We start from the raw sequence: 57,671 nt of genomic DNA, 5'->3' as shown, positions 1-57,671 counted from the left end.
TTATGTAAGTATAACAACTTTTTTGACTAAATTGTTTTAAATAAACACTTGACACAAAAGCATAAGATACGTTTTACTGTAGCCACTTTCAGACACATTAAGAATTAACAATAATGATCAATTCAAACTTAAACACTATTTGGTGGTGGCACTCGTAATTATCGGGTGATGAATTGTCGTGTCTAACAAAAATTCAAAACCCGCAACTATGCGGGTTTTTTTATAACTAAATTTTACGAAACGTATACGTTAAAAATATTTAATAAATTTTGAGGCAGAAAAACATGAATAACGGTCTTACTCTTACACATCGTTGGTGGTGGCGCCTGATATAGCGGGACGGTAATGATCTGTTTGTAATTTAGATATCGTTATTCAAACCCCGCATTGCTAAAGCATTGCGGGGTTTAATTTTTTGAGGGAATGAGGTTTGATTTTTAGTCATATAACTACCACACCAGGCGAAGTAACAAGCATTACGCAAGTACGCGACTATATTAGTAGTCCTCTTGCATTATACGCGGCACTTGATAAGCCTAACTCACTACTGCTTGAATCGGCTGAGATTGATTCTAAAGACAGTGTAAAAAGTTTAATTTTAGTCGACTGTGCCCTGCGGATTGTATGCCAAGGTAAAACAGTAACCGTTACTGCAAAGTCAAATAACGGGCAGCAACTGCTTAGCTACTTACATGCTAATGTTAAAAGCTGTACAGCCACGCTAAACGATACAACACTAACGCTTGAGTACATGAGTGCAAACAATGATATTGACGAAGCAAGTAAGTTGGTTGCAGACAATGCATTTAGCGCTCTTCGTACGTGTATTAACAGTATTAAAAGCACAACTAACAATCCATTTTCGTTATTTTTAGGCGGTGTATTTGCCTACGATATGGTAGCAAACTTTGAGCAGTTAAGTGATGTGCCTGATGGCGAAAACACATGCCCTGATTACGTATTTTATTTAGCCGAAACGCTAGTTGTTATTGATCATCAAAAACAAACAACTGAACTCATTGGTAATGTGTTTAATGGTCCAGACGTACATGCTAACTGCTTTGAAGTAGGTAAAGAGCTAGAACGATTAAATACACTTTGCGATAACGCAGCTGAATTTAGTGCAGATATGCAAAGCGGCGAGTGCGATGTGAGCGTTGATATAGACGATGCGACTTACTGCGAGCAAGTAGTAAAACTCAAAAAGAATATTGTTGATGGTCATATTTTTCAGGTAGTGCCGTCGCGAACATTTTCACTACCTTGTCCTGATCCCCTTCACGCTTATAGCCAACTTAAAAAGCAAAACCCTAGCCCGTATATGTTTTATATGCGCGATGAAGACTTTGCATTATTTGGCGCGTCTCCTGAGTCGGCCCTTAAGTACGACGTAAGTAATAAGCAAGTAGAAGTATACCCAATTGCGGGGACTCGCCCGCGTGGTAAATTTGCTAATGGGCAAATTAACCCAGACCTAGACAGCCGCATTGAGCTGGAACTAAGAAACGATCAAAAAGAGCGCGCCGAGCATTTAATGCTGGTTGATTTAGCCCGTAACGACGTTGCACGCATTAGCGTTGCAGGTACTCGCTTTGCTAAAGAGCTATTAAAAGTAGACCGCTATTCACAAGTAATGCATTTGGTGTCACGCGTTGTTGGTACACTCAAACCCGAGCTTGATGCACTGCACGCTTACCAAGCATGTATGAACATGGGCACGCTTGTTGGTGCACCAAAGGTTCGTGCTGCTGAGCTTGTTCGTCAAACAGAAGGTAAACGTCGTGGTAGCTATGGCGGCGCAGTAGGTTACTTAACCGGTGATGGCGCAATGGATAGCTGTATTGTTATTCGCTCAGCTTTTGTTAAAAATAACAAAGCGTATGTGCAAGCCGGTGCCGGTGTGGTGTTTGACTCAGATCCTATTTCAGAAGCAAACGAAACTCGCGCTAAAGCACAAGCGGTTATCACCGCCATAAAATCTACGTATAAGGCGGTATAAAATGAGCAAAGTAAATCCTATCAAAATCTATTTTTTAGATAACTTTGACTCATTTACATACAACCTTGTTGATGAGCTGACGATGCTTGGCTGCGAACTGGTTGTTTACAGAAATAACATTAGCGCTGAGGTTATTTTTAACAAAATGCGTCAAGAGCAAGGCCAAGTGCTATTAGTACTTTCGCCAGGTCCTGGCACACCAAGCGATGCAGGCTGTTTAATGGAGCTTATTGAGCTCTCTAAAGGTCACTTCCCAATGCTAGGCATTTGTTTAGGCCAACAAGCATTAACACAAAGTTACGGTGGAGTAATCGGTCACGCGGGTGAAACCGTACATGGTAAATCTTCAATTATTAATTTAGATGAGCATCCTGTATTTGATGGTATGGGCAATACAATGCCAGTTGCGCGTTATCATTCATTAATGGCAACAAAAGTGCCTGATAATATTAAGGTAATTGCCCAGTACGATGATATCCCTATGGCTATATACCATCATGATGACAACGCATTGGGTTACCAGTTTCATCCAGAATCAATACTAACGCCAAACGGCGCAATGCTACTTCAGCAAAGTGTCGCTTACTTAACACGCGCTAAATAAAAGAGGACATTATGAGTACACAACCAGAACAACCCATAAATGTTCAACACGCTATTGAGCAACTAATTACGGGGCAATCATTAAGCTACGCAGACGCCAAAGCGTTTTTTGATGAAATAATGCAAGGTAATATGAGTGAAATTGAGCTAACCGCTCTACTTATAAGCCTTAAAATTAAAGGCGAAGTAAGCGACGAGATTGCAGGCGCTGCGGCCTCAATGCGCGAAAACGCCGTTGCTTTTACTACCACCAGTACGCAACTTGCCGATAGCTGTGGCACTGGTGGCGATGGTTCTAACACAATTAATATAAGTACAACGGCTGCTATTGTAGCCGCTGCTGCCGGTATTAACATGGTAAAACACGGTAATCGCAGTGTATCGAGTAATTCAGGCTCAGCCGATTTACTCAAAGCACTGGGCATTAATATAGATATGAGCCCAGAGCAAGCGGCAAAATGTCTTGAGCAAACCAATTTTACCTTTTTGTTTGCACCGCACTACCACAGTGGCGTACGCCATGCGATGGGCGTGCGTACAGCGCTTAAAACACGCACTATTTTTAATATTTTAGGCCCACTTGCTAACCCAGCGGCACCTGATGTGCAATTGTTAGGTGTATATAACGAAGCGTTGTGTATGCCAATGGCACAAACACTTAAAACCCTTGGCACAAAGCGCGCGATGATTGTTCATGGCTCGGGCACTGACGAAATAGCTCTACACGGCCCAACAACGGTAGTTGAGCTAAATAATGGCGAGATAACACAGTACACACTAAACCCAAGCGACTTTGACCTTGCAAACTATTCACTTGAACAACTCGCTGGTGAAGGCCCACAATACAACTCAAATGCTAGCCTCGCCATCTTGCAAGGCAAAGGCACAGATGCACATAATGCTGCTATTGTGGTTAACGTAGCTGCCCTTTTATACCTAACAGGTAAAGCAGAAACGTTAAAAGAAGGGGCGCAACAAGTGCAAAAATTATTAAGTTCAGGGCAAGCCATGAACACGTTAAATGAAATTATTGAGGTAAGTAATGGCTAACGTATTAGACAAAATTGTTGCTGATAAAAAGTTAGAGCTAATTGAAAGAAAAGCCACGCGTCCGCTTGAAAGCTTTAAGCATCTTGCAGTGCCTACAAGCCGTAGCTTTTATAAAGCGCTTGCAGCACCTGGCACACAGTTTATTTTAGAGTGTAAAAAAGCATCTCCTTCAAAAGGGTTAATTAGAGAGCCGTTTGATTTAACTGAAATCACATCGGTGTATAAAAAATACGCCACCTGCATGAGCGTGTTAACTGATGCTAAATATTTTCAAGGCAGTTTTGATTACCTCGAATTTGTGCGCAGCCAAGTAGAACAACCGCTTATCTGTAAAGACTTTTTTATAGATGAGTACCAAGTGTACATGGCACGTATTTATGGCGGTGACGCTATATTACTGATGCTTTCGGTACTAGATGACGAAAGCTATAAAGCACTGCATGCAGTTGCTGATTCACTTAATATGTCGGTATTAACCGAAGTAAGTAATGAAGAAGAAGTACACCGTGCACTTGCGCTTGATGCACAAATCATTGGCATTAATAACCGCGACTTACGCGATTTAAGCACCGATTTAGCCACTACCGAAAAACTACGAAAGCTTATTCCAGCTAATAAAGTGGTTATTTCGGAATCTGGCATTTACACCCATCAAGACGTGAAACGTTTAGCTCCTCTATGCGATGGCTTTTTAATTGGCAGCTCACTTATGGGCGAGCGTGATTTAGAGCAAGCATGTCGCCGTGTGATTTTAGGTGACAATAAAGTATGTGGTTTAACGCGAACTCAAGATGCACAAGCGGCATATAAAAACGGTGCTGTTTATGGTGGTTTAATTTTTCATCCTAAATCGCCACGCTATGTAGATTTAGATTGCGCAAGAGAACTGAGCCAAAGTGCACCACTTAATTTTGTGGGTGTATTTGTCGATGCCCCAATTGAGCAAGTAGTTCAATACGCAAGTGTGTTAAAATTAGCGGCAGTACAATTACATGGCCAAGAAAGTGACGATTACATTGCTGTGTTGCGTACACAGTTACCAAACGACTGCGAGATTTGGAAAGCACAAGCAATAAAAGATGCATTGCCCACACCTGTAAGTGGAGTTGATCGTCATCTTTACGATACGCACAGCGATACTCAAGCCGGCGGTACAGGTAAAGCATTCGATTGGTCAGTGCTAAGCGATGCAACTACACCGTTTATGCTCGCTGGAGGCTTAAATCCAGACAATATTAAAGATGCGCTTTTAAAAGGTGCCTTAGGCCTTGATTTAAACTCAGGCGTTGAAGAATCTGCGGGTAAAAAGTGCCCTAACAAATTACATAATGCTTTTACGAGCATCAGAAATTATTGAGGTTAAAATGCAAAATCCAGCTTATTTTGGCGAGTTTGGCGGTATGTTTGTACCCGAGTTACTTGTCCCTGCGCTTAAGCAGTTAGAAAACGAATTTAACAAAGCACAAAAAGATCCTGAATTTCAGGCAGAGCTAAGTAAATTATTAAATGAGTATGCGGGTCGTCCTACCCCACTTACTTTAACGCGCAATTTAGTTAAAAATCCAAAAGTAAAACTGTATCTAAAGCGCGAAGACTTATTACACGGCGGCGCGCACAAGACGAATCAAGTACTTGGCCAAGCGTTACTTACTAAGCGCATGGGTAAAAAACAAGTTATTGCTGAAACCGGTGCCGGTCAACACGGTGTTGCAACCGCGCTTGCATGTGCATTACTGGGTTTAAAGTGTCGTATTTATATGGGCGCAAAAGACGTTGAACGTCAGCAACCTAACGTATTTAGAATGAAGTTGATGGGCGCAGAGGTTATTCCGGTAACCGCAGGGTCTGGCACATTAAAAGATGCCGTAAACGAAGCGCTACGTGACTGGTCAGCAAACTATCAAGACGCGCATTACTTGCTAGGTACTGCTGCGGGTCCTCACCCATTCCCAACAATTGTACGTGAGTATCAAAAAATTATTGGTGAAGAAGCCAAGCAACAAGTCCTTAAAGCCGAAGGTCGTCTACCTGACGCGGTTATTGCCTGTGTGGGCGGTGGTTCAAACGCAATTGGTATGTTTACCGACTTTATTGATGAGCCAGGCGTTAAATTAATTGGTGTTGAGCCCGCTGGTAAAGGTCTTGATACAAATGAACACGGCGCAACAATTTGTAAAGGCACTAAAGGTATATTACACGGTACTTATACGTATATTATGCAAAATGATGATGGCCAAATTGAAGAGTCTTACTCGGTATCTGCTGGTCTTGATTACCCAGCTGTTGGTCCTCAACATGCATTTTTACACGAAACTGGTCGCGCGCAATACGTTGGCATTACAGATACTGAAGCGCTAGATGCGTTTCAATCACTTGCTAAAAATGAAGGGATCATTCCGGCACTTGAATCAAGCCATGCGTTAGCTTATGCACTTAAGTATGCAGAAGAGCAAACCGAACAAAGCGTTATAGTTATTAATTTAAGTGGTCGTGGCGATAAAGATTTAGCACACGTTCACAATGTACTATCTGAAAGAGGTCAGCTATGAGCCAAGTAAAAACGGATCGTTACGGCAAAATGTTTGCAGCGCTTAACGAGCAAAAACAAGGTGCATTTGTACCATTTGTAACAATTGGCGATCCAGGCAAAGCGCAAAGCATTGCGATTATTAAAAGCCTAATTGACGGCGGCGCTGATGCGCTTGAGCTTGGTATTCCGTTTTCTGACCCAATTGCAGATGGACCAGTAATACAAAAAGCGAATATTCGCGCTCTCGATGTGCACATTAATACACAAGATTGCTTTGATATTATTAAAGAAATACGTGAGTATAATGCCGATATCCCAATTGGTTTATTACTGTATTCAAACCTTGTGTTTAAGCGCGGTATAGAAGCATTTTACAAAGATGCAAAAGCGGTAGGCGTAGACTCAATTTTAGTGGCAGATGTACCGCTACATGAATCTAAAGTATTCAGAAAGTCAGCAATGGATAACGGTGTAGACCCAATTTTTATTGCAACACCAAATGCCGATGACGACACACTTCGCCAGTGCGCCTCTTACGGTCGTGGTTACACGTATTTACTATCGCGCGCAGGTGTTACCGGTACCGATACTAAAGCACAAATGCCAGCGGGCAACATTGTTACTAAATTAAAAGAATACCACGCAGCCCCTGCTCTTTTAGGGTTTGGCATTTCAACGCCAGATGATGTAAAAGCGGCTCTTAATGCAGGAGCAGCCGGTGCTATTTCAGGCTCTGCTGTGGTTAAAATTATCGAAGCTAACCTTGATGATTTACCGGCAATGACCGCTCAGTTGAAAGCTTTTGTAGCCGATATGAAAGCAGCTACATCGCTATAAGGTAACTCGGGCGTGTTTTATACGCATTAAAAAAGGGCATTTAAAATGCCCTTTTTTGTTTTTTAAAAAGCAACTTAGTGAGCTTGGTGTTTACCCTCTAAAATCTCTTCAATAAATTTAGCATTAAATGCTTCTAAATCGGCTGGGCTTCGGCTTGTTACTAAGCCTTTATCTACACATACTTCTTGGTCGACCCAATTAGCGCCTGCATTAATTAAGTCGCTTTTAATACTTGGAAAAGAGGTAATGGTGCGGTCGCGCAATTTATTAATTTCAGCTAGTAACCACGGTGCATGGCAAATTGCAGCAACGGGTTTGTTTTTTTCTGCGCCAAAAAAGCCATCAATAAATGCTTTAGCATCTTTATCTTGGCGTAAACTGTCTGGGTTAAATAAACCACCAGGAAGCATAAGCGCGTCATAGTCAGCGGGATTTGCGTTCGTGACTAGTTTATCTACTGTTACTTTATCGCCCCACTTGTCTTCATCCCAGCCCGTAATTTGGCCTTCTTTAATTGATACTATTTCGATGTTTGCACCGGCATCAAGTAATGCGCTGCGTGGAGATAACAGCTCACTTTGCTCAAATCCATCAGTGGCTAAAATTGCAATTTTTTTGCCTTGTAAACGTGTGCTTGTTTGTAATGTACTCATTGAGATCTCCTTTTTCTTGAAAAATATATTCGAAACACATAGTTAAAAAAGCACAATGCATGCCGAAAACAAGCGCTTGAAAATAAAGGAGTTAATCTAATTGAAGTTTATAGTGCTATGTAAATCATTTAGACAATATGAATAATCTACATAAACAAGATACAGCACAGGTTTGGTACTCGATGATTAAATACTGAAGCTTCACTTCTCGCGCGAGCAAGTTTGGCGCCTACAACTAACGCTCGGCATTATGCTTATCCTTGTAGGCGCGCAACTTGTTGGCGTTTAAAAACACAGTTTTTATGATGGGTGATTAAGTAATTAGAAGCTGCGCTTCTCGCGTGAGCAAGCTAAACGCCTACAACTCATGCTCGGCATTATGTTTATTTTTGTAGACGCACAACTTGTTGGCGTTTAAAAACGCAGTTTTTATGAACTGTGATTAAGTAATTAGAAGCTGCGCTTCTCGCGCGAGCAAGTTTGGCGTCTACAACTAACACTCGGCATATGTTTCTTTTTATAGACGCACAACTTGTTGGCGTGATGGGCAAAGCCCATAATTTTATGTTTAATAGCTCCAATCAAAGCTCAATCAACGACCTAGCTAAATAATGTTATTTAAAGCAGATCTTTTAACGCTTTAGCAGGCTTAAAAACCGCTTTATTTGCGCCTTCTATTTCAATAGCTGCGCCTGTTTGCGGGTTTCGCCCAGTACGCGCTGGGTAATAACTAAGTGCAAAAGTCCCAAAGCCATTAATTTGAACCTGATCACCCTCAGAAAGCGATTTAGTAATTACTTTTTGCAAGCTTGAAAGTGCCGCAAGAGAATCTTTTTTTGTTAATTCACTTTTGTGTGCAATGGCAGCAACGAGTTCTGCTTTATTCATTTTAGGCTCCTAAATACACGCCAAATCAGTGTTAGTTAAGCGTGGGAATATGATGATATAAAAAGTACCAAACCTAATTGGCAATAAAGCCACGCAGGCTAAGGGTTACAGGGCAACAAGTCAACCTTGTAGTTGCTAAGCTTTATGTGGTAAAAAGCCTTTGACTCTTTTTCGTATAATTTAGGTAGACTATGCACGCATTAATTGAATACATTCCACTCATACTGTTTTTTGCAGTTTTTAAGCTAGTCGATATTTATTGGGCTACCGGTTTATTAATGGCCACTACGCTTATTCAAGTTACTTATAGCTACTTTAAACATGGTTCTGTGCCAACTCGTCAGTGGGTATTTTTCGGCATTGCTGCTGTGTTTGGTACGTTAACGCTGGTACTTCATGATGAGCAATACATAAAATGGAAAGCAACGCTGATTTACGCAGGTTTAAGTTTAACGTTACTTGTTAGCCGTTATGTACTTAAAAAAAATCTCGTTAAAAAAGCGCTTAGTTCAATACTTGAAAATGCTAATGATACAAAACAAGCCATTGTAGTCCCAGATCCGTTATGGGATAAGCTTAACCTGATGTGGGTTGTAATTACTGCTGGCATCGCAGCGTTGAACATTTATATTGCGTATAATTTTTCGCTCGACTTTTGGGTCAACTTCAAAGTATTTGGTTTAATGGGCATTACCTTTGTGAGTATTTTTGCCACTATTATTGCCTTGTACAAATACCTCCCTAATGAAGAAGAACCAGTAAAGTAATTTATAGATAACTAATATCGTCATAAAAATGTCGTCTTTGCTTGTTAGTTTGTAAAAAAAACAAGTTGAGACGACCTTGAACGCCAATCAATACCGCTGGTTTGAATTTACCCTCATTTTTGTATTGCTGCCTTTGCTGGGCTTTGTATTACGCGAGCATTTAGCTAACTGGCTTATTCCTGCGCTTATTATACTTATGAGTGTGTGTTGTATGTTGCTACTGGGCGATCCCCATTTTAAACGTTTTAGACTCACAAGCCTTGGGCAGTTTTCTGCTATTAAAAAACGTGTGTTTAGCTTCTTTTTTTTAGGTGCGTTGTTTTCAGGTATGTTTTACGGGATTATTCATCAAGGAAACTGGTTTACCCTTCCCCGCAACTCGTTTAATGATTGGCTTTTACTGTTGTTGCTCTACCCAATACTGTCGGTTATTCCTCAAGAGTTAATATTCAGAACGTATTTTTTTCATCGTTATAAGCGCATCATGCCCAAAAAAGCAGTCCGTATTCTAGTTAGTGCGAGTGTATTTGCGTTGGCGCATATTGTGTATGCAAATTGGATTGCAGTAGGTTTGGCATTTTTAGGCGGACTACTGTTTGCTTATACCTATGCACAAAGCCGCTCAACCGTCGTGTGTGTTATTGAGCATAGCTTATGGGGGCTTTGGATGTTTACACTCGGGATCGGCAGCTACCTTGATTCAGGCGCATTTAACTAATATAACAAGCAATAAAAAATCCGATACTAGAAAACTAATATCGGATTTTGAATATTTCTAAAGCCACTTAACTAATCGTTAAAACGCTTCTTAACTGTTCGGCCTTAAGCGAATGCTAGGCGTTTAAAATATTTAATCAAGTGGTTAAAATAATGATTCAAACTCACCATTTGGAAATAAAACACCAGGAATACCACGTACTGCAGTAACATCAGCTAGTTTAGTATCACCAAAATATAAACCGCCACTGTAATTACGACCCTTTTGCTTTACATCTAACCAACGTCCATTTTCGCCTTTCGCTATTAGATTAATGTTGCCACTAACATCACGAATACGTAAATCTAACGCACGATTTTTTATGCTAACAAATATATCTGTAGAGGTAAGTTCTGATAAGTTTTCAACATCGCCCACGTAAGCAAACTTAAAATCGCTTGCACCACTTAAAGGAAAATCTAATTCAAAAGTAAATGCTAAATCATCGTTGTCTTCACCAATAAAAGGCGAAGCCTCTACTGCTGTGATATGAAATGCAGTGTTTTGAATGTCGCTCACGTAATCACCATTAAAATCAAAAGTAGATAACGTTGTAGACTCTTCACCTAATGAATTAACAAAACGATTTAAGTTTAGTGATAAATCGCCTTCAAGTTTACCAGCGGCTTTATTGATAATTACATTCGTAGTTACCTGTGTAATACCTGTATCGGCTTCTGGGTTTAATTCACTTTGAGCCTCTATGCCATCAAACTCAATCAGCAACTCACTTACATCAACACTTAATACCGTAGTACCATTTGTAACAGTAGCGCTCATTATACCTTCAATTTTATTACCTAGCACACCACTTACTCTAAATGTGGGAATTGATAAATCAATTGTTATAGGTAACTCATCATACGTGCCAGTTATAGCCCAAGTATAAGGTGATTGGCTGTAATCAATATCTAAGTCACGAAGTTTATACTGTCCTGATGGTGTAGAGCCATCAGCTAGTGGTGAATAATTTGTAATAACTTCGTTTAAAGCATTAGTAAGTGCATCAAGGGTTCTTTGTGTGTCTTCATCAAACGCATCTTCAAGCTCAGCAAATTTTACGTCTAATTCATCTGAATAGCTTTTTTCTTGAAGTCTTGCAGCACCTATAATATTTCGTGTATCAACAAGTAACTCTCTTGAATCTAAGCTTTGAACTTCTGTTGATCGAGCCTGCCAATTTGTAAATGTAGTTACACTTGCGATCGTTTGCTTAACTTGACCTGCAACGTTTGGTAGTAATCCATTACCTTGGTCGCTAAATAAGTTATCTGTAACATACTGCGCTGCTAAATCGCTATAATCTTCCCATGCCTGTTGGTCAGTCTCTGAGTTAGTAAATGCATTAAAAGCACTTTCAACACTAAACGTACTATCAGCAACACCAGCTAAAATTGCTGCGTAAGTAAATGCATTAGTAACCATTTCTGCTTCAACACTTGCATTTAAATTGCTGTGCGTTAAATGATAAAAAGGCGTGGCTGATAAACTAGCTTGCGTAGCACTAAAGCCTTCATCTGTAATTGCTTTACTTAATGGCGATAAATAAACCGTATTTACACCCGGTGCACTAAATGCATCTGCTTTGTAATTAAGAGTAACGGCTGTCAATTCTTGGTAGTCGATTAAACGGTTTGCGTTTAAGTCATTTACATCACCACGGACTGTTCTGCCACAACCTGTAAAGCGCGGACAAGGTAGAGCCATATCACTCGGTATAAACTCAAAACTATTAAAAGTAAGTGGAGTTACACTTACACTCACAGTATTAATGTTTTCGACTTCAATTGATTCTTGCACCACCCCATCGCTATCTAAAACATTAAGCGTGCCCTGTGGTGATTGCCAATTAGATACATAAAAACTCACAGAAGAAGATGTAGCAATTTCACTCACTGCAACAGATTCTGAACTGTCACTGTCTGATGAAGAACCACAACCTACTAATGCAATAGCTACCCCTAAAGGTATAATTTGTTTTAACATCTTCATTCCTTAAAACTTAATGTTCACGTACCAATTCACATTCGCATAATAGGCTTTATCTAAATCTAGGCTATCAGTTTGTAAATTAAGACCAAAATATTCGTTTTCTATACCAACTAAAAATGCTTCACTTTTTGTTTCGTAGCCTGCTTGCACTCTCCAATGATCCCAAAAGTGAATACGGCCTTTTAATTGGCTAAACGTGTCTTTGTCGTATCGTTTTAAAGTTAACTGAGTTGAAAACCGATCGTTTATTCTGTAATCAGCAAATGCTTGTAGACGCATTTCCATTTCGAAATCATGAGATACCGTATTTCCAAATGCAGATGTTTTTAATGAAACTGTTGGCTGAGTAATAATATCGCCGTTGTCATCTTCGCTAAATGGAATTTCAGTAGTTTGCCCTTTTACGGAGCCACTGTCTTCATACTCTGTTTTATAGAGCAAATCTTTTACGCTAAAGCCAACCTGAAGCTCATCGTTTACTTGCCAATCAGCAAAAATATCTAGGCTATAGCCAAGGCCTTCAGGTTTTTCTGAAGGTGAAAACTTTTTAAATAATATATCTTTTGAAAAGTTGTAATCAACCGTTACAGCACCTTCAACTTCATCACTATAAATTTCACCATTTACAATCGCGTCTTGATAATGCGAGCTAGCAAAAACAGATAGTTTAGGTGTTATTGTTAATGCATTTTTATCTAAAAATTTAAAGTCATAAGATACAAACACACCATTAGAGGTTGCTTGTTTAGCATCAAGGTAATAAGTATAAAATCTGTCTTCAAACTCTAAATCATTTTTTTCAGTATGGGTATATTTAGCTGTATCAGGATCAAAGTTAAGAACATAGTCGTAACGACTCTGTAAACCTACTTTAAAATTACCGTAGCCAACACCTACTTCAAATATATTATAGGTAAATGCACTGTCACCCGATTTTAATGGTGCATCAAAATCATCTACAAAGGCTTGTACTGGTTGTGCTTCTGTATAAATTTCTGCGTCAAAATGAGTAAATATTTGAAATTGGTTATCTGCGGAAGCAAGAGGAGAAATAAGAGCTGTTGAAAATCCTAACAAGAGAATTTTTTTTTTCATAATTTGATCGCTTTCTATAAAAAAAGGGAAAAGCATTGCTTTCCCCTTTTATAGTTTAAATATTACTTAGATGAATCAATTAAATCAACATCAGTGTAATCAACTACATCACCATCAATGTAAGTAATTGAAAGACCATTAGTTGTTTTAGCTGCAGTACCAAAAGACATCATCATCTCATTGTACATAGCCATAACGTCACCAGTGTAACCTGCACTTTCATTACCAGTAATAGACAATGTGTAACCCATTGCATTATTTACTGTAATATCTAAAGCACTTGCTTCTTCCATGTCGCTGTCGATGAATGTAGTCATTACTTTAAAGTCTACATCACCAGAAACACCCTCTAATGTAATAGAGCCTGAATCTGTTGCATCATCAGCAGTAAGACTTAACATACCAGTAAAGCCAGAATCGCCATCCATGATTTCAACATGGTTAGTGGTTTCAGTCATTAAGATTTCTGCATCATCTACATTATCAGCCGTCACTGCGCCATCAAAAGTAAATACTAAACATGAATCAATTTGAGTAGCATCAATAGTTCCAGCGGCAAATTCAACACAATCTGTAAGTGCTTGTGTTTGTGTATCAGCAGTAACAAGCTTAACTGAAGCGTCATTTTCACCTACTAGCGTAGCACCCCAAGCAACAACAAGCTGATTGTCTTGATAAGATGCAGCTGCGCTGATCATCTCACCTGTAGTCGCATTGCTAAGCATTAGCGTAAGATCATCTAAATTATAAGCATAATCCCAATCAGCATTACGAGTTGAAGTACCTGTACCTGAGTTATTACCCATTTCAGCTAATTCATCAATTACGTCGGCAAGAACGTCTGCTGCATCGATAACCGCTTGACCACCAGTGTTAGTAAGCACAGTCATTGTCGCTAAAGACTCTGATGTAGCTTTAACAGAAGTTAGTACTTCAAGTTTTGCAACTGCAGTTTCAGCAGCAAGCTGTAGATTATAAGCTGTTACAAATTGCTCGCTAGCTAGTTCACCTTGAGCTACAGCAGCTGTTTGCATAGCTGTAAGCGCATCAATCATTGCTTGTGCGCCTTCGCCTTCAAGTTCTAGGTAGGCATTAGCAGCAACAAGTGCTTGCTCAATAGCAATTTCAAGTGCATCAACAGCAGCAGCAAAATCAGACGCAGCAGTAACGGCAGTCATTGCAAGCTCAAGAGCTTCTGTTGCGTTTGCAGCTGTATCTACCATTGCATTTTCTGCGTTAGCAAGTGCGCTAGTAGAAGCCGCTTCAGCTGTGTCTGCTACTGATTTTTTCTCATCAGCAACGTCTGCAGTGTCTTCAGCAACTAATTTTGCTGCAGCAAGAGCAACATCAAACGTTTCAATCGCAGCTTCTGCTTCAGCTACTAGTGCAGCTAATGCTAAGTCGTATGCAACTGTGTCAGTTACAGCTACAGACGCATCTGTTTGTAACAACGTTGCAGAGTCAAGTATTTGTTGGTAATCAGAGCTTTGAGTAACTAAAGCATTTGCAGCAGTTACATAGCCTTGTGATTTAACAAAAATAGAACCCGCTTTAGCTGTTAAATCAGCTGTAGTAGCTTCGTTTTTAAGTAATGTAACAGCGCTTACAAATGCAGCTGCGTTATCAGCTGTAAGAGCGTCGCCACCCATTGCTTGAACATCTGCAAGTGAACTTTGAGCTGTTTCAATGTTCATTTCTAATGTAGTAAGTGCAGTTTGAGAAGCTGTAATTTCTACTGTTAAAGCAGCTGCTAGAGCGGTATAAAAGTCATCTCCAACTGTACATTCTGCGCCAGTACAACCAATTACTTCTAGTGCTTTTTTAACTTTTATTGCAGCGGCTGCAAGGCTCGCATCAGTTGCTGCACCATTTTTAACAGCTTTATCTTTAGCAGCTTTTGCTTTTTTAGCAACATCAGCTGAGTTAGCAGCGAATGCAACTATCTCACCAGCAGTAGGAGCTGGAATTTTTGCTGCGAAAGCGGCTTCTAATGCAGTTTTAATGTCATCTTCAGTACCAGTAGCAATGGCAACAAAAACATTTGCAGTATTTGTAATAGCTGTTTGTAACATTGTCGCTATTGCTGCAATGCTAGCATCAGCATTACCTTTAAACTGGCCTGATTTAATACCAGCTTTAATGCTGCTCATTACATCACCAATTGAAGGTAAACCTTGAATTGAAGATGAAAGCTGTGCAATTGCTAAAATACCGTCAGTAAGTTCTTCTTCGCCATCAACGTCACTTAAATCTACAGCGCCGCCGTTAGATAAATCACCAATAATAGCTGAAAGTAAAAGTGCAGCGTCTTGACCCATTACTTGTACAACAGTATCTAAGCTTGCTTTAGCAATTGCGTCTTCATCTACACTTGAACCTGAGTCAAGAAGAAGAGCCGCCACTAACGATGTTAAGAAAGTAACATTAGCTTTATAAGAAGCTTCTACATTAGCATCGCCTGCAGAACCACTTACTCCAGATGTATCTGCTTCAACAGCTGGAACAAATTTAACAACTGAAAGCTCTAGGTCAGTTTTGTACCATTCGCCAAACTCAATCGCAGTATCGCCATCATTTACGTCATCTTCTTCTGGCGCTACATCGTAATCGCCACAACCTACGTAAGCGTCACAACGTAAAAAGCTATCATCGCCTTCTGCAGACGTTTTAACAGTAATGTAAACTGGTCCAGTAAAGTCATCATCTAAGTAGATGCTGTAACGGCCGCTTTCATCAGTTAATACTTCAGGGTTAGCAGCAATTTTACTTGCTTCTACTGCAGCATCAGCAGCACTTTGTGATAGTGCTTCTTCAGAAAAAGACTCTGCTTCTGCTGAAGCAGCTGAGCGAAACGCAACAGGAACGCTTTGACCAGATGCATCTAAAGTCATTACAGTTACTACTGCACTTTTCATTGAACCTTTAACTGCTTTACCAGTTACTTCTATGTTGAACTGTGCATCACCTGTTGCAGTAAAAGCTTCTACAGGTGTAACAGGAATGTTTCTGTCATTGTCCGAACCACATGCTGTTAAGCCTAATGTAAGTGCAACTGAAGCTGCAATAGGTGTAAATTTGATCGTACGCTTTACCATTTATTTCTCCTTGATAGCCTGGAATGAGTATCAGAAATTAGTTTAGTTGATAGTGGCTTGTGTAAGCTTTTATGTTTAAAAAGCATTAAAAAAGTACACAATCATAACCTTTGTTACCAGAACATTAAAAATACCATTAAGCTATATAGTTATGCTACATATTTATACGTTTTATAGAAGTATTTATCTTTATTCTATGAGCTACTTCTTTATCAGCATCTCTATTATTCAATAACCTATAGACACTCATAAAGAACCAGCACATATTGATACAATATATTCACTTTATTAAATGAATATTACATACAATCTAGTTTGTTAATTATATTCTTCAAGTAAATGCGATGGATGAGAGCTAAAAAAGAGGATAATTCGAAAAATTAATGAAAAAGGATTGTTTATATCAAAGGTTAGTGGGTTTTACTTTAGCTAAGCAAACGTTTATAAAACTTGTTTACTTAACTAAAATAAATGTTTAGTTGTGCTTAACTTCGACACTGACTAGTAAGGCACTCTTACAGCCCCCTCCATTAATATGCGCGCACTACGGCTCATACTCGCTTTGGTAACTTGCCAATTACCTGCATTATTTTTAGCCTCAGCACCTACTTTTAGCGTACCTGATGGGTGACCAAAGTTAACTTCACTTAATGCGCCGCCACCAGCAGCTATATTTACGAGTGTGCCTTCAATTGCTGCAGCAGTGCCAATAGCAACCGCAGCTGTGCCCATCATGGCATGGTGCAGTTTACCCATCGACATAGCGCGTACGAGTAAGTTAATGTTTGCAGCCTCAATAATTTTACCGCTAGATGCTTTGTAATCTAAAGGTGCGGCAACAAACGCAACTTTAGGCGTATGTTGGCGAGCTTGCGCTTCACTAATGTTAGTAATTAAGCCCATTTTAACAGCGCCGTAAGCACGAATGGTTTCGAGCTTTTCAAGTGCATCAACATTATTATTTATATCGTCTTGCAGCTCTGTGCCGGTATAGCCAATATCAGCGGCGTTAATAAATACAGTAGGAATACCTGCGTTTATCATTGTTGCTTTTAAAGTACCAACACCCGGTACTTTTAAGTCATCAACTACGTTACCGGTTGGAAATAACGCGCCATCGCCATCAGCGGGGTCTATAAATTCAAGTTTTACTTCAGCTGCTGCAAAGGTAACGCCATCGAGCTCAAAGTCGCCGGTTTCTTGCACTTCGCCATTGGTCATAGGGACATGCACTAATATGCTTTTTTTAATATTAGCCTGCCACACACGCACAATCGCAACACCGTTATCGGGCACTCGGTTTTTATCGACTAAACCATTACTAATAGCAAAAGCACCCACTGCTGACGTTAAGTTGCCGCAGTTACCGCTCCAATCTACAAAAGGTTTATCTATCGCCACTTGACCAAATAAATAATCTACATCGTGATCAGTTTGCTCACTTTTACTTAGGATTACAGTTTTGCTAGTACTTGATGTAGCGCCGCCCATGCCATCCGTTTGCTTAGCATACGGATCGGGGCTGCCAATAACGCGCAGTAATAAATTATCCCGCGCCTCGCCTGCTACTTGAGCAGGCTTTGGCAAGTCAGTTAAATTAAAAAAAACACCTTTACTGGTGCCGCCACGCATATAGGTTGCAGGCACTTTAATTTGCGGTTTAAACATAATATTTGCCCTTATGCAGATTGCGTTGCTTCTAAAAAGTCTTGAGCAAAGCGTTGTAACACGCCACCAGCCGCGTAAATAGAAAGTTCTTCTTGGGTATCTATACGGCACTTCATAGGCACAGTAACTACTTCACCGTCTTTACGGGTAATAATTAAATTAACAGTAGCACCTGGTTTCAAATCACCCGCTACATCGTATGTTTCGCTGCCATCCAGCTTTAAAGTTTTACGGGTTGTGCCCGCTTTAAATTCAAGTGGTAAAACGCCCATACCAATTAGATTAGTACGATGAATACGCTCAAAACCTTCTGCTGCTATTACTTCAACACCTGCAAGCCTTACACCTTTTGCCGCCCAATCACGCGACGAACCTTGACCGTAATCGGCGCCGGCTACAATAATAAGCGGCTGTTTACGCTCCATGTAGGCTTCGATTGCTTCCCACATGCGTGTATTGGTGCCTTGCGGCTCTAATCGTGCGTATGAACCTTGTTTAATATCGCCGTTTTCGTCAAGCACCATTTCATTAAGTAGTTTTGGGTTTGCAAATGTTGCGCGCTGCGCTGTTAAATGATCGCCTCGGTGCGTTGCATACGAGTTGTAGTCTTCTTCTGGCACATTCATTTTGGTCAGGTATTCGCCAGCGGCACTACTTGCCATAATTGCGTTTGATGGCGATAAATGATCCGTTGTAATGTTATCGCCAAGTACTGCAAGCGCACGCATACCAGTCATTGTACGCTCACCCGCAAGTGCACCTTCCCAATAAGGAGGGCGACGAATGTAGGTGCTTTCTGGGCGCCAGTCGTAAAGTGGATCGTTATCTTCACCGTAATCTACGGTTAAATTAAACATCGGCTCGTATACTTTTCTAAATTGCTCTGGCTTAACGCTTTGCTTAATTACTGCATCAATCTCTTCATCTGATGGCCATAAATCTTTAAGCGTAATATCGTTGCCTTGTTGATCTTGCCCTAGTATCCCTTTTTCAATATCAAAGCGAATAGTACCTGCAATAGCGTACGCAACAACTAAAGGAGGTGACGCTAAAAATGCTTGCTTAGCATAAGGATGAATACGCCCATCAAAGTTACGATTGCCCGAAAGCACCGCTGTAGTGTATAAATCGCGATCGATTACTTCTTTTTGAATAACAGGGTCAAGGGCACCGCTCATCCCATTACAGGTGGTACACGCAAAACCAACAATGCCAAAGCCAAGTTGCTCAAGCTCTGTTAGTAGGTTTGCATCTTCAAGGTACGATTGCACCGCTTTTGAGCCTGGTGCTAATGAGGTTTTAACCCAAGGTTTGCGCATTAAACCCTTAGCATTTGCGTTACGGGCAAGTAGTGCAGCGGCAATTACATTGCGTGGATTACTAGTATTAGTACAGCTAGTAATCGCGGCAATAATACATGCGCCGTCTGGCATTAAGCCTTCTTCATTTTCAACAACGCCCGAAATACCTTCTTTAGCTAAATCGCTTGTCGATACACGGCGGTGCGGATTAGATGGACCGGCAATATTGCGCCCTACGCTTGATAAGTCAAACTTAAGTACACGCTCATATTTTGCGGTTTTTAAGCTATCGCTCCAAAGGCCTGCTGTTTTAGCGTAGTTTTCTACAAGGGCAATTTGTTCTTCTTCGCGACCGGTTAAACGCAAGTAATCTATGGTTTTATCATCGATATAAAACATAGCTGCAGTTGCGCCAAATTCAGGCGTCATGTTCGAAATGGTTGCTCTGTCACCAAGTGTAAGCGCGTCAGCACCTTCACCGTAAAACTCTAAATAAGTAGATACAACACGTTGCTCGCGTAAAAATTCAGTAATAGCTAGCACAATATCGGTTGCGGTAATACCTGGTTGGCGCTTACCTGTTAGCTCAACACCTACGATATCGGGTAAGCGAATATAAGAAGCGCGGCCAAGCATAACACTTTCAGCTTCAAGCCCACCTACGCCAACAGCAATAACGCCCAGCGCATCAACATGTGGCGTGTGGCTGTCGGTACCGACTAGTGTATCTGGGAAGGCAATGCCATCTCGGTTTTGAATAACCGGCGACATTTTTTCAAGATTAATTTGATGCATAATGCCGTTACCCGGTGGAATAACGTCAATATTTTTAAACGCAGTTTTTGTCCAGTTGATAAAGTGAAAGCGGTCGTCATTGCGTCTGTCTTCAATAGCGCGGTTTTTTTCAAATGCGTCAGGATCAAAACCGGCATGCTCTACCGCCAGTGAATGATCCACTATTAACTGCGTGGGTACCACAGGATTCACTTTTGCTGGGTCACCGCCTTTGGCTGCAATTGCATCACGAAGCCCTGCTAAATCAACAAGTGCTGTTTGGCCTAAAATATCGTGGCAGACCACACGCGCCGGATACCACGGAAAATCTAAATCTTGCTTGCGCTCAATTAGCTGATTAAGTGCATCGGTTAACATGGCAGGGTCGCATCGGCGTACTAAGTTTTCGGCAAATACACGTGATGAATAAGGTAGTGTTGCGTATGCACCTGGCTTAATTGCATCTACGGCTTCTTGCGTATCGTAGTAGTCGACATTTGAGCCCGGTAAAGGTTTACGGTATTGGGTATTATTAATTATGGTCATAATAAATTCGCTAATTGGTGACGGGGTTATCAAGAAAGCCTTATCTTTTTAGTATTTTTATATAAAGCTGAAAAAGGTGGCTATATAACTCACCTTTATTTACTTACCAACTCTCATATGTGAGGTCATATTTAATCCGTTAAATTGCTCAAACACACTTAAGAGTTGATAACCTATTATCTTGATTCGATTGGTGTGTAACTGCGTGCATCAGGCCCTGTGTAATCGGCACTTGGGCGAATAATACGGTTGTTAGCACGTTGTTCTTTTACATGTGCGGTCCAACCAGTAACGCGGCTCATTACAAATATTGGCGTAAATAACTCAGTCGGAATATCCATAAAATGATAAGCAGATGCATGGAAAAAATCGGCGTTACAAAACAGTTTTTTCTCGCGCCACATAATCTCTTCACAACGAACAGACACAGGGTAAAGCACTGTATCGCCTACCTCAGCCGCTAGTTTTTCAGACCATTTTTTAATAATTACATTACGTGGATCAGATTCGCGATAAATAGCATGACCAAAGCCCATTATTTTATCTTTACGTTCAAGCATCCCCATTACTTCTTGCTCAGCATGCTCAGCACTTGTAAAGCCTTGAATCATATCCATAGCCGCTTCGTTGGCGCCGCCATGTAATGGCCCACGTAACGTACCAATCGCACCTGTCACACAAGAGTGAATATCAGATAAAGTTGATGCACACACACGTCCCGTAAAGGTAGATGCGTTAAACTCGTGCTCTGCGTATAAAATTAGTGATACGTTCATCACTTGTGCAAATAACTCGCTTGGTGCTTTGTCGTGTAACAGCGTTAAAAAATGTGCGCCAACAGAGTCGTCATCTGTTTGTGTTTCAATGCGTACGCCGTCGTGTGTAAAGCGATACCAGTAGCAAATAATACTTGGGAACACAGCAACCATACGGTCGATTGCATCATTGGCTTCGCTAAAGTCATTTTCCATTTCAAGGTTACCCAACATTGAGCAGCCCGTGCGCATTACATCCATTGGATGCGCGTCTTTAGGAATATTTTCAAGCACGGTTTTAAGTGCATCTGGTAAGCCGCGTAAACTTTTAAGTTTAGCTTTATATTCTGCTAATTCGGTTGTGGTTGGTAACTCACCGCGTGAAAGTAAAAAAGACACTTCTTCAAACTGCGCTTTTTCGGCAAGTTCGCTAATATCGTAACCACAATACGTTAAACCAGAACCACTTTGCCCAACAGTACACAATGCTGTTTGACCAGCCACTTGTCCGCGTAAACCCGCGCCGCCTAATGCTTTATCTACCATGATCTTCTCCTATCTTAAATTTGTGTGTGATTTAGGGCGTATTGAACTTTGTGGATTGAAATTTGTTCAATCTAGGGGCGATTAAATCGCGGCGCGAAGTTTGTAACCTAGTGGACTAAGTAAAAACCGAGCAACAAAGAGATAATCGTCCCTAGAAAGAACCTAAGGGGCAGCGCATGTTTGGTCTTTATGCTGCGTTATCGCCTATTTATGTGGAATAACCACACTTCATAGGCTCTGCCTTACCTAAAAACCAAACACACTGCTGCAAATTCAACCACCAACGTTCAACACGCCCTTATTTAATAGTTATTATTTGTCAGATTTTGATGAAAAAAGGGTATCGAGTGTGTTCTCGTACGTGTGGTAATCTAAAAAGTCGTAAAGCTCAGAACGCGTTTGCATATTTTCAATTTGGCTTTGTTGCGAGCCTTCATTTAAAATTGCTGAATACACGTTAAGTGCCGCTTTGTTCATAGCTCTAAATGCACTTAATGGGTAAAGCACCATTTCAACGCCTACATCATTTAGCTGCTCTTTTGTGTAAATAGGTGTTTGGCCAAACTCAGTAATGTTTGCCAAAATTGGAACGTTAATCGCTTTTGCAAATGCTTGGTAATCGGCAAGGTCGTGCACGGCTTCTGCAAAAATAGCGTCAGCACCGGCTTCAACACAGGCAGCTGCACGGTCAATAGCAGCATTTAAACCTTCTTTTTGAAATGCATCGGTACGCGCCATAATATAAAAATCGCTATCGGTTTTTGCATCAACCGCCGCTTTAATACGGTCAACCATTTCACCTTGGCTTACAATCTCTTTATTAGGACGATGGCCACAGCGTTTTTGCGCTACTTGGTCTTCTATATGAAAACCCGCTGCACCCGCTTTAGTCATTTCTTTTACTGTGCGTGCAATATTAAACGCGCCGCCCCAACCGGTATCGGCATCCACAAGTAGTGGTAAATCGCTAGCACCCGTAATACGACGAATATCTTCAAGCACGTTATCAAGGCTTGTCATACCCAAATCAGGCATACCAAACGAGGCATTTGCCACACCGGCACCTGAGAGATAAATAGCTTGGTGGCCCATTTTTTCTGCCATCATCGCTGTGTAGGCGTTAATAGTACCTACCACTTGTAACGGGCGGTTATTGGCAATAGCGTGTTTAAACTTTAATCCTGCTGACATTACTTTCTCCTCACTTTGAACGGTTGCTACGTGGAGTAACTTATAGTTTTAATATGTAATTATGACTGTTTAACTGCTCTACTTAACTTTTAGAAGCTCATACCAATCATTATGGGTATGAGGTCTATTTAACGATAAGAAAATCGTTCTGTAACTAGGCAATAATTTTTATGTTTAGTGGTTCTCGGCAATTGCTCCCTGCATTGCTCTACCTCCTGCATCCATGCAGTCGTAAATAAAAAATTTTTAACGACGTTACGGAGCGATTTAATCCGTTAAATTGTTCGAATACTCATATTGATTGGTATACATCAAATTTGGTTTTAATATTTGCTTGCGATGCACTGATGTGGCGCTTCATAAGCATTTCGGCCAGTTCGCCGTCGTGGTTTTCAATGGCGTTAATAATAGCTAAATGCTCATCAAACGCTTTTGATACACGCGGCCCCACCATGCCCATTTGTACTCGGTACATGCGTATTAATTGATAAAGCTCATTACACAGTAAATGAATTAAATGCGCGTTTTTACTGCCTTGAATAATACGGTAATGAAAATCTAAATCGCCGGCTTCTTGATAATAAGACTCGCCCTCTTTAACACGTTGTGTTTGTAGGTGCTGATTAAGTAATTGCTTTAAACCTTTTACTTCTTCGGGTTCCATATTGTCGGCAGCAAGCCTACATGCTAAGCCTTCAAGTGAGCTGCGAACTTGATAAACTTCAATCAAGCGTTCAGCGGTAAGGGCAACTACTCGGCAACCTACGTTAGCTTTACGCTCAACAAGGTAGCAACTTTCTAGGCGATTTAACGCCTCTCTAAGCGTTGCACGGCTTACACCATAACGTTTGGCAAGCTCAGGCTCTGATATTTTACTGCCTTGAACTATGCTGCCCTCAACAATCTCACGGCGCATATCTACAAATACTTGATCTGATGCGGTAGTTATAGGCGCTTCGTTTAAAAATGTGTGTGTCATAAGTTATTTTTTAGATTGTCGACAATTAATGTGGTTACTATGGGCTTATTAAAAAATCATGTCAACCCTTAAACCTATCAAAACGACTAAAAAACACACCCATTGTCGACACTATTAATCTAAAGTCGTATTAAGTACGCTTTAAAATAGGCCGAACCAATAAAGTGTCGACATAGCAATAAATTGGATGTTACGTTTTTAAGCGCTGAAAATGCGTTATATAAATGCTATTATCGCGCTTTATTTTTATAGTATGAGCTAACGCGTGAACGCCAACACTTTTATTCCTGAGCACTTTATTGACGACGTAAAAACCTATTTACCAGCGCATCTAAACTTAGATGACTTTTTAAATGCGTGTCGCAGGCCCCTCAGAAAATCTATCCGCGTTAATACATTAAAAATTAGCATTGAAGAATTTGTAAAACGTGCAAATGAAAAAAACTGGCTGTTAACCCCAATCCCTTGGTGCAGTGAAGGCTTTTGGCTAGAGCGCCCAAGCAATGAAGAACAAAACCTAGCCCTTGGTAATACCGACTTACATCTAAGTGGTGCTATGTATGTACAAGAAGCAAGTTCAATGCTGCCCCCTATTGCCTTAAAGCAAAGCATTAAACTCGCAGACTCTCAAAATAATTTCGTGCTTGATATGGCATCAGCACCGGGTTCTAAAACCTCACAACTAGCTGCGCTTATGAATAACCAAGGCGTGCTTGTTGCAAATGAGCTTTCGTCATCTCGCTTAAAGGTACTTAGCGCAACACTCAAACGTATGGGCGTTGGTAACTGTGCGCTCTCGCACTTTGATGGCGTTATATTTGGCAACTACATGTTTGAATGCTTTGATAGCATATTGCTAGACGCGCCCTGCTCTGGCGAAGGGACTGTACGTAAAGATGCCGACGCTCTTAAAAATTGGTCAATAGAATCAAACATACAAATAGCTCAAGTACAAAAAGACTTAATTAAAAGCGCATTTTACGCATTAAAGCCAGGTGGCACGTTAGTGTATTCAACCTGCACTCTTACCCCGCTTGAAAACCAACAAGTGTGCGATTATTTACTCAGTGAGTTTGGTGACTACATAGCACCGCAATCCCTAAGCGACTTATTTGAAGGTGCAAGCAAAGCCACCACAAGTGAAGGCTACTTACATGTATGGCCACAAACGTTCGACAGCGAAGGCTTTTTTATTGCTAAATTTAAAAAGCACGCTAATTGCAATAACCCAAATCAAACAGTAAAAAAAGGTGCATTCCCGTTTAACGAGTTTGATAAAAAGCAAAGTGCTGCATTTATCCAATCGCTTAAAGAACATTTTGAGTTAATTACCTTGCCAGGTAGTTTAATGCAGCGCGATAAAGAACTGTGGTTATTCCCTGAAGGGTTTGAAGCCGTACAAAACAAAATTAAATATGCACGTTTAGGTATTCAAATTGGCATTATTCATAAAAACGGCGTGAGGCTAACGCACGAGTTTGCAACCGTGTTTGGCAATGAGTGTAAAACCAATGTATTTGCTTTAAATAACGAGCAAGCGAATGATTATTTTCAAGGTAAAGATATACGCTTAACTGAGGCAACTCAAACAATAGGTGAAGTGGTATTAACGCTGTGCGGCTGCCCTATTGGTTTAGGAAAATGGCAAAAAAATAAGATCAAAAACTCACTACCACGAGATTTAGTGCAAAATACGAAGTTAATAAGCTGGGTTTAAAATGCGACAGAGTTAATTGCTTCAATTAACTCCCTTCTTATAAATTTCGGACTTAAACTATATTAAGTAGAAAATCATGGATAGTTAACAAAGTAGACTTTTATGTACTCTTTATTAACTATTTTTATTAGAAAACTAAAAAATCATCTGGTAAACGCTCACCGAAAACTTCTTCACCAATACTAGATAAATGATCACCGTCAGTCCAAAAAAGACTTTCACAGGTCATAAAGTCTTCTTGAAAATTATAATCAATAAGCTTGTTTTGAGATGAAAATTTTAAATTTTTTCGCTTAGATACTTCAGCTAAAATATATTTATCTAGGTTATTAAATACTATTTTATGACCGTCTCTCAAACTAAATTTAGAATCACACCCTCTAGAAAGTACTTGCTGAGGAGAAAAGTGTGGCTCAATCCTGGGTCCAAACCAAGTTACAGGTATCGCTTCGCTAATTTCTGCCAGGTAACTTGTTACTTGGTTAACATAAGCTTCGTTAATCTTAATATTTTCTACTTTGTCAGTTAGTGCCAGTTTATTAAACATCTCTCTGGTTCCCTTGTTTTTATTTTCATCTAATAATAAATAAAAACCAGCCTGCTCATAAATAACGTGTTCAAAAATATGGCTATTATTAATTAAAAAATGTTTGATTTTTAAATAATGTTCTTGGCAATCTTTTTTCTGTGTATGCGGCCTACAACCTTGTGTATTTGTTATCCCTACAATAAAGTCGTTTTCAAATGCCGAAGAGACCATACCAAAAAGATCTTTCGAATGGCTATCACCAAGAATTAAAACTCCAGGGTTATTAGTTGACTCGCATTGCTTTAGCTTTACTTTCATTGCATCTGTTAGTGAAGTAATATTGAAATTACATTTAGAGAAATTTTGACCTCCTTCAGAATCCACCCCCAAATCATCATTTTCTTTATCTCTATTAAATAAAAGGGAGTAAGTTTTATATCCAGTGCTATCAAGGTTATTAACCCAATAATTATCTCCTTTATTAGCAATAACACTCAAACTTAGAATACTAATAAACAACATGATATATAAAGGTTTACATTTTAAGTAAGCTCTAGCGCTATGAAAACCATTTTTAAACCTGATTTTTTCAATATATCGATTACTTATAAAGCCTAAAAGTATAGAAAGTGCTATTCCTAAGAAGATATAAATATCGTTTAGCGTGTAGTAATAAATACCAACAACTAACGGCCAATGCCATAAATAAATTGAGTATGACCATGCACCTATCTTCTGAAAAACTACATTTCCTGTAACAAAGCTCTCATCACGAGCAGCCAAAATCACAAAAAAGGCACCCAATACTGGCAACAAAGCAGCATAACCAGGCCATGCATCTTCTTTAGTGACTATAAAGTAAGAACCTATAATTAACATCAAACCTAGTCGCTCTAAAATTATTTTCTTTTTATTGCTGAACACTATTGGAAATAGATAAGCTACACCGCCAATCATCATTTCCCACGCTCTAGTAGGTAATAAATAGTAAGCAGCATTCGGCCAATTAAAACTAGCAAAAACACAAAATACAAAGCCTAAAAAAGTTGCAGCTACAATTAAGTAGTTCATTAATTTAATAGTTGTGAACTTATGAATAAACACCAATACAAGTGGGTAAATTATATAAAATTGCCACTCAACCGAAAGTGACCAAGTATGTAGCAACCACTTCTCGTGAGATGCAGCATCAAAATAACCAGCTTCAGTCCAATATGTAATGTTAGATAAAAAACTAATGCTACTTAAAGCATGTTTACCAAGAAGTTCATAATCTAAAGGGGGTAAATAAAGCCAACCGAAAAGAAGCATTACAAAGCAAAGTACCGCTAGTGCTGGAATTATTCTGTTAGCTCTCGCGATATAAAAGCGCATTATAGAAAAGTTTTTTTGTTCTATTCCTTTAAATATTATGCCGGTCATTAAAAAACCCGATATAACAAAAAACACATCAACTCCAGCAAAACCACCGGGTAACCAAGTTGCATTAAAATGGAATAAAACCACACCAATTACAGCTAGAGCTCTAAGTCCATTTATATCTTTTCTAAATTGCACAATGTATTCCTTAACAGTAAAACAGCACTTAAACAAAAACGCTGAAACGCATAATTAATCTAACCATTTGTTATCAAATGTAACCTGGTGGCAAAATTAGTTATGCTTTTTTGAGTAGCTTTACTACACTTTAAAGTACTTTCTTCTCCCTAACGAACCAAGAAAGTGTTTTAGTTAACGCTAGACTCAATTTTGAGTCACTTTATAGCCCAGAGGTTTATTCATATGCCTCTGGGCGTTTTTATTTGCAGGTTTGTTTGTAAATATAACGCTGTTTAAGTTTTTTGTATGCAGCGCCAAATTGTAGTGACATACACAAAGTAGATAGTTGATTTAATTGTTCCGCAATAGTGTAAATACTGTTAAATCGATAACCATACTGGGCAGCCATGCTTAAAGAGTTTACATACAATGCTTTATATTCAGGAGGTAAGTGCTGCCAATTTGCTAATGAAATTTCTATAATACCCAAATGCACCTCAAGCTTGTATGGGCCTACTTTTTTGGCCTGATCAATATACTTTAAAACTTGTTTACTTGGACCCTCTTGGTAACTAGTAACTTTAGCTAGCTCAATCCAAGTTTCAGCCCATGAACTTCTAATCTGGGTAGAATGAAGTAAAAGCGATTGTATCTCTTTATATTCAGTATCTAGCTTACTTTGCTCAGTTTGAGCTTGATCGGTGTTAGCTAAAGCTAGGAGCTTAATATACGACAAAAAATGTAAATAATGGGCATGTTCAGGTTCAAGCTCTATAGCTAACTTAATAGCATTTTGGGCTTTGTTGAGCTCATTACTATAAACCTCAGGTGCATCAAGGAGTGAGGTGTTACTGAGCTCTTGTACTGTATTTAGTGAGCTAAAATACCAAGCATTAGCGCGCATACTTTGCAAACTAAAATAACAAATAATGAGTGTAACTATTGCCAACAGAGTAAGGTGTAATCGCTTAATAACCAGCTGTTCAATCATTAAACAATACCTCAGTTAAACACATAGGATTTGTTACAAACAGTGCATGCGACTTACTTTCACCAAGCATGTCGGTTACTCGTTTTTTTGCCTTACTTAAAATAGGTGGCCTGCGCTTTACCGAATGCGCGTCAGATGCAATATAACTGACTAAATCAGCTTTAAGCATATACTCACTAATGTACAGAGCTTTCTCACCCCATAGGCCTTCAATGCTTGACGCTGTTAACTGAAACTCACATCCTAACTGTGTTAGTTTTTCGATGTAAAATAGGTTTGACTGAATATCACGATTTCGCTCTGGATGCGGAATAACCACTTTTATATTTTGTTTAGCAAGCCAGGTAATAAATTTATCGTACCCTTGAGGCACATGTGAATGAGGTAGTTCTAACAATAAATAATTAAAGCCATTTTTTTTGCCAATAAACGGAAGTTTATTAGTTAAAATAAGCGGCATTAACTCAACATCAAGGCGAGCTTCAGCAGCTACTGCAATATTTATATTAATATTTTGAGCTAGGCAAGCTGCTTTTAATTGGGTTAAATCGTTTAAAAGTTGGGGAACCGAATTATTATACCGGCCTAAATGAATATGTGGGGTTGCAACAATATGTGTTATACCGTCGCTTTGCGCCATTTTTAATAGCGCTAAAGACTCGTTTAAATCTTTAGCGCCATCATCAATACCTGGCAAAATATGTGAGTGTATATCAATCACAATGTAATAGGCCGTTTAAGTGTTTTCTGGTTCAGGTTTTTTAGAATAATCGTGGTAGTCGTAATAACCATAGCTATGCTCATCGTTAGACTTGCTCATATCCACCTGATTTAGCACCACACCTGCTACGTGCGCTTTTACCTCAAATAACCGTTCAAGGCCAGCCTTAATTGGTTTTATACGGGTAACGTCTGATTTAACAACATATATTACCGAATCAGCACTTTGCGCTATAACTAATGCATCACTCACAGCTTGTGTTGGTGGTGTATCAATAATTATATGGTCGTACTGAGTTTTAAGGTGTTCAATCAACTGTGTAAATTTTATGTTTGATAACAACTCAAGTGGGTTACTTGGTATTTGCCCGCTTGGCATTATCACTACACCGGACTTTTCATCAACATGAACACATTCACTAAGCTCTTCTGTACCCACTATTAAATTTGTTAAACCAGGGTGATAAACCGGTATTTCAAATCGCTTAGCTATAGCTGGTTTACGTAAGTCACCATCAATTAGCAATACTTTACCCATTTGAGCTAAAGATATTGCTAAATTAGAAGATGTTGTTGTTTTACCTTCACCTGGTGCTGTAGAAGTAACTGCAATTATTTTATGCTGTTTATCAAGCTGAGTTAAAAGTAAGCTGGTACGAAATGTTCGTACTGATTCTGCAAAGCGCCTATACGCTTCGTCAAGGTATGCGTGCATTGGCAATACACTTTTTTTAGGTAAATTTACCTGTGGTAATAAGCCAAGCATTCGTTGAGCTAACTTGCTTTCAACATCTGGTTTAGTTTTAACAGTATCGTTAAGGGCATCAAAAATAAAGCTCATAACTATTGCAAAAACAAAGCTCGCTACAAATGCAAGCACAACAATAAGCTTTTTATTAGGTTTACTTGGGTTGTTTGGTGCATAAGCTCGATCGGTAAAACGCGCCGCCGCAGAGGTAAAATCGCTTGTTACTTCGGTTTCTTTAGAGCGTGATAAAAACGTATTAAATATATTGCGGTTTGTTTCTACTTCACGTTTCAGCTGGTTGTATTGAGTTTCTTTACGGGTAATATCTTGGTAACGCGCTCTAATATTATTTAAATCATTTTCGAGTGCACCAACGGTTCTTGTAACCCTATTGAGCTCTTTTTCAATACCCGTAATTAGATCTTTAATTTGTTTATTAAGATTATTTTTTACGGTAACAAGCTCAGCACTTGCCGATATAATTTTAGGGTGCTTAGGGCCATAAACTTCACTTAACTCACTTAACTTACGCTCAACAGTTACTACATCACGCTTTACGTTTTGAACAACACTGTGCGATGTTATTTCAGGCATACTGCCTAATAACTCAAGGTTGTTGTTGCCGTATTCAGTTATAACTCGGTTTATACTCTCTAGTTTATTTTTTTCGTTGCGTGCTTCAATTAACTGAGCAGATATTTGCTCAAGCTCTTGTGTTGCAAGCCCTGCAATACCTTCAATATCAATAAGGTGCTGATCTTCTCTAAAGTCTTGTAAGCGCTCTTCTGAGTTATCGAGCTGAATACGAAGTTGCGATAACCTCGAGTTTAACCAACTAGAAGCCTGTTGAGTTATTCCCATTTTCGCGCGCATTTGGCTTTCTATGTATATATCGCCTACAGCATTAGCAACTAAAGCGGCTAAAGCGGGATCGCTCGACTCATAGCTTATATTTACTAATTGGGTATTTCTGATTGGTTCAATACCTAGTTTAGATTTGTAAATACTCAGTAAAAAAAGCATTTTTTGCTCTGCTTTTTCTTCTGCAGATAAATATCTTTCTTCGTTTTTATTTAAAAAAGGCAGTAAACCTTTTACATAGCCTTTAACTTCCCCCATTAAACTAGGCTTAGGAATAAAATCACTGTGTTCTTCTAAATTAAGCTTGGTAATTACTTCTCGGCCAATACTGTCAGATTTAAGTATTTCAAACTGCGTTAAGTAATACTCTTTTTTTGTGGTATCAAGGCCATAAATTTCTTCAAAACTAACAGCTTTAGATTGCTCTGATTCGATAAGTAAAGTAGCAGATGCCGTATATTGCGGCACCAGAGTTAGAGCAAACATAATTGTTAATAAAGTAACAACTACCGAAAAGCCAACAATACGCCACTTAGCACGCTGTATAACCTTTAGATAAACAGTGAAATCAATAACATCTTCATTATCAATTGAATTATTCTCAAACTTATTCATTATTTACTGCCTTTAAAACTGCTTAAAACAAGCGTTGTTCTATTTTTATTGTATCGCCTGCTGCAATTTGGCTATTAAGAGTGCCTTTTTGTTGCTGCTGCTTAGTTTGCTCTTTAAAAATATAAATTTTATCGGTCGATGCTCGCTCAGTTAAACCACCCGCTAACGCAACGGCTTGGTTAACTGTCATAGCTGGCTGATAAGGATAAGCGCCTGGAGATTTAACCTCACCATGTATATAAAAAGGTCGATACTCAACAACCTGAACATATACACTTGGGGTTTTTAAATAATCAGGCTGTAAGCCATTAGCAATGGACTTTTCAACCTCAAAGGTGGTTAACCCAGCAAGCTTAAGCGCCCCTAAAAATGGGTAATTAACCTCACCACTATTGCCTAGCAGTGCAGTTACCTCTAAATCGGGTTCACCAAATACTTTTATTTCTACTTTATCGCCTGGGCCTAATACATAGTCTTGCGCCGTTTGTGCAAAGCAAGTTGTGCTTAAAAACAAGTAAACAGCACCAAAAAAAAGTTTACAGTTCATTAATTAGCCTTTAAAGCAAACGTAAAGTTAACACCCACTATTACACGATCAAACTCGATTAATGGCTGGTTTGAGTTTTTATCAATAAAGTCAACATAAGTCGAAATTAAACCAAAGTTATTAGCTTGGTAATTTAAGCCAAGTCGAGCGCTTTTTGTTTCATCATTACGGCCAACATCACCAGTGTATTGCTCATCAATATAGCTCACACTCGCTACAGAGGCTAAATAGTCACTCCAATCATGCTTCCATTTAACGCCGTAGGTGCTTTCTTTAATGTAATCGCCTTCAAGCAGTGGATCGGTTGCCGCTCTACTGGTTGTAAAATCAAACGTAGAGTAAGTTAAAGGTTGCCAAGTAACGCCAGCCTCCCAGCTTAAGCCACTAAAGCTCTCACGCTGATTATCGTCAAAGTCTTTGTTTTGATAACCCAGTTTAAATGACCCTGAAGTAAGTGACGTTGCTTCCCACTCCATACCAAAAAGTACTTTAATATCGTCAGAGTTACGTGAAACACCACTAGCCTCTAAAACGTCGTATCGAAAGTCATCACGGGTTACTTCTACGAACATGCGTGTTGCAGCTTGTGTGTTGTAATACCCTTTTGCACCAACTAAAGTTTTATCGTAATCACGAAATTGTGATGTAGCTCTAAAATTTTGATATTTTTTACTATAAAAGCCAGAAACCAACTCTAATTGCGCCTTAGATGTTTGCGAACCAAATTGGTAAGTACCAGTAATATCTTGTTGTTGATACTTTATTAGCTCGTCAACAATATCGCCCAAGCCTTGCGTTAACCCAGTACCTCGTGGTTCGTACAGCCAATCAGCCATGCCGTTAATATCAAAAACGTGTCGGCTGGTAAGCTCTTTATGTACACCGGCACCCAAATTAACTTGTGTAAAGTTATCAACTGAATTTTTATTATATAAAGAGCTACTGGTGCCAACGTTTAGTTTGTAGCTATCGGGGCCATCGTCTATTACCGCTGCAACCCCTGGCGAAATAGTCCAAATTACACGCGACTCTTCGTCGGTTGGTGTGTTAAAAACATTGTCGTTAACGCTTAAGCCTGTTTGCAAAACCGGGGTAATTTCGGCACCATCTTTGGTCATAAAGCTGCCTGGCGTAAATTCGGCCAATGCAGGAGCAGACAACGTTGCCGACAATAAAACTACAGCACAAGGTATAACTGATTTTTTAGTATGCATTTGCATTTTTAAATCCCTTAAAAATTGTCATAAAAATTATTTTAACATCTAACCATAAAGACCAATGCTTTATGTAATGTAAATCGTATTCAACACGTTTTTCCATTTTATCAAGCGTATCGGTTTCACCGCGCCAACCATTTATTTGTGCCCAACCGGTTATGCCTGGCTTAGCTTTATGCCTAAACATGTAAAACTCAACTTTTTTGCGATACTCTTCGTTGTGGGCAACGGCATGTGGGCGAGGCCCTACTATCGACATATCGCCTTTTAACACGTTTATAAATTGCGGTAACTCGTCAAGACTAGTTCGGCGTAAAAACCCACCCAACTTTGTAATACGGGCATCGTTTTTGGTGGCTTGAGTCACCACTGCACTATTTTCGGTTACCGACATTGAGCGAAATTTCCATACTTTAATTTTACGCCCATCAAGCCCATAACGGTCTTGCTTAAAAATTACAGGCCCTTTAGAAGTAAACTTAACAGCAAACGCTATAGCAATAAGCATAGGAGATATAAGCAGTAAAATAATTGACGACACTATTACATCTTCCGTGCGTTTAATAAACTCACGAGCACCAATAAAAGGGGATTCAAAAACGCTTAGCGTGTCTACATCGCCAACGTGTTCAACACGGGCATGTATTAAATTTGAGAGTAAAAAGTCAGGTATAAAGTGTACGTCGACCGTAGTGTCGCCAAGTTGGAGTAACAAATCGGCTATACGCTTATCGGCCTTCATTGGGAGTGCTATATAAAGTATGTCGATTTTGCCTTCGCGGGCGGCACATATAGCATTTTGAATTGTCCCTGCTATATCGTACGTTTTAACGTTATTAAACAAGCGGTCTGGTTTGCGGTCATCAAAAAAACCTAAAAACTTAAAACCAAGCTCATCGTTTTTTTCTATCTCGTCATACAAGTAAACCGCGGACTCTGTAGCTCCTACTATAGCAACGTTGCGTAAGTTCATGCCTAAACTACGGCGATTCCGTTTATATAATTGCACTCCAAAGCGCCATATATATAAATAAACCACACTAAGTAAAAACCACAAACCTAAGCCAATACGCGAAAGCGATTCAGTAAACTTAAACATAAAAGATATGACGAATAGAATACTGAAGGCAACAAATAAAGAGCCCCAAGCACATAAAACCATGGTTTTAAATTTACCAGCACGCCAAGAGCGATAAGCAGAAAATATTTCGGCGCAGTATAAAAAGCTTAGAGCAACGGTTAAAACCGCCACCATATAATGAGCTGTCAGTTCAAAACTATAAAAAAGTGCAGAGCATTGAAAGGCTAAAAATAAAGCAAATATATCGAATAAACGATAAAAACTAGCATCGGATGAGCTATTAGGCTTAAACGTCCTTGACGACTTCATACTTTTAGTCCCTAAGTAAAGTACAGTGAATAAATATCCACATAGTTATAAATTAATATTAACGTATTACTTATCTGTATTCAATAATGCCGCTTTTAAAAACTTAAATTAGTGTAACAGGCCGTAATCAAATTAACCTACGATTGATGAAATACAAACAAATACAAACAAATACAAACAAATACAAACAAATACAAACATAAACATAAACATAAACATAAACATAAACATAAACATAAACATAAACATAAACATAAACATAAACATAAACATTTAAATTTTGTTTACATTTAAACTATAAAAATAAACTTTTCACATAACTCCATATACCTAATGAAAAACCTTCAAACAGGTTAATACCTAACGCCGATTTCAATAAATAAATAAATAACAGCAGTATAAAAAACCCTAAAGTAACTACTGTGGCTTGGGCTATGGCAGAGGCTTTTTTTTCAGTGGCACTCAACTGCCGTCTATTACGACCTGCTAATAACACAAAGTAATATCTGTACTTAAATAATCTAACAACGCCTCTACAATCAACCGTATGAGCCCCCCACTGCCTGGCGCCAATAGCTATTTTAAGGTGAGATAATTGCTCTTCAGTAAAGCTATTTTGTACGCCTTCAGGCATCCTATTTAATAAACCTCTTATTGCCGGATCTTCAGATAAAGTAGGCATTAACTACTCCACGTTGTTAAATATTTAAATAAATGTAACAAGCTAATCACTTGCCTTATTAGCAATAAAAGCTTTAAATATTGGTAAGTAAAAAATCACCATAGATGGCGCACCACCAGACATAAAAAGCAACATAAAAATAGAGTATAAACATAAAGCAATAAAAACAATTTTATCTTTTTTGTTTTTTAAACCAACACCTTGGGTAATGTAAATAAAGTAAGGTAAAAGTAATAAAAATAAGCCAACTGACCCTTGCTCAATTAATGTATCTAAAAAAACGTTATGGGTATATAGGGCAAGGCCTTGGTTTATATAAAAATCCCCCATATACACTGGTAACATTTTTGGTCCTACGCCAAAAACAAAATGAGTGGTAAATATATCCCAACCGTTTGTCACTAAAGATTGCCTATGTAGGTTGGAGATCCACAAAGCTTGCTCTTCATCTAGGTAGAGCATTTCGAGGTCTGAATATTCAAAAAAAGTAAATGTATTTAAAAACGACAAATCGTAAAATAACGCGAATAACATCAGAGCTATACTACACAACGCTAACATCACAAATTTTAACAATGGCTTTAAACGAATAAAAATATAAAAAAATGCAACCAAGTGGAATGCTAAAATCCCTTTTCGCTCAAGGGAGAGCAGTATTACTGGGTATAAAAATATTAATGGTTTTAAGTAGCTTTTGTCATCAAAATAATAAGCACAGCTTAAAAGTATAACCCCCGTTAATGCGAAAGAGTATCGAGCGTCACCTAAAAACTTATAGCTTGTTAAATGACCATGCATTAAATGATAAGCCAGCGTAAAAAAACATATAACTAATAAAGTATTTATAAAGACTACCCTAAACTTTTCAGGGTTTTTAACCGCACTTGTATATACCACAACTAAAGTAAAAAGTATTAGCATCCACTGTACAGTAGCAACAATGGCTTTAGTTAAACCCACTTGCGCTAGTGCATTAAAAAAACAATATATTATAAAAATACATATATAGTTAAAACCAACGGGATACTTAATAGCTACTTTATTTTTTAATAATAGCAATAAAAAAATAGAAATGGAAAATAAAGCTAAAATATCAGACAGCCTTACAATGAGGCCACCAGCGTCTAACCTAAAGTCAGTAAAATACAATGGTATTACCATGGCGCTAATAATAAAAAGCACATATTCAAGGTTTTTAACTTTAATACTAAACATTGTTTAACAAACTTTTGTAAATTTGGGTGTGCGTAATAGCTGTATTTTTAATTGAAAAGCTTGCTGCCTTTTTAAGCGCAGCTACAGACTGGTCATTATAATAATTCGCATCATTGACCAGCGTGTTTATTTTATCTGCTAATGTATGTGTATCGCCCACTTCAAATAAACCTTGCTCAACAACTACATTATTTAAACCTTTAACATTAGTGGCAAAGGATGGGAGCCCGGCTGCCATTGCCTCTACTACTGCAATGCCAAACCCCTCCCAATGGGAAGATTGTATATAAATATGTAGTGAGTCTAAAAAAGTGGGTATATCGTTAACTTGGCCTAAAAATTTAACTTTGTTACTTACTCCTAAGCTTAAAGCGTAAGCTTCATACTCAGACCTTAGTTCACCATCGCCCGCTAAATTAAGTACAAACCGCTCATCAAGCAGAGTCATTAATTTTAGTAGGGTTTTAATATCTTTTTGTGGTGCAAATCGACCAACCATACCGATATTAATCACTTTAGTGTCAGTACTTAGCGTTTTAGGCATTTGAGAGAATCGCTCTAAATTAACACCATTATTTATAACATAAGTTTTTGAGCTGCTTGCTTTAATGCTTTCTAAAAACTTAGTTTTAACGCCCTCAGATATACAAATTATTTTTTTAAATTTTTTATAAATAACACTTTCAAGGGTTTTTACAAAGGGTATGTCACGGCGCCTGTAATGTGGGTTATGCTCTGTAACTATTGTTGGCGTATTTGTAAAGTACGCAATATAGATTGATGGGTATAAATGGGTATGCACTAAATCAGCGGCATTTAAGCGCTTTATAACACCAAAAAAGCCTAAGTCACGCTTATGGAATACCTCTACCCCTAAAGCTTTTAACTCATTAATATATTCGTTTTTACCACGTGTTAAAATCACTTCAAACTTAAAGTCATTGTTTTGTAGTGTCATTAAATCAACAAGCAAGCGTTGCACACCGCCTAAACGCTGTAAATCATTGGTAATGTGTACTATTTTTTGCATTTTTATAGCTTCCTTGCCCAAGTATCATCACATAAGTTATCACAGTACATGTTTATATCAATTACATCTTTAATAACTTTACAAGGTGCTCCAACAACAACTCTATTACTATCGATGCTTTTTACTGCTACAGCGCCGGCACCCAAAACAGAATTATCTCCAATGCGAATATCTCCAACTAGATTTACATTGGGACCTACATAAACATTATTGCCAATAGTTGCAGACTTACCATTATGTATTGCACCAATAGATACAAACTGTAACAAACTGCAATTGTTTCCTATTGTTGCTTGAGAGTTAATAACAACATTACCGTGGGGTATGTACAAACCGTAACCTATAGGTACATTGTAATTTAGCTGTATATTGACTTTTTTCCCCAAGCCTGCTTTAAGAAACCTAAATACAAAAGGTAATATAGTACCGTTTATTTTAGACATCCTTAAATACACTTGAAATCTAAAATAGCTGTTGTTTATTAAGTATTTAATAAATACTTTTTTGTTTGTTTTTTTCGTGTATCTATATAAGTCAGACTTAACTAAAATTCTTATTTGAGATAAATTCATTATAGAAACCTTCCCACATAACAAATAAAACTAGAAGCTATAAACTTAAGCTTTGCTACTAGCGAATTATTGTATTTGTTAAAAGTATCTTTAAAAGCTGCGTTTATATGTTTACAGTTTTTAAAAAACAATTTTCGGTCTAGGCGATCTTTAATCGTATACCCTTTTAAACTCACTAGCAGAGAGTATCTTGCAACTTGAGCAACAACCTCTTCTTTATTATCAAAGCTACTTAATGTTGCTTTAACTGCGTTCGTCATATTAAGCAATAAATTAGAGTACGATGATGTTCTACTACTTGTGGTAGAACCTGCTCTTTTTCGATAATAAACAAGAGTATTAGAAAGTCTCAATATTGATTCAGCCATAGAAAATGCATAAATGTTGTAATAAATATCTTCATAGATTACACCCTCTGGAAATTTAAGACCTTTGAGCATTTCTTTCTTATATAACCTTGTCCAAACAAAAAAACCAGTGTCAAATAACACTGTATTAGTGGACTCAGTCTCAATAACTGTATTGCTAACACTTAACGGTAAAACAGAGTTAAACTCTTCAAAAGCGAACTCAATTATATCCTTTGCCCCGACTGTTACATAAGATGAGAGTACATCCCAATAATTGAATGCAATTGCATCGTCAGAATCTATAAAGCCAATGTACCCACCTTTAGCTTCTAATAGCGCTACGTTGCGCGCAGCAGCTTGGCCTTTATTAGTAGGTTGCTTAATTATTGTTGAATTAAATTTTATGACTGATTTATGCTCTAAAATAAAGCTTTCGCACAGGCTTATTGAATTTTCAGGGCAGCAATCGTCAACAAAAATAACCTCTACCTGCTCGCTATTAACTCCTTGCAGTAAGCTTTTCATTAAATCGGGTATAAATTCAGCTACTTTATAAACAGGGCATATAAGTGATAATTTAATAGGCATATTAATTATTTACACCATTTTTTATTACTCCATATTCTTTTGCGTAGCTCTCTAGCATTACCGGTAGCGAGTATTTCTGCTTATATAGCGTGTAAGCAACATCACCATGTGACACTGTTTTGGCTTTGTTATTAATGTATTCACTCATAGCAATAGTCATTTTAGATGCATCACGAATAGGGATTAAATAGCCCGATTCACCTTCAATTATTAGCTCAGAGCAGCCACCAACGTCAGAAGCAATTACCGCTTTTTTACAAGCCATTGCTTCAATAATACTTCGTGGTAAGCCTTCCCAAAAGCTAGAAAGTATAAATACATCAGCTTGAGTTAGTTTTTCAGCAAAGTTGTCAACAACGCCACAAAAGTTTATTACCCCTTCAGGAAAGTGAGCAAACAACTGTTTTACTTTAGCTTCGTACTGGCCATCGCCATATATGCTTAAAGTAAAGGGTTTACCTTGACTTAATAAAGAACCACACGCTTGAGCGAGCGTAGTGTAGTCTTTTTGATCTTCAAAACGAGCCGCGGTTATAAAATTAACGGGTTTTTCGGTTAGCTCCCACGTATCGTTAAATTTGCCGAGCATACCGTTACGTATAACCAACAGCTTTTTGTCGGGCACGCCTATTCGTAAATATTCATTTTTATCGAACTCGCACACACCTATTATTTTTGAAGGTAAATAAGATAGTAACTTTTCAAGTCGCTCATATTTTTTAAAGCCTTTATTTTCAGGTGTATTGACAAAAGGCACACCATGAGGCACATAATAAGAGCGTTTAAAAGTAAGCATTGCAGCTGTACGCCCAAGCGCACCTATTTTAGCTGTATGCCAAGAACAAACTTGTGGGTTTTCCGATATAATTAGCCATATTAATTTTAACAATGACCAAATGTCGCTCAGTGGGCTTAAATCTCTTTTTAAATTAGTTAAAGCATGCACTTTAAAACCAGCGGCTCGCAATTTAGTTATCGCATCGCCGTTGCCACCTAGTGCATATACTACCTCTGCACCTTCACTTCTAAACTTTTCGCCTATTTGGCAAATATGTTTAAATGAACCAGATACTATAGTATCCGAACGCGTCATCCCTATTAAAACCTTCATCTATGAAGCTCCAAGTAATTTTGTATAAAGTTTTATATATTGTTTAGCTATAATGCCGACCGTAAATTTAGATGCTACTAATTGCTCAGAAAAAGCTTGTACTTCTCCATTATTTTTATTGTGTAATGCAATACCATATTCTGTACTTTTAGCAATTTCAACTGCACTAAAGCCAGTTGCAATATAACCGTTTTTATCTGTAAAAATAGCATCACTAGCCCCACTAACAGGTGTCGACACTAGTACCTTTCCAGCTAATAAAGCCTCAAGTAATGAGTTCGAAAATCCTTCAGCCTCAGAGGCATTTACAAAAACATCAAATTGCTTTATAAAATTTACCGGATCGTCAACCTCACCATAAAATTTTATTTTGCTTTGCAAGTTGTTTGCTTCAATATATTTTTTTGCTGCAGGTAGCACACTACCACTACCTATTAAATGAAAATGTACTTGCTTATGCTTTTTAGTAAGCAATGCAAACGCCTCCATTAGTACATCTACTTTTTTAATTTGTGCTAACCTGCCATGGTAAAAAAGATTTATTACAGAATCATTTTTAGTATTTAAAACTGGGCTATCAGCATTAATTAAGCTTTTATCAATACTATTAGCTATATTAGTAATATTTCTAAAGCCAAACTCTTTACAATTTTGTGCAATTACACCCGATATTGCGACTATCGTAGGGTTGGTTTTTAATACAAAACAAGCCATTATAGGCCCAACAATCTTTTTAGATTTTAAAGCCTTAAAATCCATATATTGGTTAGAGTTGCCTACCTTAATTAGTATTGGCTTTTTAAAAAAACGCGACAAGCAACAACCTACAAAGGCACCAAATTTACCTTGGTGACAATGTATTACATCAAAGCTTTTGCTATTAAACATACCCCAAATTAATACGCGTATTAACCAATACACCGAAAAGGGTAACCAGCGACCAAGTAAATCAGGGGCTATGGGCGAATATAAACGCGTTACAGGTACCTCGTTCATTACCTCATTTGCTTTGCCTGTTAACCTTTGCCGTGATGTTAATATATGTACATTAGCTCCCTCAGCTTGAATTCCTTTAGAAATTCGCCCACATTGCTTTTCAGCTCCGCCAAACACATCTGGCATATATTGACATGTAAGCATTAAAATTTTCATTTAGAGATACATTCCCTTAACTTAATATTAATGTTTTTTTCGATAATATTATAAATAAAACACCCAAATAACACACTAATTAAAGTAATACTAAACCAAGTAATTACTATTGGTACATGCTGTATTTGAGGAGTTAAATTTCGCCCCAAAACACCACTAACAACCATTATTGGAAACATATGAAATAAATATATTGAATAAGAGGCATCACCTAAGTAAATAAATGTCTTATGAATTTTCATATCTTTTATTGGTGTATAAAGTACTGAAACAATAAAAACAGATAATGCTATAGGTGCTCTTGATATTAAAGACGTGTACTCCCATAAATAAGGGGTTGTAAAGTATATAAATAACCACAAGCACCCAAATGTAACCACTACAAGCATAATATTTTTCGATATTCTGTAGCCCGACAAGTATAGCTTCGCAAGCCAACCACCTATCACAAACTCAAATAATACTGGATTTTTTAATAAGCTTATAATAGCTAAATTTAAATCAGTTAAATGTGCAAATATAGAAAGTAACGTTATGAGAACAGTAATTACTTCTAACCTTTTTGACGAAGCAATTAACAATGTGGGTGCAAATAGCATATAAAATATAATTTCATAGTTTAAAGTCCAACCTACTTTTAAAAAAGGAACAATCGCCCCTTCGTAAACATGTGGAATTAATAATAATGAATAAAACACATGCAGCCCGTCAAACACAGCTGAAGATCCTGGTAAAAAAGCCAATACACTCATAAAAAATATTGCGACAAACCAAATAGGGTATATTCTGACAATTCTTTTTTTGAGGTATAAACCTATATCATTTGTATTTCTTGATGTATAAAAAATAATAAAGCCAGATAATATAAAAAATATGTCTACCCCTATTGCCCCTATCTTTACAAACTGGTTTTCTGTAAGCCAAAAAGAATGTTCAGCACCTAGCTCAGCGTGTCGTTTAATAATTAAACCGTGAACATGGTAAAAAACTACAATAATTGCAGCTAATCCTCTCAATAATTGTAAAGACAATAATTTCATAATCCCTCTAAACAATGAAAAAGCATTTTAAAAAAAGTTCAGCTTTTAGCAAATATAAATATTTAATTTATTCAGTATTTATAAGGTTAACCTTTTAAGTTTTTCAGGTTATTTAATATTTCCAGCACTCTTTCAGGGAAAAACATTTTATAAACTATAAAGTATATAGAACAGCCAATAAGCACAGATAAAGTTACTTTAAGGGCTGAGGTTATATCGGTAAGAAACAAATGCAATACTATATATAATATCCCTCCCATAATTAATGAGGACACTATCGAAGGTAATAATGCTTTTATAATGGTATCAATAGAAAAAAAGAACTTCTTCTTTAAAATTAATAATATACCCAAAGACAATATTGTTGCTGTTACAACATTAGAATACGCAACGTGGTAAATTGAATACTGAGAAAAAATACTAACAAGCGCAATAACAACTATAAACTCAACTATACGCAACCTAAACGGAATATGTGAGTCATGTGTTGAATGGCAAAGCGGAGCAAAAAAGTAATTTAGTGATGCGCTAAAACCGCTTAAACACGAGATAGAAAATATAACTCCGCTTTCAGCCCACTTATCTCCAAAAACCAAATACACAATTTCATCGCCTATAACAAAGCCACCAACAAATATTGGTAACGAAAATAATGCCGTGATTGAAATAAATCTAGTATAACAAGCTTCTAGTTCATTAGCATTATCTTGTAAATTAGCAAAAGCAGAAAAAGACACATCAACAATTGGCCTTATTGTAAATTGCACTATAACGTCGAGCAATTTACCTGCAATTTTAAAGTAACCTAATGCAACCACTCCTAAAAAAAAGCCTATTATAAGTTCAACAAATCTAAATATACTTTGTCCAATCAAAGAGCTTAATAATATAGGCTGTCCTTGCTTTAATGTATTTAAAAGTTCACCTAATGTTAGATTTAAGTTAGGTCTCCAGTTAATAGCTTTCCAAACTAGTAATAGCGATAAGAGAACAGATATGATTTTCTGGATTATTAGGCTATAAAAACCATAACTTGCATAAGCAAGGTAAATAGCTATACCACCCGAAAATAATGACGAAAACAATAGTCTTATAGCAAGTGCTTTAAATTTAAAATCTCGCTTAAGTAAGCCTTCAGGTACTGTTGATAGTGCTTGCATTACGGGTACTATTGAGAGTAACTGTAGTGATATCGCAAGGCCAGGAGCTTCAAATAGCACTTCTAGATAAGGAGATGCAATAATAAAAAATGAAGCCGAGACTATTCCAATTAAGATAGTGGAGAAAAAAACACTGTTTTCTAAATTTAAGTTGTTTTTATTACGTACAACTACCTCAACCAATCCGTACCTTGTAATTGTGTTTGTTAGCTCAACAAAAACGATGGCTAATGCTGCAGTGCCAAAATCAACAGGAGATAATATACGTGATAAAATTATGAATATAACTAAGCCAGATAATTGAAATGAAACATTACCTATAAAACTCCATAAGGAGCCGATAACAACTTTACTTTTTAATGTCATTTTCTCTTTTTCTATGTGTTTTAGGGTAAATACTTTTTAAAAATAAATTCATCTAAATATCTTTACTTATGTTTAATTTAGTTACTAATAAAACATGTTATAAATTTATCACCTAGTAAATTTATAACATGTTTTACATTGTATTGAAGAAAGCACTTTATCTTTCTAAATTCTTATACCTATTTACACAAAAAATTAGCCTACTAAATATTATAAATAATAAACTAAGGGGAAAGTTTATTTTTATAAAAACCCAAAGTTGTAATTTAGTGATCACTTTCCATTATACCCTAGTGCCCGCATGATTTTGTCTTATGGTTTTTAAATATTTTGAATGAACTTTATACAATAAAATTTTAAAGTTTCGTATTGTTATTTAGAAGCTCTAACTTTTTATGTTTCTATTTAATTATTTCAGCAATTAATCATTTTAAAATTTACATTTAATTTTATTTACGAAACCAACACCTTCTTGAGTTAAAAATAGATTCATTGGTTTAAAAAACATCAAAGCCATAAATAATAAAAAACTGATTAATATACCAACAAACCCAATTAAAGGCGTGAATTCATTAAAAAATAAATAAAGAATTAATATAACAATTACTGTATTCATCCCCGGAAAAAAACTTAATAAAATACTTTTAAACTTAATTTCGGTAAAAGCTACCACGGTTATTACTGTTAGCAAAAATCTAATAACACTTGATATAACTACTGCAATAGCAATCCCTTTAACACCAGAATCTATTGCAAATAATAATAAAACAACAAAGGATAATAAAGATATAATTTGTTTATAAGTTAACACTTTAACTAAACCATAAGCAGCTAAAAAAGAGTCCATAAATGCAGATATTGATCGAAAGAAAATTGCGAATGCTAATATTTGCAAAAGTTCAGCTACACTCTCCCAATTAGAGCCCATCATGATCAAAACAATTTCATGTGCCCCTATTGATAATATTGTTGATCCAAGAATCAGTATCAAGCTTAAAAGAGCTATAGACGTAGTGAAAAAATTAGCTAACTTTACTTTATCTGATTTCATTGCCGACATAGCAGGAAAAACGACTCTGTCGACTACCATCCAGTAAATCTGATTAGGAAATTCAACTAGCTGTATTGCTCTAGAATAATTACCTAAAGGAATAGCTCCCATGTACTTACTTACAACAGCTATATCAACCTGCTGGCTTAGTAAGCCTATTGTGTTATTAAAAAAGAAAGCGAATGAATATTTTACAATTTCATCAAATTCTTTCTTTTTAGCCTTAAACCGTAACTTTTTGAACCCTAATAAAATAACGATCAAAATAGAAAAAACCTCAGAAAACAATAAACCAAAAATGATTGACCAGTGGCCTACATCAAAGAACACTAAGGGAACGGTTATAAGTACACCTCCTAATACCGTACCTAAAGCTTGTACTTTTCCGATAAAAACAATATTTCCTTCTCTTTGATATAATCCTGAACACGTATTGCTAAAAGCTAATATTAAAAAAGTAAAGCTCGACACTTTTAACGGTAAAATCAGCTCTGGTACATTCATAAATTCAGCAATGTAACCGGCCGAAAAAAACATGATTAGTGTTAGTACTAAGCCAATACTTAATGAGAAGTATAATGCACTAGCAATATGTGAATTATTAATGATGGGCCTTTGGACTATCGTACGCGTTGTTCCCATGCCTGCAAATAAATGAGCAAATGCAAACACCATGCTAAAAGCAGCTACAACGCCAAAATCCGCTGCTGTTAAAAAACGAGCAGTGAACATTAATATTAGCAATCTGATTAATTTAGAAGAAATAGTAAGTACTGCCATACTACCAATTCCAGATAACACAGATTTACTATCTTTCATTATTAGTACTTAATTTATTCATTTTATATCCAATATTTATTACTAAAGTATGGGACTAACTTTGGTTAATAGTCTCACTTTTCTTCATTTAAAAAAGCATTGATCATTACAGCTGTAACGTTTTCTCCGGAGAACTTATCTAAATGTAAGTTTACATTAGCTTGATATTTTGAGAGGGTATTTTTGTCCAAAAAACTTTTGCTTTTAAGCTTTGCATTTTCAAGCGCTTCTATGAATGATTGTTCAGACTCTAAATCAAATTGTTCTGCAACTTTTCCAACAGCCTCTGGTAACCCACCTCTATCAGATGTTATAACAACAGCACCTGAAGCTAATGCTTCAGCAGCAACCATACCAAAAGGTTCCTGCCATATAGAAGGTACTAAAACAAACTTAGCCCCCTGCATAAGCTTATAAACGGAATCTAGTTCAACTGCTCCTTTTATTACAAAGTTGTCGGTACTTTTCTCTTTAAAGTCATTAAATAAAGACCCACCACCTATAAAAGTAAAATGATTAACCTCAAGCCTATTCTTTATTACGTCTAAATTACTGTATAAAAATTCAACGCCTTTTTCAGGTTCGAGACGACCCACAAAAATTGCGCCTTTTCGGTTTTTATGTATATCGGCGCTTTCCTTAATTACACTTGTTTTCTGCATAATTGGATAAGTAATATAGACTTTTAAGTTATTAAAAAACTCCCCTCCATCTTTCATAGTAAAACCACTATTAACAAAGTGAATAGACTTATTTATAACTTTATTTTCTATAGTTCTTTTTAAAAGGCTCTTAAATGAGTTTGTTTTATTTTTTATAAAAGCAGACGATGAATGGTGTTGTAACGCCGTATTTTTATTTAAAAAAGCTAATGGCCAACATAATTTTAAAGAAAGATTAGCTAGCAATATCCAATCAGCTGAGTAATAAAGTTTTAATAATAAAAATAAATTTGGGTTTCTAATAACTTTGATTCTTTTGTCAATCGAAGACGTATCTTTTGTTAACGTAACCACAGTTACGTCATAGCCTTTATTTTGAAAGGCCTCTGCGATTGTTAACGAATTAGTTGCGACCCCACCTATGTCTGGTAAAAAAGTGTAAGTAGAGATAATAATTTTTTTATTTTTCATCATTTAGATCTTAACTTCTCGTATAGATTTGAGTATTGACCTGCAACTTTTTGCAGTGAAAATCTATCAATTGCTAGATGTTTACAATTATCTGACATTAAATCCCACTTTTCTGGTTCTGTATTAAGCGCTTTAAGTAATGATTTTTTTATTGCTTGTTTGTCAAATCCGTCTATGAAATATCCATTTTCATCTTCTACTATGTGATCAACGGCTCCACTAACTTTAGTCACTATTGGCACTGCCCCGTATGTCATAGCCTCAATCATTGCGTTAGAAAGCCCTTCTGCGTCGGACGGTAAAACAAACCAACAATTATTAACTAAAACGCTGGGGATATCGCTTATATAATCAAAAATTTTAATGTTTTTTGAAGCTTGCTGTTTTAGGACCAAACCTTCAATTTGACTTTTAAGTTGTCCCTTTCCATAAATATTTAATACAAACTCGTATTCTTTCAGTAATTCTAAAGCAGCTTCAACTAATTCAACTATATTTTTATCACTTTCAATGCGCCCTAAAAATACAAAGTTTTTTAAATGCTTTGATTTATCTGCTTTATTTTTTATTACTTTAGGAGTTTCAAAACCATTAGGAATGACACTAATAAAGTCTTTTTTTACACCAGCTTTGAGCAAGTCTTTTGATATTGTTTCAGTAATTGAAATAAAATAGCTATTATTTTCAACTACAAATCGTTGCCCTCTTTTGCCAAAATACTTATGTGTACTAATTACATTTATATCTGCGCCTGGACCACCAACTCCCGATTTCAATATTGTTTTAGTATTAAAATATTTATTCATAAAGGCTGCAACAAAAGCGTGAATTCTGATTTGATGACAATGAAATACGTCCACTTTTTTTCTGTTTTTGATTAACCAAAACAATAGTTGAGCGGCCCAAATAAGCGAAGCTGGTAATTTTTTTCCTGAAACCTGTGGAGTTGTGTAAGTCCAAAGCCTCAAGGTATTTATCCCATTAATTTTTGACCAACCAACATTAGATATTTTTCGAGTGCTTGATAGCATTACTACGTTATATGTTTTTGCAAGCTCATTTGCCAATGTAAACGCTTGTTTCTCTAGGCCACCAAAATCATTTGTTTCATCGCAATGACAAACAGACATTACAATCATTAACGCACTCCCTATTACTTGGTAAAAAATTAAAAAACAAATCAATAATAAAACTACTATTAATTTTTATAATCAAGATACCAATCAACAAACTGCTGCATACCATATTCAATGTTTGTATTAGGTTTAAAGCCAACTTCTTTTTGTAGGCTATCTATATCTGCAAAAGTTGCTGGAACATCTCCTGCTTGCATTGGCATATAATTTTTGTCGGCAACTTTACCTGCCGCTTTTTCAATTGACTCAATAAAAGTCATAAGTGCGATAGGTTCGTTATTACCAATATTAAATACACGGTATGGTGCTTTACTTGACTCTGGCGAGGTATTGCTATTGTCAGGGTCTCTTTTTGGAACTACGTCTTGAATGCGAATAATGCCTTCTACAATGTCGTCTATGTAGGTAAAGTCGCGTTTCATTTTTCCGTTATTAAAAACTTTAATTTCACGGTTATTTAATATTGCATCGGTAAATAAGTACGGTGCCATATCTGGGCGACCCCACGGGCCATATACTGTAAAAAAGCGCAGCCCTGTTGTTGGTAGATCGTATAAATGGCTATAGCTATGCGCCATCAACTCATTTGATTTTTTAGTTGCCGCATAAAGTGATACAGGGTGGTCTACTGCATCGTCAGTCGAAAATGGCATTTTTTCGTTCATGCCATAAACAGAGCTTGATGATGCATATACTAAATGCTGTACTTTATTGTGGCGGCACCCTTCTAATATAGTAGCAGTGCCCACTAAATTAGAGTCAATGTAAGCCATTGGATTTTCTATTGAGTAACGCACACCTGCTTGCGCTGCTAGGTGTATTACGCGGTCAAATTTTTCATCTTTAAATAAATTTGCTATTCCATCCCTATCGGCTAAATCCATTTTTACAAAACGAAATTGCGTAAGGTGTTTAATACGCTCAAGCCTTGCATGTTTTAATGCCGGATCGTAATAATCGTTTAGGTTATCTAGGCCTACTACTTCGTGGCCATCGTTACATAAGCGTTCAACAACAAAGTTGCCAATAAAACCAGCTGCACCTGTTACTAAAAATTTCATTTGTTATTTCCTTTATTTTTTGGCCAATACTTAGCTAATCTTGGTTCTATTTCAAGCCAGTAATTAATTTCATCTACGTACCACTCTGTTACGGTACCTTTTATAGCATCACTAGTCGTTGGAATTGCTTTATAAAATAATTTCTTTATTTTCTTTCTTAAACTTGAAGGAAATAACTTATGAACTTTTATTCTTTTTAAAGTATTTAAATGCTCGACATCGCTTTTATTGAGCCCTTTATTACTTACTCCAACAGTCTTTAGCCCATCTCTACTTAGCTCTACGTTTAAGTAATTTGCTAATTCATCTATACAGAAGCCCCCAATAATAAAATCTTCAAAATAAACTATTAGAATTTCACTTATATCAAAATTTGTTAAACGTAAGCTATAACAGCCTTCCCCATAGTACATAAACGCTAAACGGTTATTAATAGGTTTAAAATCAACATCATCTATACCCTGTTCTCTTATATAATCCAGCCCATAGTAATTATTGTAATACTCACATTTATTTACCCATTCTGTTTCTTGTTCATAACGGTCATACTTCCAAGCATCAATATTTGCTACAACTTCGTATATTGTTCTCGGTTCCTCCTTAATTTCTTTCCCTCTACAATGCCAATAAGCAGAGAAAAACCTCTCAACTGGATTTCTAACGCAAACAATTATCTTAACTTCTCGAAAGATACTTTTAACTTTTTCTATAGCTAGAGGATCATTTACAATAAAAGTAGAACCATCTATCAGCACGTCGCTATTATCATCAAACAAGCTTAAATATTTATTTATAAAAGCCTGATCAAAATCATTCCCAGAGCAAAGCAACTGTGGTTCTTTAATTATACAACCCTGCCCTACTTTTTGAGAAACCAGATAATCATATAATGTTGACGTTCCACACTTTCTAAACCCAATAATCAAAATTAATTTTTTATCAACAAAAAGTTTTTTTGTCATTTTAAAATCACCTATAAAGTTTTATTATGAAAGGAAAGGAAAGGAAAGGATAGGATAGGTTAATTATCATCCTGGCTTTATTGTGATTTGATTAATTCTTTAACTGCTTTAGTAAACTCTTCACCCATATGGCTTGATTGCATTGCATATTCTACGTTGGCAAGCATATAGCCTAATTTAGAACCACAATCGTGTGACTGGCCTTTTAAATGGTATGCTTCAAGTGTTTCTAAGTGGCGTAATTGCAGTAATGCATCGGTAAGTTGTATTTCGCCACCGGCACCAGGGGGGGTGTACTCTAGTAAATCCCAAATAGCAGGCGATACAACATAACGGCCTGTAATAGCTAAGTTGCTTGGTGCCTCATCGGTATTTGGCTTTTCTACCATGTTTTTAATTGTTGCGTTTTCGCCCGCGTTAATTTTTATACCGGCTAGGTCAACCACACCGTATTGGTGTACTTGCTCTTTTGGGACTGGCTCTACCATTACTTGGTTGTGGCCTGTTTGGTCGAAGCGGTCGATCATTTGGCTTAAATTATCGGTTTTAGGATTTGATTTGTATTTATCAATAATTACGTCAGGTAACATTACTGCAAATGGGTTGTTGCCTACTATTGGTTTGGCGGCAAGTACTGCGTGGCCAAGGCCTAAAGGCGCAGATTGACGAACCGAAATTACGGTTACGTCTTTTGGTACTATTGAGCGCACTTCTTCTAGTAGGCTACGCTTTACACGTGCTTCTAGTGTGGCTTCTAGCTCAAAGCTGGTATCAAAATGGTTTTCGATTGAGTTTTTTGAAGCGTGAGTAACAAGTATTATTTCTTTAATACCTGCTTGTACGGCTTCGTTAACTACATATTGAATAAGTGGTTTGTCTACTAGAGGCAGCATTTCTTTTGGAATGGCTTTTGTGGCTGGTAACATACGTGTTCCAAGACCAGCTACAGGTAATACGGCTTTTAAAACTTTCACTTTAATTCCTTTCATTATTATTTTGTAAATATATAAAGAAGAAACTAAAGTTAACTTCCATATAACGTGCTTCACATACCTTGTGTTAGCATTATTATACACACCATAATGTTTGACTCAATAAATAAAGCATCCTTTTAGATTGTTTTTTTGTTAATTTTATGTTGCACCAAACTGGTCAGGGTGAATCATATTGGGGCATCTAATTCTTTTTGATGATCTACCTTTTTAAAAGTAATAATACTATACTGGTATAGTTATTTATTAAGGATTACTAACTTAAGGAACATTTGTGCGCTTAGGGCTTTGCATTTTATTTATTGTGTCGTTTTTTGTATGTGCACAAGATATGCTTTTGTATTTGCGTAATAGCGATATTATTACCCGTGCACAGCAACAGTATGGCAACGAAGGCCATAAACGAATTAAAGATTGGCTTAATTTTATTGATGACTCTGCTGATGAAAGCGAATGGAAAAAAATTCATCTTGTTAACGATTTTTTTAATAAACACATTAAATACAAAAGCGATGAAGATCTTTGGCAGCAAAAAGATTACTGGGCTACCCCGCTAGAGAGCTTAGGTGTTGGCATGGGCGATTGCGAAGATTACGTTATTGCTAAATACTTTACGTTAATAGCGCTAGGTGTTCCCGAAGATAAAATACGTTTAATGTATGTACGACAGCGCACAGTAAACCAACCCCACATGGTACTTATATATATAGAAGATCCAAACAGAATACCCTTTGTTTTAGGTAACTTTAATACTAAACTGCTGCCCGCTAATAAACGCCCCGATTTAACGCCTATTTACAGTTTTAATGGTCAAGGGCTTTGGTTAGCTAAATCGAAAGGGTTAGGCAATAAAGTAAAAAATAGCCGTGGTGTGTCGGCTTGGAATACTATGCTAGAGCGAATTGAACAAGGTGAGCTTGCTCCCATTAAAAGTAACATTAAAGGAACTACCAGTTATGTCTCGACTTTTTAAAAATGGATTGAGTCTTAAAACCCAAGTTTATGGTTTAATAATCGTTATTTCGGTTGTTTCATTTGTGGTTCGAGTAGTTACAGATGTTGAAACTACTCGCGATTACTTACAAACCCAAATGGGAAGCCATGCCCAAGACACAGCTACCAGCTTAGGGCTTTCTATTTCGCCTTATTTAGATCCAGAAAACTTAGTAATAGCTGAAACAATGGCTACCGCTATTTTTGATTCTGGTTACTACAAAGAAATTAAATTTACAAATTCACAAAGCCAGGTTGTATTTGATCTGGAAAATCCTAAGCGTGTTGAGTCTGTGCCTAATTGGTTTATTGCTTTAAGTAGTTTAAAAGCGCCGACTATGCAGTCTGAGCTAAATAATGGTTGGATTATGGCGGGTATACTTGAGGTTACAAGCCATACTGGGCAGTCTTATGTTACGTTGTGGGAGCATACAAAACGCAGTTTTTATGGTTCTTTTTTAATACTAATTGCCTCGCTTGCAGTTGCCTTTTTAATATTACGCGAAGTATTTAAGCCTTTAAAAGCAGTTGAGCATCAAGCTCACCTTGTTACTCGTAAGCGCTTTACGTTAAACGAAGAAATACCTGTTGCACGAGAGCTGCGCACTGTAACCAAAGCTATAAATAATATGGTTATTAACTTACAAAGTACGTTTGATTCTTTAACTAAACAAACCCAAGCCTTAACAGAAGAAGTTTATATTGACTCTTTAACAGGGTTAGGTAATCGAAAGTTGTTTGAAAATCACTTTAGCTCGGTTGTTGATACAATAACCACCGATGCGCCACTTACTGCAATGATGATTACTCTACCTTCACTTACTAATATAAACCAAACTGTTAGCTATCAAGATGGTGACGCGCATGTAAAAGATGTAAGCGTTATTCTTACTAAAATTATTGGTAACCTTACTAACTCTAAAATATTTAGGTTAAACGGTAGTACTTTTATTGCCCTTATACCTTACGATACGCAGTTTTTAAATAGAACTCGCTTAGAAATCACCGATGCTTTTAGTAAACAAAAAAATAGCTTACACGTTAATGGGTTTGCTAATTTTGCAATATTAGAAGTGAATAAAGGCTCGTCTATTGGTAGTGTTTTATCTGCTTTAGATACGGGTAGTACTATTGGCGATACAATAGAAACTAACAAAATAGATAAAGACACGCTATTTAGTGTTAAACAATGGCGTACACTTATTCAGTCGATTATTGACTCTGGTGAGGTTAGCTTTTCGGTGCAGCCAGTTAAACGCGCTAACTCACAAAATAAGCAGTGTTACTTTGAGGCTTTTGCCCACTTTACCCATGAAGGTGAAAAGGTTAATAATGGCCATTTATTTGCTATGGCCGAAAAGCTTAATTTAACCGAAGAGTTAGACAAAAAAATAATTCGTAACTTTGTAAACGTTAAAGAACAATACCCTGATGACGTATTTGCTTTAAACGTAAGTAAGGCGTCTTTATATTCGGCTGATTTTATACAATGGCTTACTCTTTATGCCCACACTAAACCTGTTATTAAAACTAACCTTATATTTGAGTTACATGAAATTAGTTTACTTTATAATGTACACATAGCCTCAAAACATATAGATGCAATTAAAGATATTGGCATTAATGTGTGTATAGAACACTTTGGAACGAGCTTAACGTCGTTTAGGTATTTACAAGGCCTTGATATTGAATATGTAAAAATTGATGGCAGTTATATTCAAGACTTGTTAGATAACTCTCAAAGCCAATTTTTTATTCAAACCGTTAATAATATTTGTCATGGTTTTGGTATTAAAGTGTTGGCATGCTTAATTGAAAAACCCGAAACATTAAAAATGCTTGAAAATTTAGGCTGTGATGGTGTACAAGGTAATTTAATTATGGAGCCTTCTAAAGTACTTACAAGTAAGAACCGTGATAACGTTAATAAAGAGTTTACTTTTTGCGCAGACACGCTAAAATTCTGTAATTAGATACTCACTTAAAGGGACACAAGATGAAATCGATTTTTTTAAAGAGTTTATTAATAGGTGCAATGGCTTTTACTATTTCACCTGTTTACTCACAAGCAGATTCTGACGTTGTAGTACAATCTGACAGCCTTACTAACTTACTAAATATTTTGAATAATGCTCCTGATGATATTACGCCAGAAGAATTACAAAGCGAGTTAGTGGCTGCCATTGAGCAATTTTGTCAAAACATGGGTCCTATGGACCTTGACTCGCCTATTGCAAACGGCTCCTGTTCTGCTGAACAACTTGATATGTTAATAAACGCGGTTGTTGCTTCTTTAGGTGCAGATAATGCGTTAATTTCTGACTTTTTAGCAGCCTTAGTAACTGCTGATGCTGATAGTGATGCGGTAACTATTGCTGCAATCACTGCTGGTATAGATCCCACCGTTGCATCTGAAGCGACTGCTGCGGGTCCTACTGATGGTACTCCGGTTGCAGCCCCTCCTGTTATTGTTTTACCTACAGTTACTGTGCCGCCTGGTACTGGTGGTACTGGTGGTGATGCTGGTATATCTGAAGTTGGTAATTAAACACTCTTCTAAAATATAATACAAACGCAGCCTATGGCTGCGTTTTTACTTTATGAGTTTACATTGAATCGTTTTATATTTTTGTTGCTATGCGCAATACTTTTTTTACTACCTATCCCCTTAGGTAGCTATCGCCCTTGGGCTATTTTAGCTATTGGTTTGTTGATTGGTGCCACTTTTTTAGTTCATTTAATTAATAGCGCTATAAATAATAAGCAGGCCCTCTATCCCCCTTTGTATTCTTGGCCTTTGTTTGTTGCACTTGGTGCTGTTGTTTTAATTTTCTTTATACAAATATTTAGCGTTAGCCTTGATCCGTTTCAAACAAAACAAATGCTTATTAAAACAAGTTTTATGATTTTATTTTGCTGGCTATTATTTATTTATTGTAATACTGAAAAGCGTATTAAAAATTTAATATATACAATTATAAGTGCAGGCGTTTTTCAGGCTTTGTATGCCACTTATTTAAACCTATCGCCCGATATAATCAGCCCGCTATTTGGTTATAAACATACCGAACGTGCTATTGGTACATTTACCTACTCTAACTTTTTAGCTAACTTTTTAGCTCTATGTTTGTGTTTAGGTATTGGTGTTTTAGTGAGTGAATTAAAGCGCTCTACTAGCGATTACAAACACACATTAAAACAAACACTGCGTGCGTGGGCTGAAATACTTTTAAGCTCAAAAATAATTTTACGTATTTCGTTAATTATTATTATCGTAGCGCTTATTTTAACCCGTAGCCGTATGGGTAACTCGGCATTTTTTATTGCATTAATGGTTGTTAGCCTACTCGCGTTTTTTATTTACAGGCAAAAACCTAAAGCGTTTAAACTACTTATAATAAGTTTTTTTATAATCGATTTAATTATTATTGGCGCTATATTTGATGTAGAAAAAGTTAAACAGCGTATTAGTGAAACCAGTATTTCATCAGAAACCCGTGACGAAGTTGTGCGTGATTCAATACCCCTTATTTTAGATAAGCCTTTGTTGGGCTCTGGTGGGGGGACATTTTATACTGCGTTTCCGGCGTATCAGTCTGAGCCTTATTCGGGTTATTACGATAATGCCCATAACGATTACATACAGTTTGCAGTAGAGCTGGGTATACCCACTACAGCTGCACTGGGCTCACTTATACTTTATTGTTTATGGTTATGTATAGCGACTATGCGAAAGCGTAAAACAGCGTTGTTTCAGGGCGTTGCTTTTGGTTGTGCCATTGCAATTATAGATATGCTGCTGCATTCGTTGGTAGATTACTCTTTGCAAGCGGGTGCAAACTCAATGTTGTTTATGACTATTTTATGTTTGGCGATATTGAGTAGTAAATTACCCGCGTCTAAACGAAGTCGAAAAGAGCATAGCTAAATACAAAGCCAAGTAATTACCTAATATAGAGTGATTAGAAGCTGCGCTTCTCACGCGAGCAAGCTCAGCGTCTACGCCAACAATTCACGGTTAACTTGAAAAACTCCGCTTGTTGGCGTGACAAGCAAAGCCTGTAATAAGTAATTTATGCACTAAGAGGTTATGAGGCGCTGCGCTTTTAGAGAAGGGAATGAACATAAAACACAGTTTTGATTAACATTATGTCTTCTCCTTTACACCTCTTTCGTTTCTCTTTGTGCAAATAGATCTTTAATTGATTTATTGGTGAATGGATTAAATAATTTAAGCGTGACTTTCGTAACAAGCGTACCCGCTATAAGTGATTTATGCACTAAGAGCTTAAGAGGAGCTGCGCTTTTAGAGAAGGAAATAAAAACCAAACGCGGTTTTATTAGTATTATGCCTTCTCATCTACCCCTCTTTGTGCAAATAGATCTTCGATTGATTTAAGATCAACAAACGAGTGACAACTTAATAGATTACTTCATATAGCCTACAAGTCTTCAATTTTGCTATTTTATTTGTACTACACTTAATTCTTATTTTAAAACTGTTTCTTAGTTAATTAAATGCTTGTAGATTAAGCAAAAGGATACCTATGGATACTGATACATTAACAAAAACAGTAATAGGTTGCGCTATAGAAGTACACAGGAATTTAGGGCCTGGGTTATTAGAATCAAGTTACGAAGCTTGCTTACTATATGAATTAAGTAAAATTGGCTTATCTGCTAAAAACCAAGTTGAGCTACCGATATATTATAAAGATCAATATATAAATACAGGTTACCGGTTAGATATTTTATTGCCTAATAAATTAATAATTGAACTAAAGGCGGTTGATAAGCTTCTTCCAATTCACTCCGCACAATTAATAACTTATATGAAACTTGCAGAAATAAGTACTGGTTTACTAATAAACTTCAATGTTCTAAAGCTAGTCGATGGCATAAAGCGCTTTAATTCATAAAAATTATTTACTTAGGTTTTAAGTCGTTATCCAAAGGGCTATAAGTAACTGTAAGTGATTTATGCACTAAGAGGTTAAGAGGCGCTTCGCTTTTAGAGAAGGGAATGAATATAAAATACAGTTTTGATTAGCATTATGCCTTCTCATTTACTCCTCTTTCGTTTCTCTTTGTGCAAATAGATCTTTAACTGATTTATTGGTGAATGGATTAAATAATTTAAGCGTGGCTTTCGTAACAAGTGTACCCGTTATAAGTGATTTATTCACTAAGAGGTTAAGAGGCACTTCGCTTTTAGAGAAGAAAATAAACACCAAACACGGTTTTTATTGGTATTATGCCTTCTCATTTACCCCTCTTTAACTTCTCTTTGTGCAAATAGATCTTTAATTGATTTATTGGTGAATGGATTAAATAATTTAAGCGTGACTTTCGTAACAA

46 protein-coding genes are annotated in these 57,671 nt (G+C 37.1%); 14 read left to right on the top strand and 32 right to left on the bottom strand.

Annotated elements, in window-relative coordinates:
- Nucleotides 1–430: 430 nt before the first annotated feature.
- Genes WNY79_RS07295 through trpA form a run of 6 tightly spaced genes read left to right on the top strand, consistent with a single transcriptional unit; the run spans nucleotide 431 to nucleotide 7,019 of the window.
- The gene (locus WNY79_RS07295) at nucleotides 431–1,999 is read left to right on the top strand and encodes an anthranilate synthase component 1 (RefSeq protein ID WP_342875512.1); all 1,569 of its coding nucleotides are present in this window, start codon (nucleotides 431–433) and stop codon (nucleotides 1,997–1,999) included.
- 1 nt (nucleotide 2,000) lies between these two features.
- The gene (locus tag WNY79_RS07290) at nucleotides 2,001–2,603 is read left to right on the top strand and encodes an aminodeoxychorismate/anthranilate synthase component II (RefSeq protein ID WP_342875511.1); all 603 of its coding nucleotides are present in this window, start codon (nucleotides 2,001–2,003) and stop codon (nucleotides 2,601–2,603) included.
- 11 nt (nucleotides 2,604–2,614) lie between these two features.
- The gene (gene trpD / locus WNY79_RS07285) at nucleotides 2,615–3,652 is read left to right on the top strand and encodes an anthranilate phosphoribosyltransferase (RefSeq protein ID WP_342875510.1); all 1,038 of its coding nucleotides are present in this window, start codon (nucleotides 2,615–2,617) and stop codon (nucleotides 3,650–3,652) included.
- Nucleotides 3,645–5,009: a bifunctional indole-3-glycerol-phosphate synthase TrpC/phosphoribosylanthranilate isomerase TrpF gene (trpCF, locus tag WNY79_RS07280; RefSeq protein ID WP_342875509.1), complete on the top strand. Its 1,365-nt coding sequence runs from the start codon at nucleotides 3,645–3,647 to the stop codon at nucleotides 5,007–5,009. The genes trpD and trpCF overlap by 8 nt, the downstream gene beginning before the upstream one ends.
- A gap of 7 nt (nucleotides 5,010–5,016) precedes the next feature.
- Nucleotides 5,017–6,201 carry a tryptophan synthase subunit beta gene (gene trpB, locus WNY79_RS07275; protein WP_024599347.1) on the top strand — a complete coding sequence of 395 codons (1,185 nt, stop codon included), beginning with the start codon at nucleotides 5,017–5,019 and terminating at the stop codon, nucleotides 6,199–6,201.
- Nucleotides 6,198–7,019: a tryptophan synthase subunit alpha gene (trpA, locus tag WNY79_RS07270; RefSeq protein ID WP_170071056.1), complete on the top strand. Its 822-nt coding sequence runs from the start codon at nucleotides 6,198–6,200 to the stop codon at nucleotides 7,017–7,019. Before trpB ends, trpA begins: the two co-directional genes overlap by 4 nt.
- Before the next feature lie 74 nt (nucleotides 7,020–7,093).
- Here the strand turns inward: trpA and WNY79_RS07265 are convergent, their stop codons facing one another.
- Both WNY79_RS07265 and WNY79_RS07260 read right to left on the bottom strand, forming a co-directional pair.
- On the bottom strand, nucleotides 7,094–7,672 hold the full coding sequence (locus tag WNY79_RS07265) for a type 1 glutamine amidotransferase domain-containing protein (protein WP_342875508.1): 579 nt from the start codon (nucleotides 7,670–7,672) through the stop codon (nucleotides 7,094–7,096).
- A 618-nt stretch (nucleotides 7,673–8,290) separates the two neighbouring features.
- Nucleotides 8,291–8,560, bottom strand: a complete 270-nt coding sequence (locus WNY79_RS07260) for an HU family DNA-binding protein (protein WP_342875507.1) — start codon at nucleotides 8,558–8,560, stop codon at nucleotides 8,291–8,293.
- 191 nt (nucleotides 8,561–8,751) lie between these two features.
- On the opposite strand from WNY79_RS07260, the gene WNY79_RS07255 reads away from it, so the two are divergent.
- Both WNY79_RS07255 and WNY79_RS07250 read left to right on the top strand, forming a co-directional pair.
- Nucleotides 8,752–9,327, top strand: a complete 576-nt coding sequence (locus WNY79_RS07255) for an inner membrane-spanning protein YciB (RefSeq protein ID WP_342875506.1) — start codon at nucleotides 8,752–8,754, stop codon at nucleotides 9,325–9,327.
- A gap of 76 nt (nucleotides 9,328–9,403) precedes the next feature.
- On the top strand, nucleotides 9,404–10,045 hold the full coding sequence (locus tag WNY79_RS07250) for a CPBP family intramembrane glutamic endopeptidase (protein ID WP_342875505.1): 642 nt from the start codon (nucleotides 9,404–9,406) through the stop codon (nucleotides 10,043–10,045).
- A 144-nt stretch (nucleotides 10,046–10,189) separates the two neighbouring features.
- On the opposite strand, the gene WNY79_RS07245 is transcribed toward WNY79_RS07250, so the two are convergent.
- The 8 genes from WNY79_RS07245 to WNY79_RS07210 all read right to left on the bottom strand — a co-directional run bounded on the left by WNY79_RS07245 (nucleotide 10,190) and on the right by WNY79_RS07210 (nucleotide 24,026).
- A complete protein-coding gene (locus WNY79_RS07245) occupies nucleotides 10,190–12,070 on the bottom strand; it encodes a hypothetical protein (protein ID WP_342875504.1) in 1,881 nt (626 codons plus the stop codon).
- A 9-nt stretch (nucleotides 12,071–12,079) separates the two neighbouring features.
- Nucleotides 12,080–13,171: a hypothetical protein gene (locus tag WNY79_RS07240; RefSeq protein WP_024599342.1), complete on the bottom strand. Its 1,092-nt coding sequence runs from the start codon at nucleotides 13,169–13,171 to the stop codon at nucleotides 12,080–12,082.
- Nucleotides 13,172–13,233: 62 nt separating this feature from the next.
- Nucleotides 13,234–16,266 carry a hypothetical protein gene (locus WNY79_RS07235; protein ID WP_342875503.1) on the bottom strand — a complete coding sequence of 1,011 codons (3,033 nt, stop codon included), beginning with the start codon at nucleotides 16,264–16,266 and terminating at the stop codon, nucleotides 13,234–13,236.
- A gap of 501 nt (nucleotides 16,267–16,767) precedes the next feature.
- Nucleotides 16,768–17,934 carry a 2-methylaconitate cis-trans isomerase PrpF gene (prpF, locus tag WNY79_RS07230; RefSeq protein ID WP_342875502.1) on the bottom strand — a complete coding sequence of 389 codons (1,167 nt, stop codon included), beginning with the start codon at nucleotides 17,932–17,934 and terminating at the stop codon, nucleotides 16,768–16,770.
- Nucleotides 17,935–17,945: 11 nt separating this feature from the next.
- The gene (acnD, locus tag WNY79_RS07225; RefSeq protein ID WP_342875501.1) at nucleotides 17,946–20,555 is read right to left on the bottom strand and encodes a Fe/S-dependent 2-methylisocitrate dehydratase AcnD; all 2,610 of its coding nucleotides are present in this window, start codon (nucleotides 20,553–20,555) and stop codon (nucleotides 17,946–17,948) included.
- A 176-nt stretch (nucleotides 20,556–20,731) separates the two neighbouring features.
- The gene (prpC, locus tag WNY79_RS07220; RefSeq protein ID WP_342875500.1) at nucleotides 20,732–21,856 is read right to left on the bottom strand and encodes a 2-methylcitrate synthase; all 1,125 of its coding nucleotides are present in this window, start codon (nucleotides 21,854–21,856) and stop codon (nucleotides 20,732–20,734) included.
- 312 nt (nucleotides 21,857–22,168) lie between these two features.
- A complete protein-coding gene (prpB, locus tag WNY79_RS07215; protein WP_076923873.1) occupies nucleotides 22,169–23,047 on the bottom strand; it encodes a methylisocitrate lyase in 879 nt (292 codons plus the stop codon).
- A gap of 292 nt (nucleotides 23,048–23,339) precedes the next feature.
- Nucleotides 23,340–24,026, bottom strand: a complete 687-nt coding sequence (locus WNY79_RS07210; RefSeq protein WP_342875499.1) for a GntR family transcriptional regulator — start codon at nucleotides 24,024–24,026, stop codon at nucleotides 23,340–23,342.
- 265 nt (nucleotides 24,027–24,291) lie between these two features.
- Here WNY79_RS07210 and rsmF point away from each other — a divergent pair, with 265 nt between their 5' ends.
- Nucleotides 24,292–25,743 carry a 16S rRNA (cytosine(1407)-C(5))-methyltransferase RsmF gene (gene rsmF, locus WNY79_RS07205; RefSeq protein ID WP_342875498.1) on the top strand — a complete coding sequence of 484 codons (1,452 nt, stop codon included), beginning with the start codon at nucleotides 24,292–24,294 and terminating at the stop codon, nucleotides 25,741–25,743.
- 127 nt (nucleotides 25,744–25,870) lie between these two features.
- Here rsmF and WNY79_RS07200 read toward each other — a convergent pair whose 3' ends face one another.
- The 22 genes from WNY79_RS07200 to galU all read right to left on the bottom strand — a co-directional run bounded on the left by WNY79_RS07200 (nucleotide 25,871) and on the right by galU (nucleotide 51,302).
- Complete coding sequence (locus WNY79_RS07200; RefSeq protein ID WP_342875497.1) at nucleotides 25,871–27,829, bottom strand: acyltransferase family protein; 1,959 nt, start codon at nucleotides 27,827–27,829, stop codon at nucleotides 25,871–25,873.
- 241 nt (nucleotides 27,830–28,070) lie between these two features.
- Nucleotides 28,071–28,802: a VpsP family polysaccharide biosynthesis protein gene (locus tag WNY79_RS07195; protein WP_342875496.1), complete on the bottom strand. Its 732-nt coding sequence runs from the start codon at nucleotides 28,800–28,802 to the stop codon at nucleotides 28,071–28,073.
- Nucleotides 28,795–29,523 (bottom strand): CpsB/CapC family capsule biosynthesis tyrosine phosphatase, encoded by a 729-nt coding sequence (locus tag WNY79_RS07190; RefSeq protein ID WP_342875495.1) that lies wholly within the window; start codon nucleotides 29,521–29,523, stop codon nucleotides 28,795–28,797. Before WNY79_RS07190 ends, WNY79_RS07195 begins: the two co-directional genes overlap by 8 nt.
- Nucleotides 29,524–29,538: 15 nt before the next feature.
- Nucleotides 29,539–31,746, bottom strand: a complete 2,208-nt coding sequence (locus WNY79_RS07185; protein ID WP_342875494.1) for a polysaccharide biosynthesis tyrosine autokinase — start codon at nucleotides 31,744–31,746, stop codon at nucleotides 29,539–29,541.
- A gap of 22 nt (nucleotides 31,747–31,768) precedes the next feature.
- On the bottom strand, nucleotides 31,769–32,293 hold the full coding sequence (locus WNY79_RS07180; RefSeq protein WP_342875493.1) for a polysaccharide biosynthesis/export family protein: 525 nt from the start codon (nucleotides 32,291–32,293) through the stop codon (nucleotides 31,769–31,771).
- On the bottom strand, nucleotides 32,293–33,513 hold the full coding sequence (locus WNY79_RS07175; protein ID WP_342875492.1) for an outer membrane beta-barrel protein: 1,221 nt from the start codon (nucleotides 33,511–33,513) through the stop codon (nucleotides 32,293–32,295). Before WNY79_RS07175 ends, WNY79_RS07180 begins: the two co-directional genes overlap by 1 nt.
- Nucleotides 33,497–34,900 (bottom strand): undecaprenyl-phosphate glucose phosphotransferase, encoded by a 1,404-nt coding sequence (locus tag WNY79_RS07170; RefSeq protein WP_342875491.1) that lies wholly within the window; start codon nucleotides 34,898–34,900, stop codon nucleotides 33,497–33,499. The genes WNY79_RS07175 and WNY79_RS07170 overlap by 17 nt, the downstream gene beginning before the upstream one ends.
- Before the next feature lie 295 nt (nucleotides 34,901–35,195).
- Nucleotides 35,196–35,582: a 3-phosphoshikimate 1-carboxyvinyltransferase gene (locus tag WNY79_RS07165; RefSeq protein WP_342875490.1), complete on the bottom strand. Its 387-nt coding sequence runs from the start codon at nucleotides 35,580–35,582 to the stop codon at nucleotides 35,196–35,198.
- Between the two features lie 42 nt (nucleotides 35,583–35,624).
- Entirely contained in the window at nucleotides 35,625–36,797 is a 1,173-nt protein-coding gene (locus tag WNY79_RS07160) for an O-antigen ligase family protein (RefSeq protein ID WP_342875489.1), read from the bottom strand.
- Nucleotides 36,790–37,827, bottom strand: coding sequence for a glycosyltransferase (locus WNY79_RS07155; RefSeq protein ID WP_342875488.1), 1,038 nt, complete (start codon nucleotides 37,825–37,827; stop codon nucleotides 36,790–36,792). The genes WNY79_RS07160 and WNY79_RS07155 overlap by 8 nt, the downstream gene beginning before the upstream one ends.
- Nucleotides 37,828–37,829: 2 nt before the next feature.
- A complete protein-coding gene (locus WNY79_RS07150; RefSeq protein WP_342875487.1) occupies nucleotides 37,830–38,399 on the bottom strand; it encodes a hypothetical protein in 570 nt (189 codons plus the stop codon).
- The gene (locus WNY79_RS07145; protein WP_342875486.1) at nucleotides 38,399–39,337 is read right to left on the bottom strand and encodes a glycosyltransferase family 2 protein; all 939 of its coding nucleotides are present in this window, start codon (nucleotides 39,335–39,337) and stop codon (nucleotides 38,399–38,401) included. The genes WNY79_RS07150 and WNY79_RS07145 overlap by 1 nt, the downstream gene beginning before the upstream one ends.
- A gap of 1 nt (nucleotide 39,338) precedes the next feature.
- Nucleotides 39,339–40,448: a glycosyltransferase family 4 protein gene (locus WNY79_RS07140; RefSeq protein WP_342875485.1), complete on the bottom strand. Its 1,110-nt coding sequence runs from the start codon at nucleotides 40,446–40,448 to the stop codon at nucleotides 39,339–39,341.
- Entirely contained in the window at nucleotides 40,449–41,600 is a 1,152-nt protein-coding gene (locus tag WNY79_RS07135; RefSeq protein WP_342875484.1) for a glycosyltransferase, read from the bottom strand.
- Entirely contained in the window at nucleotides 41,597–42,640 is a 1,044-nt protein-coding gene (locus WNY79_RS07130; protein WP_342875483.1) for an acyltransferase, read from the bottom strand. The genes WNY79_RS07135 and WNY79_RS07130 overlap by 4 nt, the downstream gene beginning before the upstream one ends.
- Nucleotides 42,641–42,726: 86 nt before the next feature.
- Nucleotides 42,727–44,166: an oligosaccharide flippase family protein gene (locus WNY79_RS07125; RefSeq protein ID WP_342875482.1), complete on the bottom strand. Its 1,440-nt coding sequence runs from the start codon at nucleotides 44,164–44,166 to the stop codon at nucleotides 42,727–42,729.
- Nucleotides 44,167–44,596: 430 nt separating this feature from the next.
- Complete coding sequence (locus WNY79_RS07120) at nucleotides 44,597–46,036, bottom strand: oligosaccharide flippase family protein (protein WP_342875481.1); 1,440 nt, start codon at nucleotides 46,034–46,036, stop codon at nucleotides 44,597–44,599.
- Between the two features lie 74 nt (nucleotides 46,037–46,110).
- Nucleotides 46,111–47,172 carry a glycosyltransferase family 4 protein gene (locus WNY79_RS07115; RefSeq protein WP_342875480.1) on the bottom strand — a complete coding sequence of 354 codons (1,062 nt, stop codon included), beginning with the start codon at nucleotides 47,170–47,172 and terminating at the stop codon, nucleotides 46,111–46,113.
- Nucleotides 47,169–48,308 (bottom strand): glycosyltransferase family 4 protein, encoded by a 1,140-nt coding sequence (locus tag WNY79_RS07110; protein WP_342875479.1) that lies wholly within the window; start codon nucleotides 48,306–48,308, stop codon nucleotides 47,169–47,171. The genes WNY79_RS07115 and WNY79_RS07110 overlap by 4 nt, the downstream gene beginning before the upstream one ends.
- A gap of 59 nt (nucleotides 48,309–48,367) precedes the next feature.
- Nucleotides 48,368–49,366: an NAD-dependent epimerase gene (locus WNY79_RS07105; protein ID WP_342875478.1), complete on the bottom strand. Its 999-nt coding sequence runs from the start codon at nucleotides 49,364–49,366 to the stop codon at nucleotides 48,368–48,370.
- Nucleotides 49,363–50,328, bottom strand: coding sequence for a sulfotransferase domain-containing protein (locus tag WNY79_RS07100; RefSeq protein WP_342875477.1), 966 nt, complete (start codon nucleotides 50,326–50,328; stop codon nucleotides 49,363–49,365). The genes WNY79_RS07105 and WNY79_RS07100 overlap by 4 nt, the downstream gene beginning before the upstream one ends.
- 77 nt (nucleotides 50,329–50,405) lie before the next feature.
- The gene (gene galU / locus WNY79_RS07095; RefSeq protein WP_342875476.1) at nucleotides 50,406–51,302 is read right to left on the bottom strand and encodes a UTP--glucose-1-phosphate uridylyltransferase GalU; all 897 of its coding nucleotides are present in this window, start codon (nucleotides 51,300–51,302) and stop codon (nucleotides 50,406–50,408) included.
- A gap of 292 nt (nucleotides 51,303–51,594) precedes the next feature.
- Here galU and WNY79_RS07090 point away from each other — a divergent pair, with 292 nt between their 5' ends.
- From WNY79_RS07090 to WNY79_RS07070, 5 genes are all read left to right on the top strand, one after another.
- The gene (locus WNY79_RS07090; protein WP_024594585.1) at nucleotides 51,595–52,293 is read left to right on the top strand and encodes a transglutaminase-like cysteine peptidase; all 699 of its coding nucleotides are present in this window, start codon (nucleotides 51,595–51,597) and stop codon (nucleotides 52,291–52,293) included.
- Nucleotides 52,277–54,286 (top strand): EAL domain-containing protein, encoded by a 2,010-nt coding sequence (locus WNY79_RS07085; RefSeq protein WP_170071084.1) that lies wholly within the window; start codon nucleotides 52,277–52,279, stop codon nucleotides 54,284–54,286. The genes WNY79_RS07090 and WNY79_RS07085 overlap by 17 nt, the downstream gene beginning before the upstream one ends.
- Nucleotides 54,287–54,309: 23 nt before the next feature.
- Nucleotides 54,310–54,861 carry a hypothetical protein gene (locus WNY79_RS07080; protein WP_342875475.1) on the top strand — a complete coding sequence of 184 codons (552 nt, stop codon included), beginning with the start codon at nucleotides 54,310–54,312 and terminating at the stop codon, nucleotides 54,859–54,861.
- Nucleotides 54,862–54,894: 33 nt separating this feature from the next.
- Entirely contained in the window at nucleotides 54,895–56,241 is a 1,347-nt protein-coding gene (locus WNY79_RS07075; protein ID WP_342875474.1) for an O-antigen ligase family protein, read from the top strand.
- Between the two features lie 619 nt (nucleotides 56,242–56,860).
- Nucleotides 56,861–57,232: a GxxExxY protein gene (locus tag WNY79_RS07070; RefSeq protein ID WP_342875473.1), complete on the top strand. Its 372-nt coding sequence runs from the start codon at nucleotides 56,861–56,863 to the stop codon at nucleotides 57,230–57,232.
- The last annotated feature ends 439 nt before the right edge of the window (nucleotides 57,233–57,671 follow it).

Origin of the sequence: Pseudoalteromonas sp. AS84, from assembly GCF_038900255.1 — a bacterium.
Taxonomy (GTDB): Bacteria; Pseudomonadota; Gammaproteobacteria; order Enterobacterales; family Alteromonadaceae; genus Pseudoalteromonas.
The sequence above is the reverse complement of the archived record's forward strand: the minus strand, read 5'-3'. Positions and strand labels throughout refer to the sequence as shown.

What these genes read in the sequence shown, in the direction of transcription:
- WNY79_RS07290 (WP_342875511.1), top strand. Translation starts at nt 2,001, where the DNA reads ATGAGCAAAGTAAATCCTATCAAAATCTATTTTTTAGATAACTTTGAC.
- trpD (WP_342875510.1), top strand. Translation starts at nt 2,615, where the DNA reads ATGAGTACACAACCAGAACAACCCATAAATGTTCAACACGCTATTGAG.
- trpCF (WP_342875509.1), top strand. Translation starts at nt 3,645, where the DNA reads ATGGCTAACGTATTAGACAAAATTGTTGCTGATAAAAAGTTAGAGCTA.
- trpB (WP_024599347.1), top strand. Translation starts at nt 5,017, where the DNA reads ATGCAAAATCCAGCTTATTTTGGCGAGTTTGGCGGTATGTTTGTACCC.
- trpA (WP_170071056.1), top strand. Translation starts at nt 6,198, where the DNA reads ATGAGCCAAGTAAAAACGGATCGTTACGGCAAAATGTTTGCAGCGCTT.
- WNY79_RS07265 (WP_342875508.1), bottom strand. Translation starts at nt 7,672, where the DNA reads ATGAGTACATTACAAACAAGCACACGTTTACAAGGCAAAAAAATTGCA.
- WNY79_RS07260 (WP_342875507.1), bottom strand. Translation starts at nt 8,560, where the DNA reads ATGAATAAAGCAGAACTCGTTGCTGCCATTGCACACAAAAGTGAATTA.
- WNY79_RS07255 (WP_342875506.1), top strand. Translation starts at nt 8,752, where the DNA reads ATGCACGCATTAATTGAATACATTCCACTCATACTGTTTTTTGCAGTT.
- WNY79_RS07245 (WP_342875504.1), bottom strand. Translation starts at nt 12,070, where the DNA reads ATGTTAAAACAAATTATACCTTTAGGGGTAGCTATTGCATTAGTAGGT.
- WNY79_RS07240 (WP_024599342.1), bottom strand. Translation starts at nt 13,171, where the DNA reads ATGAAAAAAAAAATTCTCTTGTTAGGATTTTCAACAGCTCTTATTTCT.
- WNY79_RS07235 (WP_342875503.1), bottom strand. Translation starts at nt 16,266, where the DNA reads ATGGTAAAGCGTACGATCAAATTTACACCTATTGCAGCTTCAGTTGCA.
- prpF (WP_342875502.1), bottom strand. Translation starts at nt 17,934, where the DNA reads ATGTTTAAACCGCAAATTAAAGTGCCTGCAACCTATATGCGTGGCGGC.
- acnD (WP_342875501.1), bottom strand. Translation starts at nt 20,555, where the DNA reads ATGACCATAATTAATAATACCCAATACCGTAAACCTTTACCGGGCTCA.
- prpC (WP_342875500.1), bottom strand. Translation starts at nt 21,856, where the DNA reads ATGGTAGATAAAGCATTAGGCGGCGCGGGTTTACGCGGACAAGTGGCT.
- prpB (WP_076923873.1), bottom strand. Translation starts at nt 23,047, where the DNA reads ATGTCAGCAGGATTAAAGTTTAAACACGCTATTGCCAATAACCGCCCG.
- WNY79_RS07210 (WP_342875499.1), bottom strand. Translation starts at nt 24,026, where the DNA reads ATGACACACACATTTTTAAACGAAGCGCCTATAACTACCGCATCAGAT.
- WNY79_RS07195 (WP_342875496.1), bottom strand. Translation starts at nt 28,802, where the DNA reads ATGATTGAACAGCTGGTTATTAAGCGATTACACCTTACTCTGTTGGCA.
- WNY79_RS07185 (WP_342875494.1), bottom strand. Translation starts at nt 31,746, where the DNA reads ATGAATAAGTTTGAGAATAATTCAATTGATAATGAAGATGTTATTGAT.
- WNY79_RS07180 (WP_342875493.1), bottom strand. Translation starts at nt 32,293, where the DNA reads ATGAACTGTAAACTTTTTTTTGGTGCTGTTTACTTGTTTTTAAGCACA.
- WNY79_RS07175 (WP_342875492.1), bottom strand. Translation starts at nt 33,513, where the DNA reads ATGCAAATGCATACTAAAAAATCAGTTATACCTTGTGCTGTAGTTTTA.
- WNY79_RS07170 (WP_342875491.1), bottom strand. Translation starts at nt 34,900, where the DNA reads ATGAAGTCGTCAAGGACGTTTAAGCCTAATAGCTCATCCGATGCTAGT.
- WNY79_RS07165 (WP_342875490.1), bottom strand. Translation starts at nt 35,582, where the DNA reads ATGCCTACTTTATCTGAAGATCCGGCAATAAGAGGTTTATTAAATAGG.
- WNY79_RS07160 (WP_342875489.1), bottom strand. Translation starts at nt 36,797, where the DNA reads ATGTTTAGTATTAAAGTTAAAAACCTTGAATATGTGCTTTTTATTATT.
- WNY79_RS07155 (WP_342875488.1), bottom strand. Translation starts at nt 37,827, where the DNA reads ATGCAAAAAATAGTACACATTACCAATGATTTACAGCGTTTAGGCGGT.
- WNY79_RS07150 (WP_342875487.1), bottom strand. Translation starts at nt 38,399, where the DNA reads ATGAATTTATCTCAAATAAGAATTTTAGTTAAGTCTGACTTATATAGA.
- WNY79_RS07145 (WP_342875486.1), bottom strand. Translation starts at nt 39,337, where the DNA reads ATGCCTATTAAATTATCACTTATATGCCCTGTTTATAAAGTAGCTGAA.
- WNY79_RS07140 (WP_342875485.1), bottom strand. Translation starts at nt 40,448, where the DNA reads ATGAAGGTTTTAATAGGGATGACGCGTTCGGATACTATAGTATCTGGT.
- WNY79_RS07135 (WP_342875484.1), bottom strand. Translation starts at nt 41,600, where the DNA reads ATGAAAATTTTAATGCTTACATGTCAATATATGCCAGATGTGTTTGGC.
- WNY79_RS07130 (WP_342875483.1), bottom strand. Translation starts at nt 42,640, where the DNA reads ATGAAATTATTGTCTTTACAATTATTGAGAGGATTAGCTGCAATTATT.
- WNY79_RS07125 (WP_342875482.1), bottom strand. Translation starts at nt 44,166, where the DNA reads ATGACATTAAAAAGTAAAGTTGTTATCGGCTCCTTATGGAGTTTTATA.
- WNY79_RS07120 (WP_342875481.1), bottom strand. Translation starts at nt 46,036, where the DNA reads ATGAAAGATAGTAAATCTGTGTTATCTGGAATTGGTAGTATGGCAGTA.
- WNY79_RS07115 (WP_342875480.1), bottom strand. Translation starts at nt 47,172, where the DNA reads ATGATGAAAAATAAAAAAATTATTATCTCTACTTACACTTTTTTACCA.
- WNY79_RS07110 (WP_342875479.1), bottom strand. Translation starts at nt 48,308, where the DNA reads ATGATTGTAATGTCTGTTTGTCATTGCGATGAAACAAATGATTTTGGT.
- WNY79_RS07105 (WP_342875478.1), bottom strand. Translation starts at nt 49,366, where the DNA reads ATGAAATTTTTAGTAACAGGTGCAGCTGGTTTTATTGGCAACTTTGTT.
- WNY79_RS07100 (WP_342875477.1), bottom strand. Translation starts at nt 50,328, where the DNA reads ATGACAAAAAAACTTTTTGTTGATAAAAAATTAATTTTGATTATTGGG.
- WNY79_RS07085 (WP_170071084.1), top strand. Translation starts at nt 52,277, where the DNA reads ATGTCTCGACTTTTTAAAAATGGATTGAGTCTTAAAACCCAAGTTTAT.
- WNY79_RS07080 (WP_342875475.1), top strand. Translation starts at nt 54,310, where the DNA reads ATGAAATCGATTTTTTTAAAGAGTTTATTAATAGGTGCAATGGCTTTT.
- WNY79_RS07075 (WP_342875474.1), top strand. Translation starts at nt 54,895, where the DNA reads ATGGCTGCGTTTTTACTTTATGAGTTTACATTGAATCGTTTTATATTT.
- WNY79_RS07070 (WP_342875473.1), top strand. Translation starts at nt 56,861, where the DNA reads ATGGATACTGATACATTAACAAAAACAGTAATAGGTTGCGCTATAGAA.